Consider the following 57,671-nt stretch of genomic DNA (forward strand, 5'->3'; position numbering starts at 1 on the left):
AGGGCAAGCTCGCGATCGACATCGACGGCTCGTGGATGCCGAACAACTGGGGGACGACGAGCCCGACGCCGTGGAAGGAGTGGAACTCGGTGATGGGGACGGCCGCGATGCCGACCCAGAACGGCCAGGCGCCCGGCGCGACCAGCATGTCCGGCGGCTGGGCCTGGTCGATCCCGGCGAAGGCCAAGAACGCCGACCTGGCCTGGAAGTTCCTCTCCGGGACGCTCCAGACGAAGGCCAACTCCACGAAGTGGAACGTCCTCAACGCGACCATCGCGGTCCGTAACGACGTCGCGGCCGACCCCGAGTACCTGAAGGCCGTCCCGACCAACAAGTTCTTCACCGGACTGGTCGCCGACACCCACTACCGCCCCGGTCTGCCCGAGTACAACCAGGTCTCGACGGCGATCCAGAAGGCGATGGAGTCGGTGACGACGGGACAGGCGTCCGCCGACAAGGCCGCAGCCACGTACGACAACGATGTCAAATCGGCGGTCGGCGGTGACCACACGGTCGAGGGCACCAAGTGACCGCCGTCTCCCCCCTGGCGCCCCGCGAGAAGCGCTCTCGCGGGGCCGCCCCCTCGCCCGTCGTCCGCTCGCTGCTGCGCGGGCTGCCGACCGTCCCGGCGGTCATCCTGCTCGCCGTGTTCCTCGCCGGTCCGATCGCGTACTGCGTCTACTACGCGTTCACCGACATGCAGTTGACCGGCACGTCCGGCACGGACTTCGTCGGCTTCGACAACTTCACCCGCGCGTTCAAGGACGACGACTTCCTGAACGCCGTGAAGCTGACGCTCGTGTTCGTCGTCGGCTCGGCCGTGGTCGGGCAGAACACGCTGGGCCTCGCGCTCGCGCTGATGATGCAGAAGGCCAGCAAGCCGGTCCGCTCCCTGATCAGCGGCGTCGTGATCGCGGCCTGGGTGCTGCCCGAGGTCGTCGCCGGGTACCTGATGTACGCCTTCTTCTTCGACCAGGGCTCGCTGAACTCGCTGCTCGACGCGATCGGCCTGCCCACGCAGAACTGGCTGTACACGATGCCGATCCTGGCGGTGTGCCTGGCCAACGTGTGGCGCGGTACGGCCTTCTCGCTGATGGTGTTCACCGCCGCCATCAACGACGTACCGGCCGAACTCACCGAGGCCGCCGAGATGGACGGCGCGAACGCCTGGCAGCGGCTGTGGCGGGTGACGCTCCCGGTGATCAGGCCGACGATCCTGACGAACCTGATGCTGATCACCCTCCAGACCCTGTCGGTCTTCGGGCTCATCTACACGATGACGCGCGGCGGCCCCGGCAACAAGAGCGAGACGCTGCCGATCTTCATGTACCAACAGGCGTTCCAGAACAGCCTGATCGGCTACGGCACGGCCATCGCGCTGGTGCTGCTCGTGGTCGGCGCACTGTTCTCCGTCGTGTACATCCGCCTGCTCAAGATGGAGGACGACTGATGGCCGCCGCCCTCGCCACCCCGCCCGTCGCCAAGACCACGGCCACGCCCGCCGCCCCGCGCAAACGCCGGCTGAAGCCCGGCAAGCTGACGGTGAACCTCGTCCTCGTCGCGGTGTCGGTCCTGTACGTCCTGCCGCTGCTGTGGATGCTCCTCGCCTCCGTCAGCGACCTCAACACCTTCCAGCTGAAGCTCCCCGGCTCCCTCACGCTGGACAACTTCGACGCGGTCCTCAACGTCGACACGACCTTCCGCCCGATGCTCAACAGCCTTCTGCTGTGCGGTTTCGGTACGGCGATCACGGTCGCGGCGTCGATCCTGTGCGCGTACCCGCTCTCGCGGTACCGGTCGCGGGTGCGGCGGCCGTTCCTGTACACGATCCTGTTCTCGACGGGGCTGCCCATCACCGCCGTGATGATCCCCGTCTACAGCATGTTCGTGCAGGTCAACCTGATCGACTCGATGCCGGGGACGACGCTGTTCCTGGCCGCGTCCTCGCTGCCGTTCGGGATCTGGCTGATGAAGAACTTCATGGACGGCGTGCCGATCGTCCTGGAGGAGGCGGCCAGGATCGACGGCGCGAACACGATGCAGGTGCTGTGGCGGGTGGTGCTGCCGCTGATGCGGCCCGGGGTCGTCGTGGTCACCATCTTCACGTTCATCGGCATGTGGGGGAACTTCTTCGTCCCCTTCATCCTGCTGCTGTCGCCGGAGAAACTCCCCGCGTCCGTCAGCGTGTTCACGTTCCTCAGTGCTCATGACCAGACGCAGTACGGGCAGTTGTCGGCGTTCTCGATCATCTACTCGCTGCCGGTCGTGATGTTGTACCTGCTGCTGGCCCGCAAGCTGGGCGGCGGGTTCGCGCTCGGCGGCGCGCTCAAGGGCTGAACTCCCCGCTTGAACTCCCCCATTTTCAACGGAGATCCACATGCACAACGACCGTGACGTCACCGAACAGCGGCTGCGCCGGGTGCTGGAGGAGCGCATCCGGCCCGCCGTCCACGCCAGAGCGGTACCCCTCTCGGTCGAGGCGTGGGACGTGCCCGGTGAACCGGTGCCGGTCGGCGAGGGGTTGACCGCGCCCTTCCGTCCGGTGAAGGTCGGGGACCCGTGGGGGCCCGCCTGGACGACGAGCTGGTTCAAGGTGACCGGGACCGTACCGGCCGAGTGGGCGGGCCTGCCCGTGGAGGCGGTACTCGACCTCGGGTTCGGCACGCACTCGGCCGGCTTCTCCGCCGAGGGCCTCGTCTACCGCGCCGACGGCACCGCCGTGAAGGCCCTCAACCCGCGCAACACCTGGCTCCCGGTCACCGAACAGGCGGAAGGCGGCGAGGAGTTCACGGTCTTCATCGAGGCCGCCGCCAACCCGGTCGTCATGCACACCGGCCAGGACCAGGTGACGTTCACCCCGGTCACGGTCGGCGGCCCGGCCCCCTGGCTCGGTGACCCGGCGGCCGACCCGGGCGCCCCGGTCTACCGGCTGCGCCGGATGGACCTGGCCGTCGTCGACCGCGAAGTCCACGAACTCACCCAGGACCTGGACGTCCTCGGCCAGCTCATGCACGAGCTCTCCCCGGCCGACCCGCGCCGCTGGCAGATCCTGCGCGCGGTCGAACTCGCCCTGGACGCCATCGACCTGCGGGACATCAGCGGTACGGCTCCGAAGGCCCGGGAAGCCCTCCGGCCGGCCCTGGACTCCCCCGCGCACGCGGGCGCCCACCGCGTCACCGCCGTCGGCCACGCGCACATCGACACGGCGTGGCTGTGGCCGCTGCGCGAGACGGTCCGCAAGGTGGCCCGCACGGTCTCCAACGTCACCCATCTCATGGACGACCACCCCGGGTTCAAGTTCGTCATGTCCCAGGCGCAGCAGCTCGCCTGGCTCAAGGAGCACCGGCCCGAGGTGTACGCGCGCGCCCAGGAGAAGGCGAAGACCGGGCAGTTCCTGCCGACCGGCAGCCTCTGGGTGGAGCCGGACACCAACATCAGCGGCGGTGAGGCGCTGGTGCGGCAGTTCGTGCACGGAAAGCGGTTCTACCTCGACGAGTTCGGCGTCGAGACCGAGGACATGTGGCTGCCGGACACCTTCGGTTACAACGCGGCCCTCCCCCAGATCATGAAGCTGGCCGGGGTGAAGTGGTTCCTCACGCAGAAGATCTCGTGGAACACGACGAACAAGTTCCCGCACCACACGTTCTGGTGGGAGGGCATCGACGGCACCCGCATCTTCAGCCACTTCCCGCCGGTCGACTCCTACAACGGCGACCTCTCCGGCGCACAGGTCGCCCACAGCGTACGGAACTTCCAGGACAAGGCGCGTGCCAACCACTCCCTGATCCCCTTCGGCTACGGCGACGGCGGCGGCGGTCCCACCCGGGAGATGCTGTCCCGCGCCGAGCGCATGAAGGACCTGGAGGGCGCGCCGCGCGTCGAGATGGACGGCCCGCTGGAGTTCTTCCGCAAGGCGCACGCCGAGTACGAGGCGAACGGCGGCGCCCCCGTCTGGTCCGGCGAGCTGTACCTGGAGTTCCACCGGGGCACGCTCACCAGCCAGCTGGCCACGAAGCAGGGCAACCGGCGCAGCGAACACCTGTTGCGCGAGGCCGAGTTGTGGGCGGCGACGGCGGCGGTGCGGGAGGGGACGCCGTATCCGTACGAGGAGCTGGACCGGCTGTGGAAGACGGTGCTGCTGCATCAGTTCCACGACATCCTGCCGGGGACGTCGATCGCGTGGGTGCACCGGGAGGCGGAGGAGACGTACGCGCGGGTCGCGGGGGAGCTGAACGGGTTGATCGGGGTGGCGCAGGGGGCGCTGGCCGGGGAGGGTGAGGGGACGGTCGTCTTCAACGCGGCTCCGCATGCGCGGGGTGGGGTGGCGGCATTCGGGGCGGCGCTTCGGGAGGGGCGGCCGGAGGCGCCGGTGGCGCCGCAGCCGGGGTCCGGGTCCGGTGAAGCGCAGTCCGGTGATCCGACCTTCGTCCTCGACAACGGCATCGTCCGCGTCACCATCGACTCCCGCGGCCTCGTCACCTCCGCCTACGACCTCGAAGCCGACCGCGAGGCCCTCGCCCCCGGCACCGTCGGCAACCTCCTCCAGCTCCACCAGGACTTCCCGAACCAGTGGGACGCCTGGGACCTGGACGTCTTCTACCGCAACACCGTCCGCGACCTCACCGAGGCCGAGTCGGTCACGGCGACCGGGGACGGCGTCCACGTGGTCCGCGTGTTCGGCGACTCGCGGATCGAGCAGACGCTGACCCTGCCCGCCGGTTCACGCCGCCTGTCGGTCGACACGGTCGTCGACTGGCACGAACGGGAGAAGGTCCTGAAGGCCGCGTTCCCGCTGGACGTCCGCGCCGCGCACTCGACCGCCGAGATCCCCTTCGGCCACGTCGAGCGCCCCACGCACACCAACACCACCTGGGACGCCGCCAAGTTCGAGATCTGCGCGCACCGCTACCTGCACGTCGGCGAGCGCGACTGGGGCGCGGCCCTGGTCAACGACTCCTCGTACGGCCACGACGTCACCCGCGACGTACGCGCCGACGGCGGCACGACGACCACGGTCCGCCTCACCCTGCTGCGCGCGGCCCTCTTCCCGGACCCCGACCAGGACCAGGGCACGCACCGCCTGTCCTACGGCCTGCTGATCGGCGCCCAGGTCTCGGACGCGGTGCGCGAGGGGTACCGGTTCAACCTGCACGAGCGGGTCGTCGCTGGTTCCGCGACGGTCGCCCCGCTGGTCGCCGTCGATGACGACGGTGTCGTGATCGAGGCCGTCAAGCTCGCCGACGACCGCAGCGGCGACGTCATCGTCCGCCTCTTCGAGTCCCGGGGAACCCGCGCCCGCGCCACCCTCACGGCCGGTTTCCCGCTCGCCTCCGCCACCGTGACCGACCTGCTGGAACGCCCGCTGGAGGGCGAGTCGGTGGAGCGCGGCGGCAATGAAGTGCGGTTCTCCCTGCGGCCGTTCCAGATCCTCACGCTACGGCTGGGCCGCTAGAGGTATCCGCTCCAGGACCCCTCCCGCGAACACGTCGTACAGCGGGAGGGTCTCCAGGTGCACGTACCCGATGTGGCAGTCGCACACGGCGAGCGGGCACGCGCGCGGCTGCAACGCGGCCCGATAGGAGCCGTCGTAGAGGTTGCCGAGTTCGGCGCGGACGAAGTGGCAGCGCCGTACGGTCCCCTCGCCGTCCACCGAGATCACCGACTCGCCGGTGCGGCACGGGAGTCCGGCGCTGGGGTGCGGGTGGCGGCTGTACGGGAACAGCGGGTCGAGGCCGGTCCAGTCGGCGGCGGAGGCGTCGTCGTAGGTGTGGCCCTCGGCGGCGTTCACCCACAGGTAGACGTGGCGGGGGAGGTCGGCGCGCAACTGCCGTGCCGCGTCGAGGTGTTCGGGCAGGCCGACGATGCCGACGCTGTACCGGATCCCCTTCGCCGCGAGGTCGTGGCACTTCGCGAGGAAGCGGTCGTACGGGGTCTGGCCGGGGTGGTAGGTGCACCACAGGGCAAGGGTGTCGGGGTCGGCCTCGGTCAGCCAGTCGGTGCGGCAGCTGAGGTTGGTCTGGATGGCGACGCGGCGGACGTGCGGGAGGTGGGACAGGCCGATCAGCGCGCGGCGGTACCAGGAGCGGGTCAGGCCCTCGCCCCAGGGGGTGAAGAGGATCGACAGGCGGTCGTCGGTCTGGGCGTGCGCCCAGTTTGTGAAGCGGTCCAACGCGGCGCGGTCCGCCCGGAGTTGGGCCTTACTGTCGCGGCGCTTCGCGAACGGGCAGTAGGGGCAGTCGTAGTCGCAGGAGGCGAGCGGGCCCCGGTAGAGCAGGGTGAGATCCATCGCGGCGGCTACTTCCTCTCGTACGCGGCCATGCGGCGGCGTACCACCGGGGAGAAGAGTTCGGGCCCGATCGCGTCGGAGTGCGCGAGGCCCTCCGGGGTGAGCCTGAGCCGGCCGTCCGTCTCCTCCAGCCAGCCGCGCTCGGCCAGGCGCGCCAACTCCGGCCCGAAGTACTCCCGTTGACCTTCTGCGGGCAACCCCTCTGCCTGGAGCAGGGACTGGAGGAGATACCGGCGCCGCCGCTCGTCGTCACCCATCTCGAAGCCGATCTCCGCGTGCGCGAAGTCCTCGGTGGCCACGTAGTCGTCGATGATCCCGCGTATCTCGCTCATCCCCACCGCGTAGTCGAAGGAGTAGTGCACCTCCCTCGTGTACGACCGCGCCCCGCACCCCAGTCCGACCATCCCGTCCGTCTGGCACGCGTAGTCGTCCGCGCCCTGGTCCGGGGCGTCCGCGCGGCGGAACATCCGCATCGAGTGCTGGACGTACCCCCGCGCGAGGAGATGGTCGCGGCCCGACCGGTAGAGCCGCAGCCGCTGTTGGTCCCAGGCCGGGTCGGGGGCGTCGGACGCGCGCCGGCCCAGTCCCGTGCCGGGACGGACGTACAGGGGGTAGAGGTACAACTCCTCGGGGTCCCAGGCGAGCGCCGCGTCAAGGGAGCCGAGCCAGCTCGCGTCCGTCTGGCCGTCGATGCCGTAGATGAGGTCGATGTTGAGGACCGGGATGCGTACGTCCCTGATCCTGCCGAGCGCCGCCTCGACGTCCGCGCGTCTCTGCGGGCGTACGGCGGCTCGCGCCTCGGTGTCGTCGAAGCTCTGGACGCCGAGGCTGAGGCGGGTGGTGCCCCGGTCGGCGAGGACCTGGAGCCGGTCGGCGGTGGCGGTCGCGGGGGACGCCTCGACGGAGAGGGGGATCGCCTTCAGGTCGGCGCCCATGCGGAGTTCGGCGAGGTCGCAGAGGCGGTCGAGTTCGGCGGCGGTGAGGAAGGTGGGGGTGCCGCCGCCGAACGCCGCTGTGGCGAAGCGGGGTTCGGTGAGGGCTTCGCGGGCCGCTGTCGCCTGGCGTTCGAGGGCGTCCAGGTAGGCGGTGGTGAGGCCGTCGGGGGCGCCGATGCGGGTGAAGAGGTTGCAGAAGCCGCAGCGGACTTCGCAGAAGGGGATGTGGAAGTAGAGGGAGAGGGCGTTCGTCGGTTCGTCCGCCCAGAGCTTGGTGAGGGGCGGGCGGTCGTCGAGTTTCCGGTACGCCGTCTTGTGGGGGTAGGCGTACACGTACGACTGGTAGGGGCTCGTGGTCACGCTGTCTCCCCCTGGTCCAGGACGAATTGGGCGTACGGCACCGTCCATACCGAGGGGTGGCCCAGGCGGTGGCCGGTGTAGCCGTCGTCGCCGTAGGCCGTGCCGTGGTCGGAGCAGACGATCGTGAAGCAGGGGCGGCGGCTGCTCGCGGCGGCGAAGAGGCGGCCGATGTGGTGGTCGACGTACTCCAGGGCGGCGGCGTGGGTGGCGCGGGTGTCTCCGGCCTCGCGGGTGGCGCCGGGGAGGTGGAACCAGTTGGGCTGGTGCAGGGCCGAGACGTTCACGAAGAGGAACAGGCGCTGGTCCTGCGGGAGTCCGGCGACGACCTGTTCGGCGCGGGTGACCTGGTTCTCGAAGGAGTGGGGGGAGGTGACGCCGAACTCCGGTTCCCAGTGGGCCTCTTGGAAGAGGCCGGGGAGGACCGTGCCGAGCGGGCCCTGGAGGTTGAAGAAGCCGACGCCGCCGACGCAGACCGTGCGGTAGCCCTCCTTCGCCAGGCCGGAGACCAGGTCGGGGGTGTCGTACACGAACGTGCCGTCGGCCGTCGTCTCGCTGCCCGCGAAGCGTGCGGCGAAGAGGCGCGGGTGGGGTCCCGGGGCGGCCGGGGTGGGCAGGAATCCCGCGAAGACGGCCTGGTGGGAGGCGTAGGTGAAGCTGCCGGGGGCGTGCCGTTCCTCCCAGCGGCCGTCGGGGAGGTGGCGGGCGAGGTTCGGGATGCGGCCCTCGGCGGCGAGTTCGACGGCGACGTCGTACCTCAGGGTGTCGAGGGTGACGAGGAGGAGGTCGTGGCTGCCGACGATCCTCGCCATGTCAGGCGTGTGCATGGGTGGTTCTTCCGTGGTTCGGGGCGGAGGTCGCGGGGTGGTGCGGGGCGGGGCTCGCGGCGGCGTCCGGGCCGGAGGTCGCGGCGTGGCGCCGGGCGTGTTCCGGTGCGGCGCGTACCTGGGCCGCGTACGTGTCGAGTCCCTCCGCGCCGCTGCCGGGCAGGCCCGTGAGGCCGGGGAGGAGGTCGCCGAAGGCGTTGACCTCGCCGACGACGGCCGTGCGCCAGCCGACCGCCGGGAGCAGGTCGACGCCGACGCACAGCGTGCGCGGGAAGCAGGCGGCGGCCCGCTCGGCCACCCCGAGGACGTCGGACCAGCGCGCCCCCGCCTCCTCGACCGCCGCGCGCGCCTCGTCGAGGTCGCCTCTACGGCCGCCGAGGTGCAGGTTGGTGAGCGGGGAGCCGCTGGTGCGGACCACCGCGTGGGTGGCGCGGCCGGCGACGACCACGACCCGCAGGTCCGCCGCGCGGGCCCGCTGGGACGCCTTCGGGAACCAGCGCTCCAGGTGGAGGTGGTCCGGGGCGAGCCTGTCGACGATCGCGGCGATCTCGCGTTCGCTGTCGTAGCGGCGGACCTTGAGGGAGTTGAACAGCCGTCCGTCCGGGGCGCGTTCGACGGACGTCGTGGCGCGGATACGCCCGCCGCCCGCCGTCTCGATCGCGAGTACGCCCGACGCGGAGGAGCCGTGCGCGGGCTTCACGAAGAGCCTCGGCATGCGGTGCTCGCGCATCAGGGCGCGGACGTCGTCCCAGCCGGTGACCTCGGCGGCGGGCGAGTACGGGACGGGGACGCCCGCCGCCGTCAGGCGTGCGTGGCAGCGGCGCTTGTCGAACAGGGTCGCCAGGTCGTCCGGGTCGTCGAGGCGGGTGCCGCCGCGCAGGGTGGCCAGGGTGGTGAGGAACGCGTCGTACCAGCGGGCGGAGCCTTCGACCCGGGTGGGGTCGTCGGTGCCGCGCAGGGCGCGGTCGACGCCGGGGTGCTCGCCGGGTGAGTCGAGGCGGACGATCTCGTCGGGGGTGAAGTCGGCGCCGCCCGCCGCGAGGACGTCCGCCCAGGCCAGGACGCGCGGGGCCGGGAGGCCGGCCGCGCGGGCGGCGTCGGTGAAGAGGGTGACGCGGCGGTTCTCGGGGTTGCCGACGACCGTGAACGCGGGCGTACGGCACGCCTCTTCGGGGCCGGGCGGCGTCCTCTCGGGAGCGGGCGGCATCGGCGTCACTCCCCCACGGCCACGTAGCGCCACACCGTGCCGTCGTCCTCCTCGTCGTCCTCCGCGTCGTCGCGGTCGAGGAAGAGGTCGACGCCCGCCGGGGCCAGGGTGTCGGTGAGGCGCTCGCGCACGGGGTCGGTCAGGTAGTTGTAGTGCAGGTCGAGCGTCTTGAGGTGGGTGAGGGGCTGGCCGGTGAGGAGGGCGGCGGCGCCGTCGTCGGTGAGGATGCCCATCGACAGGTCGAGGGTCTCCAGGCGGGCGACGACCGGTGCGGCGGCGACGGCCGCGGCAACCTGGTCCTGCATCTCGCTGTTGCGCAGCGCGAGGTGACGCAGGCTCGGCAGGCGGGCACCGGACAGGATCGGCTCCAGGTCGCCGATCTCGGCGTCGCCGCCGTAGTCGGGCGTGCCGAGCCACAGGTCGAGGTGTTCCAGGGCCGGGAGGTCGCACGCGGCGACCCCGCGCACCGCGCTCGCGGGCAGGCCGCCGGACTCCATGGTCAGGCGGCGCAGCGCGGTGTGCGTGACGCCGTCGATCGCCAGGTCCTGGCCGCCGCGCGTGCCCAGTTCCACCAGCTCCGGGAAGGCGGTCAGCAGCGGGGTGACGTCCGTCTGGTGGATCCAGGAGATCTCGCACTCCTCCGACGTCATGTCCCCGAGGAACAGCGCGCGCAGCGCGGGGAGCCGGTCCTTGGCGGCGACGATCGCCTCGATCACGGCCGCCGGGTCCGTCTCGTACGCCTCCTCCCAGGCGCCGACCACGATCGCCTTCACCCGCGCGCTGTCGACGGTGTCGAGGAAGCGGGCGAAGACGGCCGTCCACTCCTCGCCGGAGTCGTACACGTCGCTCGCGATGCGCCAGGCGCAGGCGTCCGCGTCGGGGTGCGGCCTGTTGTCCTTCGGGTGCGGGATCGCGCGGACCGGCAGCCGGTGGAAGGTCTTCAGGTGCTCGTGGACGGTCATGCGACGGCTCCATGCTCGCGGCGGTTGTGGCCTGTTGCCGCAAGTTGTACCAACCGCCACTGACAACGCGGTGCCGGGGGCGGGGTTCGGGGGCGTTGTCAGTGGCGGGTCGTACGGTCGTGGTCATGAGGGCGGCGCGAGGTGCGCCGCGGTCGAGTTGGAGGGGGTGTGTCCATGTACCGGCAGGGAGACGTACTGATCGTGCCTGTCGCCGAGGAGGCTGTTCCGGCACATGTGGAGCGAGCGCCGAGGCAGGCACGGGACGGGCGGGGGCGGCTGGTGCTGGCGCTGGGCGAGGTGACCGGGCACGCGCATGCGGTGGTGGGTCCGGGTGACCTCGTGCGGGAGCCGGGGCCGTTCGGGCCGATGCTGCTGCATGTGCCCAAGGGCGGGCGGGTGGTTCACGAGGAGCACGCGACGATCGTGCTCCCGGCGGGGTGGTACCGGGTGATCCGGCAGCGGGAGTACGTGCCCGGGTCGGTGCGGATCGTGGCGGACTGAGGGGCCTTGACGATGAACGTGAACGAGTGGCGTGCCTGTGCGGCGTCGGCGGTTCCGGCGGACCGGGAGCGGGCCGAGGCGGGCGTCCGGCTCGCGTACCGGCGGGCGGGGCTGGCCGAGCCGGAGCGGATCCTGTGGGCGGACTCGCCCCTGGAGGGCGTGGCCGTGGTCAGAGGGCTGGCCGCTCCCGGGGCGAGTGTCCGCGAGGCCGTGCGCAGTGAGCCGTGGGCGGTCGAACGGCGGCGGCTGCACGGCGAGTTGGGGCCGGAGGGATGGTCCGCGCACTGGTCCGCGACCGGCGGCCGGCTGTGGGAGCTGACCCAGTCGCTGGTCGAGCGGATCCGGGAGGGTGTGCTGGCGGAGGTCGGCAGGCAGCGGGCGGGACAGGCTCGGCTGATCCTGCTGGACGCGATGCTGGGGCAGCATGACGCGCCGTGGCTGGCGGCGTTCGCGGGTGACGCGGTGTCCGGCGGCTCGGCGTCCGGTGACTCGGCGTCCGGTGACTCGGCGTCCGGTGACTCGGCGTCCGGCGCCGAAGGTCTGCCGGACGACGGCACGACGCCGCTTCCGACGCGCGGGAGCCTGGCCGAACGTCCTGGCGCCGAGGGGCCGTTGGACGGGCTCGCCGAGGTCTGCCGCAGCGCCGGGTGGTGGTGGGCCTTCGAGAAGGTCGCCGTCGTCTGCGAGCGGCCCACCGAACTGCACCGTGACGAGGCGGGGCGGCTCGACCGGGGGGACGGTCCGGCGCTGGCGTTCCCCGACGGGTTCGCGCTGTGCGCGTGGCGCGGGATGCCGGTGCCGCCGGACTTCCTCGACGAGCTGCGCACGCTGGTGCCGCAGCGCATCCAGGCCGAGGAGAACGCCGAACTGCGGCGCGTGATGCTGGAGTTCTACGGGTACGAGCGATATCTCACCGACTCGGGCGCGCAGCCGGTCCACCGGGACGGGACCGGCGTGCTGTGGCGGATCGAGATGGGGATCGACGAGCCCGTGGTGATGGTCGAGGTCGTCAACTCCACGCCGGAGCCGGACGGTTCGCGGAACGTGTACTGGCTGCGGGTGCCGCCGCGTACGCGTACCGCGCGAGAGGGGGTGGCCTGGACGTTCGGCCTGAGCGCCGACGCGTACGCGCCGCTCCAGGAGACCTGACCACCCCCTGCGCCGGGTCAGCTCAGACCGAGGTCCGACAGCGCTGTCGTCCAGTCCGAGGCGATCGCGTTCTGCGCGTCGGTCAGGTTGACCTGGCCCGCGCAGACGGCCTTCTTGAGCTTGTTCTCGACGGTGTCCTTGTTACCGGCGGTCTTGTCGCCGTACTCGGGCTCCGGCCACAGGTTCTCGGGGTCCTTGGGGGCGCCGCCGAGTTCGAGGGGGATGAAGTGGTCCTCCTCGTAGTCGGAGGTGCTGGTGTCGCTGTAGCCGTACTCGACTATCTGCTGCTTCTTCAGGGCGGTCGTGTACGAGCTGGAGGGACGGACGGTCGCGGTCCACCCGGAGACGCAGATGGTGGAGCCGATGGTGTCCTGCGTGACGTCGGGGTTGAGGGCGCCGGGCTGGCAGGAGGGGTCGGGGAGGGGAAGATACGACTGGCTGCACGACTGCGCGTGAGCCGTGCCCGCCGTGAACGTGAGTCCGGCGGCGGCGAGGGCGAAGGCGGAGAGGGCGGTCACCACGGGACGGGTGGTACGGGACATGTGGGGGTCTCCCGACGAAGGCCCGGCAACGGTCCGGGCGGTCGCGCACATGACAGCATCCGGGGCGTCTACGCGGATAGATGTCTTTGCCGAACCCGGTACGCCTTGCCCGACGGCTTGCCCGCACCGGGCCGGGCACTGGCAACTCCATTGCCACCGCTTGGAGTTCGGGACGCCGGAAGTTCACCTGCGGCTCCGCCGGGCCTCGGGCACGCCCGGCGTTCGGCGCTGCCCGAAATTCGTTTGCGGCCCCCGCTCCGCCCCCCGACCCTGGCACCATGCCGTACCTCATACGCCCGGCCGCCCTCGAAGACGCTCCCGCGATCACCGCCCTCCTCAACGCGATCGACGTGATCGAGGTCGGCCGCCCCGAGACGGACCAGCACACCGTCGAGGCCGACCTCAAGCACCCCGACACCGACCTGGCCCGCGACTCGTGGCTCGCCTTCGACGGTGAACGCCTCGTCGTCTACGGCCTGTTGTGGGACGAGTCGCAGGGCGAGCGGATCGACATCGACCATTACGTCCTCCCCGAGCACCAGGAGGCCGGCCGGAGTGTCCTGGCCGCGATGGAGACGAGGGCCCTGGAGAAGGCCCGGACGAACGGGGCCGGGCGAGCCGTCGTCCACCTCTGTCTCAACGTCCGCGCGACGCTCGACCAGGAAGTGCTGACGGCTCGCGGCTGGGATGTCGTACGCCGGTATCACGTCCTGCACAGGCCGATCGGTCCCGGGCAGGACCACCCCGTCCAACTCCCCGACGGCGTACGGCTGCGAGCCTGCCGCACCGAGGCGGACCGCCGCCTGGTCCACGCCCTCTACCAGGCCACGTTCGCCGAGCACTTCGACTTCCAGCCGCGTACGTACGAGCAGTGGTTCCACGACATCGACGGCGACCGGGTCGACTGGTCGCTGGTGTGGATCGCCGGCACGGAGCAGGACGACGCCGGTTTTCTGCTGGCCCGCAACGACCGTACGGCGATGGGCTGGATCCGCAGTATCGGCGTCCTGCGCGAAGCGCGCGGCCAGGGGCTCGCGGGTCTGCTGCTGCGGCACGCGTTCGCGACGTTCGCCGAGCTGGGCCGCGACACGGTGGGCCTGGGCGTGGACACCGACAACACGACGGGCGCACCGGCGCTGTACGCGCGCCACGGAATGACGGTGCACTTCGCGGTGGACACGTGGGAGGTCACCCTGGCATGACAGCGCCCGGCCCCTCCGAAAAGGGACCGGGCGCGGTCACTTCAGGAGCGTCACGGCGTGATCTGCCACCGCTGGATGTACCCGACGTCGATCGAAGCCTGGTCCTGGACCCGCAGCTTCCAGGTCCCGTTGACCGCTTCGGACGACGCGTTCACGGTGAACGTCTGGTCGACGTTGTCCGCGGAGCCGCCGGAGCGGTTCAGCAGCGAGTAGACCGTCCCGTCGGGCGCTACCAGGTCGACCTTCAGGTCACCCCGGTAGGTGTGGACGATGTTGACGTACACCTCGGTGGTCGCGGAGGCGTTGCCCGCGCGGCCGGTGATGGTGATGGGCGACTCGACGGCGGCCCCGTTGTCGGGGATGTCGACGCGGGTGGAGCTGGCGTAGATGTTGGCGACCCGCCAGTTGAAGGTCAGCGAGACGGACGCGCCGGTGCTGTCGGTGACCTTGACGGTGACGTCGCCGGCCCCGAGGGTCGTCGGAACGCCGGAGATGAGGCCGGTGGGGCTGATGGAGAGCCCGGCGGGCAGCCCGGTGGCCTCGTAGGTCAGACCGGCACCGGTGTTGGTCGTGTACGCGTCGACCTGGAGGGAGACGCTCTGCCCGACGCCGGAGACCTGCGCGGGGATCGGCGCGACGTTGACGCCGAGGGCGATGCGGTTGCCGACGTTGATGCCGGCCCACGCGTCGGCGACGGCGAGGTAGGTCGGGCTGTAGGCGCCGAAGAGGTCGGTGGCGGCCGACAGCGTGGCGACGCGCGCGCCCGCGTAGTCGGTGGAGGACGTCATGTACGTCGTCAGCGCGCGGTACCAGATCTTCGCGGCGTTCTCGATGCCGATGCCGGTGACCGGCTTGCCGTCGGACGTCGGGCTGTCGTAGGCGACGCCGTTGACGGTCTTGGCGCCGCTGCCCTCGCTCAGCAGGTAGAAGAAGTGGTTGGCGGGACCGGAGGAGTAGTGGACGTCGACGCCGCCGAGGGAGGGGCTCCAGTTGTCGTACGAGGAGCCGTCCTTGGAGGGCTTGTCCATGTACCGCAGCGGCGTGCCGTCGCCGTTGATGTTGATCTTCTCGCCGACGAAGTAGTCACCGGGGTCGGCGGGGGTGTTCTCGTAGAACTCGACGGCGGCGGCGAAGATGTCGGACGTCGCCTCGTTGAGGCCGCCGGACTCGCCGGAGTAGTCGAGGTTCGCGGTCGCGGCGGTGACGCCGTGCGTCATCTCGTGCGCGGCGACGTCGAGGGAGGTGAGCGGGTTGTTGTTGCCGGAGCCGTCGCCGTACGTCATGCAGAAGCAGGAGTCCTGCCAGAACGCGTTGACGTAGGAGCTGCCGTAGTGGGCGCGGCTGTAGGCGGCGACGCCGTCGTTGCGGATGCCGTTGCGGCCGAAGACCTCTTTGTAGTAGTCCCAGGTGGCCGCCGCGCCGAACGCGACGTCGACCCCGGCGGTCTGCCGGTTGCTCGGCAGGCCGTTGCCCCAGACGTCGTCGGCGTCGGTGAAGAGGGTGCCGGTGCCGGAGGTGCCCTGGTTGAGGTCGTAGGTGCGGTGGCCCGCGCGGGCGCCGTCGACGAGCTGGTACGTCGATCCCGACAGCGTCGAGCCGACCGGGACCGCGCCGTTGTACTGGCCGGTGCCGGTGCCGGTGTGGACGCCCTCCTCGGCGAGGAGCTGCTTGCCGGAGGCCGCGTCGCTGACGACGCGCAGCTCGCTCGGGGTGCCGTCGGCCTGCGTGCCGTGGACGGTGGTCTCCCAGGCGAGGACCGGCTTGCCCTCCCCGGCCCACACGACGAGGCGGGGCGCCTTCTCGGCCTCGCCCTTGGCGACGTCGGCGTGCTTCGCGGCGCCGAGCGCCTTGCCGGACGCGGTGGCGGCGGAGATCTTCGGGGTGAGCGAGGGTACGGCGAGCTTCGCGTCGTACGCCTTGGACGTCGTCGTACGGCCGCTGGTCGCGGTGTGCACGACGAGGTCGCCGCCGAGGACGGGCAGGCCGGCGTAGGTGCGCTCGTAGCGGGTGTGGACGGTGCCGTCGGCGTCCTTGATGACGTCGCGGGCGACGAGTTTCTCCTGGGCGCCGAGGGCGAGGCTGCGGGCGGTGGTCGCGGCCGAGGCGGTGGCGCTCTTGAGGAGGCTCGTGCGCTGAGCGGGCGTCAGGGCGAGCTGGGCGGCGCCTGCGCGGGGTATCGCGCTGATCTTCTTACCGGTGCCGGCACCGGCGTCGGGCGCGGCCGTGGCGCCGGTCTGGGTGCCGACGGCCAGCAGGGCGCCGGCCGCGGTGAGGGCGAGGAGAGTAGCGCGTCTGCGCCGGGGGAGGAGGCGGGGTCGCCGGGGCAAGGGGTCTCCTTCTGCGGACGGCCCCTGATCAAGGGGCCGTGGCGGACGGAACGCAGGTGGGGGGTGTCGCCTGATACGTACGTGAAGAAAAGGTGAACGCGAGACAGAAGAGTGACACCGAGTGCCGCCTATTGTCATGAGTGCATCAAGTCAACGGCTTGAACTAGCCCTTGCTTACTGGGAGTTCGGACTTTCAAGAGCGAGTTTTCGGACTCACCGAACTCTCACCGCACTCTCACCACAGCCCCCACCGCACCCTCATCGAACCCCGGGAAGATCCTCCCGCCACTCCAGCCGCCGCCCCTCCCCCGCATACACCGACCGCCCTCCCGCCCCGTACCGCCCTATCTCCGTGGCCAGCACCACTTCCCCGGCCCCGGCCGCCCGCCGCGTCACGTCCAGCAGCAGGCCGTCCAGCGGGCCGCCCACCAGTTCGGCGTAACGCCTGCCCTGCCGGGGCCCCGCGTCCTCGTGGTCCGCGCCGTACACCCTGCCGCGCATGAACTCCGTCTCGTCCATGGTCAACAGCCTGCCACCCGGCACTGACAACGCCCCTGCGGCGACCTTCCGGTGACGGCCACTCCGATGCCCGAACCCTCCTGTCCGAATTGATCATATTTGCCCTTTATGTGCCTATATAGGGTGAGTGGTTCTCCATGAGACGAGGAGCAGCATGCGCAAGGAAACTCTGCGGAGACGGGTACGACGGCGGATCGCCGTCGGCCTCGTGCTGGCCGTGTGCGCGGCCGGCGCGCCCGTCGCCCAGGCAGCCTCGGCCCCCGGGCCGGCGAGGGGCAAGGGCTCCGGCGACGGCACGGTGACCGTACGGGTCGTCACCGAGGTGAACGCCGACGGCGCGTACGACAGCGCCCTGGAGCCCGGGATGGCGGGCGTGACCGTCACCCTGACGGACGACGCGGGCCAGAAGCTGACCGCGACGACCGACGCGGACGGGCTCGCGACCTTCACCCCGGCGTCCTCGGCGCTGACCGGCGGCAAGTACCGGATCGAGGTGAAGAACCCCGACGCGGCCACCTATCAGCCGGCGATCGCGGGCCTCGGCACGGGCGCCGACGTGATCCGCTCGAACACCGGCTTCGTGGACGTCTCGGGCGGTACGGCCGCCACGTACACCACCGGCTTCTGGGAGCCGGACGTGTACTACCCGGAGAACCCGACGCTGGTCACGGCGGGCCTCGCCAAGGGTGACGCGACCGGCATGCAGGGCCTGCTCCAGTTCGGCGGGAACCTGACGACCACCCCGCCCGGCGACCCGGTCACCCAGCTCACCGAGAACACCGCCCAGCAGGCCGTCTTCGGCATCGGCACCGACCGCACCGGCAACGTCTTCATGGGCACGTCGGTCAAGCGGCACACCGAGTACGGCCCGGCCGGTCCGGTCAACGCGATCTACCGCTACAACAGCACCAGCACGGCGGTGACGACGTTCACCACCCTGCCCGGCGCCCTCACCCCGCACGACGCGACCGGCAACTACCTCCACGACGACGTCATCTACAGCAAGGTCGGCCGCGAGGGCCTCGGTGACGTCGACGTCTCCGGGGACGGCAAGACGCTGTACGCGGTCAACCTGAACGACTCCAAGCTGTACAGCGTGCCGATCAACGGCACCGGCGACGGCGTCACGGCGGGCACGCAGGCGTCGTACGCCATCCCGAAGCCGGCGACCTGCGAGGGCGACTGGCACCCGTACGGCATCGGCGTGCGCGGCAAGCGCGTGCTGGTCGGCGGGGTCTGTGGCGCCGAGTCGACCGTCACCTCGTCGCTGGCGTGGGGCGACCCCTCCAAGCTGAGCGCGCACGTCTTCGAGTTCAAGGGCGGGTCGTTCAGCGAACTGACCTCGTACGCGCTGGACTTCGGGCGCGGCTGCGCGTACCGGTTCCTCGGCGCGTCGGGTTACCGCTGCGACGACACGACGACGGTCGGCCAGCAGATGAGCGCGGACTGGGAGGCGTGGAACGAGCGGGTGCCGGTGCGCGAGGAGCACTCGTTCGTCTCCGCGCCGCAGCCGATGCTGTCCAACATCGAGATCGCCGACAACGGCGACCTGATCATGGGCTTCCGCGACCGCTTCGGGGACATGCAGGGCAGCCAGACCTACTCCTTCGGCTCGACGACGGCCCAGGTCTCCGCGGTGGCCGCCGGTGACGTGCTGCGGACGTGCGTGTCGGGAACGACGTACACGCTGGAGAGCAACGGCTCCTGCGGTTCGTTCACGGGCGCGAATCCGGGCAACAAGCAGGGGCCGGGCGGCGGTGAGTTCTACGACGACACGACCGTCCTGTCCGACGCCCACCACGACCAGATCACCGAGGGCGGGACCGCGCTCCAGCCGTACCGCAAGAAGCTGTGGACGACCGCCTTCGACCCGTGGACGAACCAGGCGTACGAGCAGGGTGCGCGTGAGTGGGTCGCCGACGGTTCGGTGCCCACCACCAGGAAGCGGGCGGACAACAGCGGCTCGATCATCGGCAACCTGCGGATCAAGTCGACCTGGTCCGACGGCGCGAACCTGTTCGGCAAGGGCAACGGCCTCGCCGACCTGGAGCTGATCTCCACCCCGCCGCCGGTCCAGGTCGGCAACCGGGTCTGGTACGACACGAACGGCGACGGCATCCAGGACCCGTCCGAGCCGCCGATCCCGGGCGTCGTCGTCACCCTGACGGCCCCCGACGGCACGAAGCTCACCGCGACGACCGACGCGAACGGCGAGTACTACATCGGCACCCCGCAAGGACTGGAGCCGAACACGGCGTACGACGTCGTCTTCGACCCCGCCGGGGCCGACACCTCGGGCCTGCCCGGCACCCCCGCCCCCAAGGACCTCCAGTTCACCAAGGCGAACGCGGGCGGCGACACCCACCTCAACTCCAAGCCCGACAGCACGGGCAAGACGACGGTGGCCGTCGGTGACCCCGGCTACACCAACCACGACGTCGACGCGGGTCTGACGCCGCTCAACAAACTGGGCGACTACGTCTGGTACGACGAGAACGGCGACGGCATCCAGGACCCGACGGAGAAACCGGCTCCCGGGATCACCGTCAAGTTGATCGACCCGACGACCGGCAACACCATCAAGACCACGACAACCGGCACCGACGGCAAGTACCTCTTCGACGACCTGCCCGACGGCAAGTACAAGGTCTGCTTCGACAAGCCGGCCGGCTACCAGTGGACCAAGCAGAACGCCGGAGCCAGCGGAAACGACTCCGTCGTCGACCCGTCCACCGGCTGCTCCGCCGAAGTCACCCTCGGCCCGACCAACCGCACCGACCTCACCCAGGACGCCGGACTCACACCGCTCAACAAGGTCGGCGACTACGTCTGGTACGACGACAACGGCAACGGCATCCAAGACCCGGACGAGAAGCCCGCATCCGGAATCACCGTCAAACTGATCGACCCGACGACCGGCAACACCGTCAACACAACGACGACCGGCACCGACGGCAAATACCTCTTCGACAACCTGCCCGACGGCTCGTACAAGGTCTGCTTCACGGCTCCGGCCGGTTACCAGTTCACGAAGCAGAACGCGGGCGCCTCCGGCAACGACTCGGTCGTGGACCCGAAGACGGGGTGCTCGGCGCCGGTCACGCTGGGCCCGTCGAACCGTACGGACCTCACGCTCGACGCGGGGCTCACGCCGCTCAACAAGCTGGGCGACTACGTCTGGTACGACGACAACGCGAACGGCATCCAGGACAAGGGCGAGAAGCCCACCCCCGGGGTCACCGTGAAGCTGATCGACCCGGCGACCGGCAAGACGCTGAAGACGACCAAGACGGACGCGCAGGGGAAGTACCTCTTCGACAACCTCCCCGACGGCAAGTACAAGGTCTGCTTCGTCAAGCCGAACGGCTACCAGTGGACCAAGCCGAACGCGGGCGGGGTCGGCAACGACTCAGTCGTCAACCAGCGGAACGGCTGCTCGAACCCGGTCACGCTGGGCCCCGGTCACCGTTCGGACCTCACCCTGGACGCCGGTCTGGTCAAGGAGTTGGGGGTGACGGTCCTGACGACCGACGCCAAGACCGGTACGCCGCTGGGCAGTACGGTCGTCCAGCTGTGGCGCAGCGTCAACGGCAAGAAGACGCTCGTCGGTGAGTGCTCGACGCCGGTCAACGGCAAGTGCGCCTTCGGGAAGCTGCCGCCCGGCACGTACTACGCGGTCGTCAAGGACGTCCCCGAGGGCTACGACCTGCCGAAGAACCCGACGACCAAGATGTACCAACTCACCGTGAAGAACGACGGGTTGGTCATCAAGATCCCGATCCCGCGCGGGGAGCCGTGCAAGGGGAAGAAGTGCTGATCGGCTGACCGTGCCGGTCCGCCGGACGTGAAAGGGCCGCGTACCCCACCGGGTGCGCGGCCCTTTCCGATGCGTCGACTATCCGCTGTAGACGCCGACTTCACGCAGCGAGTAGCCCCACTCAGTCCCCCGCTGCACACCCTGTACGCGGATGTACCGCGCCGGGGTCGCCGTGAAGCGGGCCGTGTCGAGGCCACCGTCACCGGCCGTCGTCGACCAGGCGGTACGCCAGTTGGCGCCGTCCGAGGAGACCTCGATCCGGTACGACTTGCCGTACGCCCGCTCCCAGTCCAGCGTCACCCGGCCCACCAGCTGCGTGGCGCCGAGGTCGACCTGCCAGGACTGCGCGTCGTTCCAGTCGCTGGCCCAGCGCGTGGAGTTGTCGCCGTCGATCGCCCGGCCCGGCTGGTAGCTGGTGAACGGGTTGGACTCCGAGGAACTGGCGCTCGCGGTGCCGGTGCGGGCGAGGTCGACGCCCGCCCGGTGGTCCTCGGTGGCGCCCCAGGTGCCGAGGTAGGACTCGGCGCCCCGGAAGAGGTCGCTCACCGCGTCCTGGCCGCCGACCTTGCGGATGTCCTCGATCCAGTCGGGGATGAGGCCCGCGTGCGCGGCGCCGTCGGTGTTGATGTCGAACGTGCGCTGCCCGCTGGTCTGCCGGTCGATGACCGAGCCGCCGTCGACGCTGGTGAAGGGGTACGTCACCTTCGTCGCCGTCTCGCCGCGCGGGCCGGGGTGGTCCCCGACGCCGTTGAAGTCGGTGCCGAAGCCGTAGCCGACCCCGTACTTCTCACGCAGCGCGTCCGTGCGGGCCGCCTCCTTCACGAACGCCTCGGAGCCGTGCATGTACTGCGCGACGAAACCGCCCACCGAGTAGACCCGCTCGGTCCAGTTGAGGTCCATCCAGCTGTGCGAGGAGAGCACGCCCGGGTAGGACGCGGCCTCGAACATGTCGAGCACCCGGCCGGTGGCCTTGACGCTCATGTGGTCGATCTCCAGCATCATCTTGCGCTGCATCATGCCGCGCACGGCGTACTCGCCGAGTTCGGTCAACCCCCGTTTGTTGCACTGGGCGTTGTCCTCGTAGTCGGGCACCTCGACGCCGTCCGGCAGCTCCTTCTCGGCCGTGGAGACGGCGCCGCCGATGGGGTTGTCGTGCATCGCGGTCGCGCACTTCTCGGTCTGCCAGAACGTGCCGGTCGACAGGAACTGGCCGACGTTGATGGCGGTACCGAGGCCGCCCTCGTCGAAGCGGACGCCGCACAGCGCGTTGTCGAACTTGTGGCACAGGAACATGGAGCGCACGCCGAGCCCGTACAGCTCGTCGAGGCCCTTGTCGATGTCGGCCTTGGAGCACTGCGCGATGTCCAGGACCTGCTTGCAGCCGAACGGCTCGGACGTCTCGACGCCCAGGATCACCGCCAGCTTGCCCTGTTCGATGACCTTCCGCGCCTGCTCGCTGTCGGTGACGATACGGAACCAGCCCTTGCCGGTGCCGCCGTACTGCCGGTCGATGTACGCCTGGAGGTCGTACGTCAGCTTCGCCTGGAGGCGGATCGACGTCATCTCGTCGCAGGAGCGGTCCTTGAAGAAGTAGACCGAGCAGATCACGCCGTTGGTGACGAGGTCGTTGACCAGGACGCGCTGGCCGCCGCGCCAGGCGCGCTCGATCCAGGCGTAGTAGTTGGCCTGGTGCGTCATCGAGTCGTACGCGGGCCAGTCCTTGAAGGTGGGCCAGCCGGTCGGGTCGTGCTTGCCGTCGCCGCCGTGGGTGATGTAGTCGAAGATCGCGAGGGTGCCGTCGGGGTAGTGCTCCGGGCAGTCCTTCAGCGCGTCGGCGACGCCGGCCTCCGAGAAGACCTTGCCGCAGATCAGCCGGCCACCGAACGCCTCGTTGGAGAAGAGGTGGTTGTGGGCGTCGACGAAACCGCGCACCTCTCCGGCCGCGTTCGTACCGGTGAAGGGTGCGCCGGTGACGTTGATCTGGGAGTCGGGGGTGGCGCGCGCGGTGGGGTTCCACCAGTCCGTGGCGGCCGAACTGGGGGTCGGAACCAGGGCAGTTGTGAGGAGGAGCAGGAGGAGGGCGAGCAGGGTGACGCGTCTGCGTCTGGCCGTGGTCATGGGGCGGTCCCTCGGGTCGGCGGGGGGCGCGGTCGATGAGCCGGGGGTGCGGCGTTCCCCTCACCGTTCCACGGGAGTTCCATGGGATTGTCATGACCGTCGCAAGATCTTCATGGATGAGGATCGGGGTGGAGTCGGCGCGCAGTCAAGACTTGGGAAAGACCGACTGGTCGGAATCGGCCTCGGCTTGCGGGAGTTGAGGGGTGCCGGAGTGATGGGCGCCGGGTCCGATCGCGCTACCCTCGGTAACTACGCAGCTTTCTGTACAGAGTTGCTCGTCCGATGCCCAGCGCCGAGGCCGCTCGCGCCTTGTTGCCGCCGTGCCGTTTCAACGCCTGGAGGATCGCCGTGCGTTCCGCGTCCTCCATCGGGCTGAGGGGGCGGTGGGCGGGGCCTTCCCTTACCGCGTCGGGGAGTTCGGCCTTGCGGACCGGGCCCGTGAGGCGGCGGCCCTGCGCCAACGCGTGGACGACGTGAGCGAGTTCGGTGAGGTTGCCCGGCCAGGGGTGGCGTTCCAGCGCCCGCAGGGCGTCCAGGGACCAGCTGAGCGGGGGGTGTCCCGCGGGGGGCTTCGGGGCGAGCGTCTTCAGCAACTCCGCCATGTCCTCCGGGCGTTCACGGAGGGCGGGGAGGGTGATCGTGCGGGCCGCCAGGACGTCCAGGAGGCGCTGGAGGCAGGGGCCCGGGGGCGTGCCGGGGGTGTACGTGACGTACAGCGGGGCCGTGGGGTGGGTGTCCAGGAGGGAGTTGAGGGTGGCGGTGTCGGGTGGGGTGAGGCGTTCGGCGTGGCGGAGGATCAGGGGGTGACCCGTCGTCAGGTGGCCGACCGCGTCGCCGAGTTCGGCCTCTGCCGCGTCCACCGTCCTTGCGTGCGGGGTGAGTTCGCGGGCGAGGGTGGTCTTGCCGGTGCCTCGTTCGCCGGTGATGAGCAGCGGGGGCCGGGTACGGCAGGGTTCGGCGCCGCCCCGGACGGGGGCCGGGTTCAGGACGGCGACCACTCCGACGGTCGCCTCGCCCTGCCGTACGGGGGTGAGGTCGACGCTCCGGCCGGCCACGGTGAGCCGCCGGGCCTCGGGGTCCTTGAGCGCGGCCCGTTCGAGGCGGTGGAGGTCCTCGGGGGTGAGGGCGCGGGCCGCCAGGTCGTCGACCAGCCTGCTGTGCCCGCCGAACGCCGCGACCGGGCGGTCGCCGGTGCGGGCGGAGAGGTAGGCGTCGAGGAGGAGGCGTTCGGGGGCGGTGGAGCGGGCGAGGAGTTCGGTTTCGACGGCTGCGGCGGTGGCTTCGGCGAGGGCGGCGGAGGGGTGGGGGGTGGCTAGGTGGGGCGGGGCGGGGTGGGCGGCGGAGGGGTGGAGGTTGGGGAGGTCGGTGTCCGAGAGGTGGGCCGCAGGGTGGCGAGCGGGGGCAGGGGCGGCATCGGCGGGGTGAGCCGGGGCGAAGTCGATCCCGGCGCGGTGAGCCGGGGCGGAGTCGCCGCCGGGACGGCGGACCGACCGGGCGTGGCCGTCAGGCAGGTGTGCCGTCGAGGTGGCGACGCCGGGAAGCTGGGCCGTGCAGCCCTCGCACAGCCGGGTCACGACGGTGACCGTACCGATCGGGCGCGTGGTACCCGGCGCGCGGACGGGGGCGCTGACGGCGGACGTGTCCTGCCAGTCGTCCAGGAAGTGCTCGGGCCCATGCACCTCCGCGCGGCGCCCGGTCCGCAGCGCGATGGCGGCACTGTTGGGGCCCACGCGCTCCTCGGAAAGGTCCACGCACGGATGGTCGTGCGGATGGACACCCCCGCTCCACAGCACCCGCAGCCGCGCGTCGGTGAACACCAGCGCCGACCGCCCGTCCAGCGCGGAAGCGAGCCGCTCCAGCACCGGCCGGGCCGCCTCCAGCACCGGCGCCGCCCCCACGACCGGCGGCACGTCCCCACCCGCGTCGCGCCGCACCCCGTGGAACCGGGCCCGCCGCCAGGCCGACACGACCTCCTCCGGCACCCCCTCGGGCACCGGCCCACCCGCCAGGAACCGCTCCCGGGCATGGCGGAGTCGGGTAAGGGCCGGAAGCTGCTCTGCGGTCGTCATGGCACCCCTCACCGTACTGGAACGGTTGAAGGGGCAACGAACGGGACTGTCACGGAGTGCCACCGCCCCGGGCGGTGCGGGCTTCCCGCGCCCGCCAGCCGGGCTCCCCCGGCGCCGGAGGAGCCCATGTCACTCGGTCGTCACTCCGGAGGCGTCGGCATGTCCGGGGACCGGTACATCGCCTGGACGTCCAGTTCCAGCTGGACCGTCGGGCCGACCACCGCGATGCCCCGGGCCAGCATCGAGCGCCAGTTGAGGGTGTAGTCCTCACGGTGGAGCTCGGCTGTCGCGAGGGCGGCGCAGCGGAGTTCCTCGCCGTAGCCGCCGTTCACCGTGCCCAGGTACGTCGTGTCGAGGGACACCGAGCGGCTCACGCCGTGCATCGTGAGGGTGCCCTGGAGGGTCCACTTGCTGCCGCCCCGGTAGGCGAACCGGGTGCTCTGGAAGTCGACGTACGGGAACCGCTCGACGTCGAGGAAGTCCGCCGAACGCAGGTGGTTGTCACGGGTGTTGTTGCCCGTGTTGATGCTGGCGGCGTGGATGCGGACGTGGACGCTGGAGTCGCTCATGTCCGGCGTGACGCGTATCGCGCCGTCGAACCGTTCGAACCGGCCGTGCACGTGCGCCATGCCGACGTGCTTGGCGATGAAGCGGATCGCCGTGTGCGGCGGGTCGAACGACCAGCCGCCGGGCGGCGGGAGCGGGAGCTGGCGGGCCGGCTGGAGCCGGACCAGACCGGGCGCCGGGCTGTGGCCGCCGAGCACGTCGACGGTCTCCCGGTGCGGGGTCAGCCCCTCCGCGATCGCGAGCATGCTGTACCGGCCGGGCGGCAGGACGGCGACGAAGAACCCGTACGGGTCCGTGATGCCGCGCGCGGCCACCTGGTGCGTGTCGAGGGCGGTGATCGTCACCTCGACCGCGCCCATCGGCTGGTCCACGGGGTCGACGATCGTCCACCCGGCCGAGCCCGCGCCCGCGGGCAGCGCCAGCCGCAGCCCGGTATCGGCCGCCGCGCCCTTGTCCCGTCGGCGCCGGAGCAGTCCGAGGGCCATGTTGTGTCACCTTCCTGAATTCCTGAATAGAGTCCGTGAGGCCGGTACGGCACTCACGGTCGGGGGAGCGAGGCTCCTGACCGGACAACTCCGTTTCCCTGTACGGCTGTTGAGGCATTCCCCGATGCCCGCGCCGCAAGCCTCCTCACCGCCCCCGGGGTTCCCGCCCCTCGAACGCGTCGCGCAGCACCCCCAGCACGCCGTCCGCCGTGACCTCGCGCGGATTCGGGTAGGCCGTCCCCACGGCCAGCTCCACCGCACGCCCCAAGTCCCCCTCGGTCAGCCCGAGTTCACCCAGCGATCGGGGTGCCCCGAGCCGCCCGCACAGCTCCCGCAGCGCCCCCGCCGGATCATCCGAGCCCACCGCCCGCCCGAGCCGCGCCAACGCGTCCGGCGCGGCGGGGGAGTTGAAGGCGAGGACGTACGGCAGCAGCACCGTGTGCGTCTCGGCGTGCGGCAGCCCGAAGCTGCCGCCCAGCACATGCGCCAGCTGGTGATGCAGGCCCATGACGGTCGACCCCAGCACCGCCCCGCACAGCCAGGCCCCGTACAGGGCCCGGCCGCGAGCCGCCGAGTCCCCCGGCGCCGAGGCCAGTTCGGGCAGCGCGCCGGCCATCGCCCGCGCCCCCTCCGCCGCCATCAGCTGGAGCAGCGGCGACACCCCCGGCGAGTACAGCCCCTCGGCGGCATGCGCGATCGCGTTGACGCCGCTCGTCACCGACAGGTCCACCGGCATGCCGACGGTCAGGTCGGGGTCGTACACGACACTGCGCGGCAGCACCGCCGGATCACGGCCCGTGCGCTTCACCCCGTTCTCGGTGAGCCCCCACACGGGCGTCATCTCCGAGCCGGAGTACGTCGTCGGTACGGCGATCAGCGGCAGCCCGGCGCGCAGGGCGAGCGCCTTGCCGAGCCCGATCGCGGAACCGCCGCCCACGGCCACGCAGCCGTCGGCCTTCAGCGAGGAAGCCACCTCCACGGCCCGCTCGGCGACTTCGACCGGAACATGCATCCGGGCCTCCGCGTGCACCCCCACGCACACCGCCCCGAGCGCGTGGGCGACCCGCTCCGCGACCTCCGCCCCACGCGCGCCGCTCACCACCAACACCCGCTCCAGGCCCAGCCGTTCGGCCTCCCCCGGCACAGCGCTCGTCGACGCGCCGGACCGCAGCACCACCCGCGACCCCGGCACGTCGTGCACGAACTCCACGCCGGTCACCGCGCGTTGAGGACGAGGTCGAAGCGGGCGTGCCGGAAGGGGTTCGCGACGCCGAACTCCCGTGCCAGGGCGGGGTCGTCGGTCGTGGCGAAGTCCTGCACCAGGCTCTCCTTCACTGCGAACACCGCGTCGGAGTCGAGGTACCGGCCGCCCGCGACGAAGATGTGCGTGGTGACCGGCGTGTGCTCCGGCGCGGACGCGATGAAGTGGATGTGCGCGGGCCGGTACGGGTGGCGTCCGGTCGCCCGCAGCAGGTCGCCGACCGGGCCGTCCGTGGGGATCGGGTACGCGTCCGGCACGCACGTCCGGAACCAGAACCGTCCCTCGCCGTCGGCGGTGAACAACCCGCGCCCGTTGCCCGGGGGCTGGACGTCGGGCTGCTGGACGTCGTAGAAGCCCTCGGCGTCGGCCTGCCACACGTCGAGGACCGCGCCCGGCAGGGGAGTTCCGTCGCCGGACAGCACCCGCCCGCTCACCACGCACGGTTCGCCGGTGCCCAACAGGTCGATGTCCGCGCCGAGTTCACGCACCGGCGACTCGGTCATGTGGAACGGCCCGAGGACCGTCGACTCGGTGCCGGGCCCGGTGTCGCCGTTCACCGTCTCGACCAGCATCGACACGCCGAGCACGTCGGACAGGAGGATGAACTCCTGCCGGGTGTCGGTGCACGTCTGCCCGGTCGCGGTGAGGAAGCCGATCGCCCGCTCCCACTCCTCGCCGGTCAGCCGGGTCTCGCGGACGAAGTCGTGCAGATGCCGGGTGAGGGAGCCGAGCAGCTCGCGCAGCCGGGGATCGGCCGTACCGGCGAAGCTCTCGACGACCGCACCGGTCAGCTCGTCGGAGGAACCGCCCGGCTCCCCCGCCGGCCTCGCGTTCGTCCCGGCCCCGGCCGCTTCGGCAGACCCCGCGCTCATGGATTCCGTACTCATACGACTCCCTCAGCCCCGCCCGAGCACCCGCCCGAGCGCCTCCGACAACCGCCGTCCAGCATCCTCCGGCGCCCCCGCGTACCGGAACGCGACATACCCGTCCGGCCGGACGAGGAGCACGCCCGTGTCCGGCACCTCCCGCAGCCGGGCCCAGTCGCCGTACGGGTCGTCGTACTCCTGACCAGGGCCGATGACCACGGACTCCAGGCCGAGCGCGTCCGCCGCGCGGACCCAGTCCTCGCCGCCGATGCCGGTCAGGACCGTGAAGCGGCCCTTGCCGACCGTGTCCAGCGTGGACAGGGTGCGCGCCCCGGAGGTGATCCAGGCGTGCGGGAGCTTCGCGCCGGGGCGGGACGACGGCTGGTGGTACAGCTCCGGGTCACGGTCGAAGCCGGGGTCGGGCGTGCCGTCCGGGACGACCGCGTCGGACGCGTACCGCTGGTTCAGGTCGACGCCGTGCGCGTTGAACTCGTACGCCTTGAACGCGATCGCCTCCCGCAGCCGCTCCCGGCGCTTCTCCGCCGCCGCGCCGGCGTCCTTGCGGCCCTCGATGTTGGCGCGCAGTTGCGCGGGGGTCTGCGGGGCGAGCAGGTCGAGGGCCTCGAAGACGGGAGCCGTCTCGCCGATCGACTGGTTGGCGCGGGTGACGATCTGCCGCCCGACCGGCGCGCGTTCGGCGCTGTACGTGTCGAGCAGCTTCGGGCTCGCCGTCCCTTCCAGGACCAGCTTCAGCTTCCACGCCAGGTTGTACGCGTCCTGGATCGACGTGTTGGAGCCGAGGCCGTTGGACGGCGGGTGGCGGTGCACGGCGTCCCCGGCGCAGAGGACACGGCCGTTGGAGTAGGTCTCGGCGTACAGGTCGTTGACGGTCCACGCGGACGACGACTTGATGGTGACGGGTATCTCGTCGTCGCCGATCAGCTTCCGTACGACCGACTCCGCGTACTGCGTGGTCAGATCGGGGGCGCCCGCGTCCACGTCGTACCCCCACACGATCATCCACTCGTGCCAGGGCCGTACGCACCGCACCAGCCCCGCCCCGATGCCGCCGACGGTCGCGCCCGGCGTGAGGACCCAGTACAGGGTGGACGGGCGGTGCGCGGTGTACTTGGTCAGGTCCGCGTCGAAGACGATGTTGATGCTGCCGGCCACGCCCATGCGGCCGACCGTCGGCAGCCCGGCGTCCTGCGCGACCTGCGAACGGCCGCCGTCCGCGCCGATCAGGTACTTCGCGCGGATCGTGTACTCGTCGCCGCGCACCCGGTCCTCGACGGTCACGGTCACGCCGAACTCGTCCTGCACGAACGACTTGTAGACCGTGCTGTACCGGAACACCGTGCCGCGCGCGATCGCCGCGTCCACCAGGACCGGTTCCATCAGGTGCTGCGGCATGTCGCACATCCGCGTGGGGCTCGCGAGGTCGTGCTCGGCCTGGACGAGGGGGTCGTTGCCCCACGACCGCAGCCGGCCCAGCTCTTCACCGGCGAGGCTGGTGCAGAACGTCGTGTTCCCCATGAGGTGTTGGGGCGTCGCCTGCGCGACGACCTCGTCCTCGACGCCGAGGTCCCGCAGCACCTCCATCGTCCGCTGGTTCGTGATGTGCGCACGCGGCGTGTCCGCGAGGCTCCCGTACCGGGTGACGACCATGTTCGCCACCCCGTACGTACTCAACGCCAACGCCGCCGAGGCACCTGCGGGGCCACTGCCAACAATAAGGACGTCGGTCACGACATCGGGCTCGACGGTGTGCACGGGAACGCTCCGGGGAAGTGAGGGGGATCTTCCAAGATCATGAACCGGAGGGGGCGGGGGTGGGTGTCTCAGTTCGAGACAGTGGGGCGGGTTTGGGACTCACTGAGGGACGTCGCTGTCCGGCGTTCACGAACCCTGGATCTCCGTCTCCGCGTGCGCCAAGAAGTCGCCCACCATCCGCCCGAACAGTGCTGCGAGCCGCTCCCTGTCCTCCGGGGACCACTCCGCGAGGGCCTGGGCGATGCTGCGGCGGCTCACCTCGCGGACGCGCTGCGCCGCGGCGAGGCCCGCCTCCGTGAGGTGGATGCGCTGGGCGCGGCGGTCGTCGGGGTCGGGGGTGCGGATGAGGTAGCCGGCTTTTTCGAGCTGGCCGAGCTGGCGGGTCACGTGCGACGCCTCCACCGAGAGGCGCGCGGCGAGGACGCCGGGGCGTTGGGGGGACGGGTCGCTGGAGAGGTGGCGGAGGATGCTGACGGCGGCCCGGTCCAGGGTGACACCGCTCGCGGCCATGAGCTGTTCGTGCCGACGCATCCGCCCCGAGTGCAGCGTGAGGCGGTTGAAGTGGCGCTCGATCTCCGTGACCTCTCCGGAGGCCGGTGACAGGGGGGTGGGCGGCGTTGGGGTCATGATCCCAGCCTACCCGTTAGTTGCGTAACTTAAGTAACCGGAATCCGGCCGCCACGGGTCGCGCCGCACGCTTCGGCCCCCGAAAGCCCCCGACAAGGGCCGGTTCACCCCCTTGCTCTGCGCGCCCCCATTGAATGATCCATTCAACCTCACTACCATACGCCGATGGATTCATTCACCCATGCGCTACGCAGGCGACTCCCCCTCGCCCTGCTGCTGGCCCTCGGGCTGACTCTTCCCACCTCTCCCCCCACCTCCGCCGCCCCGGCGGCCCCAGCGGCTCCACTCCCCCAGGTCTGGCCCACCCCGCAGCACATGACGGCGGGACGGGGCTCGGTCGCCGTGCCGAGCCGGGTCGTGGAGGTGGTCGGCGAGAAGACCGACCCCGCCGCCCGCAAGGCCGTCGAGACGGCGCTGCGCGACGCCGGCGCCGACCACATCGTCACCGTCACGGCAGGACATCGCCCCCCACCGGCGGCCCTCACCGTCTACGTGGGCGGCCCCACGGAGAACCCCGACACGGCCCGAGCCCTGCGCACACTGCGCGCCCCGGCCCCCACCGGCCTCCCGGCGGAGGGCTACGTCCTCGCCTCGGGCAAGCGCACCCTCGCCCTCGCGGGCGTCGACGCCACCGGCACCTTCTACGCCGCCCAGACCCTCCGCCAGCTCCTGACGGGACGTCAACTCCCGGACGTCACAGTCAAGGACTGGCCCACGGCCGGACTCAGGGGCGTGATCGAGGGCTTCTACGGCACCCCCTGGTCGCACGCGGCACGCCTGGCCCAACTCGACTTCTACGGCCGCACGAAGCAGAACGTGTACGTCTACTCCCCCAAGAACGACGCCTACTTGAGGGCACGCTGGCGGGACGAGTACCCGCCGGCGGCGCTCGCGACCATCAAGGAACTGGTCGACAGGGCGACGGAGAACCACGTCCGCTTCACCTACGCCCTCTCCCCCGGCCTGTCGGTCTGCTACTCCTCGCAGGACGACATCGCGGCGCTGGTACGGAAGTTCGCCTCGCTGTACGACATCGGCGTGCGCTCGTTCGCGATCCCGCTGGACGACATCAGCTACACGAAGTGGAACTGCGCGGCGGACGGGACGAAGTTCGGCACGGGCGGCGCGGCGGCCGGTGAAGCCCAGTCGTACCTGCTGAACGAGGCGTGGAAGGCGTTCTCCCAAGGCCGGTCAGGGCTGAGCCCGCTGGAGATGGTCCCCACGGAGTACTCCGACCTCGCCGACAGCCCGTACAAGACGGCACTGCGTGAGCGGCTCGGCAAGGACGTCGTCGTGGAGTGGACCGGAACCGCCACGATTCCCCCGGTGATCACCACCGCCCAGACCGAGCGAGCCCGCGAGGTGTACGGGCACCCCATCCTGATCTGGGACAACTACCCGGTGAACGACTACGTCACGAGCCGCCTCCTCCTCGGCCCGTACACGGGCCGCGAGCCCGGCGTGGCCACCGAGGTCACCGGCATCACGGCGAACCCGATGATCCAGCCGGAGGCCAGCAAGCTGGCGCTGTTCACCTCGGCGGCCTACCTCTGGAACCCCCACGCGTACGACCCCCGCAAGGCGTTCCTCGCCTCGGTCCGCGACCTCGCGGGCCCGGCGGCGGAGAGCTGGCTGCGGATCTTCGCGGAGAACCAGTACTCCTCGGCGCTGAACACCACCGAGTCCCCCACCCTGACGAAGCTGATCGCGGACTTCCGCGACGGGTACGGCGAGCGGGCCACGGCGGCCCTGCGCGCCTACTTCACCGACATGGCGGCAACGCCCGCCCAGTTGCGCGCCCGCCTCGCCAACCCCGGTTTCCTCAAGGAGAGTTCGGCCTGGCTGGACAAGCTGGGCGCGTACGGCAGTGCCGGACTCACCGCTGTGGACCTGCTGCTGGCGCACCGGCAGGGCGACACGGAGGCCGTGTCCCGCCTCTGGAACCGCCTCCAGTCCGAGCGCAAGGCCCTCGACGCGGTCCCCCAGCAGATCTCCCCCGGCGTCATGGACCAGTTCCTGTTCCGCACGTCCCTGGAGAACGCCCCCGCCCCCGGCCCCGACGCCACCTTCACCCCGACGTCCCTCTCCCTGAAACCCGGCGAGAAGGCGACGGTCAAGCTCAGCTTCTCCCAACCAGGCTCGGCGCAATGGCAGTTGACCGTCCCCGAGGGCCTCACGGCGACCCCGTCCACCGGCACCGCCACCACGGCGACGATCACCCTGACAGCCGCCGCGAACGCCGAACCCGGCGTCCGGTCCCTGAACGTCACCGGCGCCCTCCCCCGCACCCTCCCCGTCCAGATCACCACCGGCGACGGCACCTTGCGCGCCCTCACCGCCAACTTCAGCGGCGCCTCGGTCAGTTCGATCGACCTCGCGTCCGGCACCAGCACCGAGATCAAGACCGGCGCCAACCCCGGTGACGTGACGGTGAGTTCGGACGGCCGTACGGCGTACGCGGCGAACCAGGGCGCCAACACGGTCAGCGTCATCGACGTGTCCACGGGCACGGTCACGGCGACGGTCCCCGTCGGCAGGGTCCCGGCGGGCCTCGCGCTGACGCCCGACGGGAAGACCCTCTGGGTCGCGAACTACACGGACGGCACGGTCCAGCCGATCGACACGGCGACGCTCAAGCCGGGTACGCCGGTCAAGGCCGGCAAGGGCCCCGAGAACCTGACGATCACGCCGGACGGCAAGACCCTGTACGTCCCGAACATCAGCGGCAACACGGTCACCCCGGTGGACCTGGCAACGAACAAGGCGGGCAAGGCGATCCCGGTCGGCCCGCGTCCCTTCAACGTGGTCGCCGCTCCCGACAGCAGGACGGTGTACGTCTCCAACTCGGGCGGCTCGACGATCACCCCGATCGACACGGCGACGAACGACACGAAGCCGACGTACCTGGTCACGGGCCAGGCGTACGGCCTGACGATCACCCCGGACGGCCGCACGCTCTGGGTCACCGCCAGCACGGGCAGCACGGCCACGCCGATCGACACGGTGACGGGCGCCCCGGGAACCCCGGTGACGGTGGGCAGGTCGGCGTTCGACGCGGCTCCGAACTGGAACGGCGACACGGTCTACGTGACGACGGCCGACGAGAACCAACTCGTGCCGCTGAACACGGCGACCGGCAAGCCCGGAACGCCGCTGCCGACGGGCGCGTACCCGTTGGCGGCGACGGTGACGGGGGTGCCGGTGAGGTAGACGCAAGAAGCGGTGGCCGCCAAACCAACGGCGACCACCGCTTCCTTTAGGGGCGCGGGGCTGTATCAATTTGCGGCTCCGCCGCGCGGGCGCGACCAGCCACATCGGACCCGCAGCCGACGAACTACCTAGCTCGCGGTCCGCCGGATCCGGCCCTCGTACCGCTTCTCCAGCTCCAGGTTCCCCTCGAAGCCCCCCGGTACGTTCGCCGACACGTACACCGGCGGCCGGTCCCCCGACTCGATCAGCTGGCCCGCCGCCTCGGCCACAGCCATCTGCACCAGCATCACCCCGGTCAGCGTGGACAGCGCGCACACCGCCCCACCGTCCGGCAGCGGCAGCAGCGCGTCCCCGCGCGGCGCCGCGTTGTCCAGCACCACGTCCGCCAGATCCGCCAGCTTCTTCCCGCTCGGGTGCTTGGCCGGAACGGCACGCGTGTGGGCGAGGGACGTGATCGCGAGGAGCTTGTGCCCGTGTTCCTTCGCCTGGATCGCCATCTCGACGATCACGTTGTTGACGCCGGAGTTGGAGACGACGACGAAGAGGTCCTGCGGCCGGGGCGCGGCGAGGTCGTACAGCCGGGCGGCGACGCCGGGCTCGCGTTCGAGGAGCGGGTCGTCGAGAGCGCTGGGCGCGTCGCCGCCGAAGAGGACGAGGTCGGGGACCTGGAGCCGGTTGGTGGGCACGAACCCGCCCGCGCGGCCCGCGAGTTCGAGGACGAGGGCCTGCGAGTGGCCGGTGCCGAACGCCTGGATGACCCCGTCGTCGCGGACGCACTGCGCGATGAGGGCGGCGGCCCGGGACACGTCGTCCCGGCATGTCTCGACGAGGCGGGAGAGGACGTCGAGTCCCTCCTTGGCGAAGCGTTCCGCGCTCACTGACTCGTTGGCGGACTCGTTGGCGGACTCGACGGTCACCTGGGCACTCCCCACTGATTGATGGCTCAAACCACCCTGATATAGCAAACAGGTGAATCAATAAATCACAGAGACCGGCCCACCGGCAATGAGGCACGTATCCGGTCCTGGTATTCATCCGACCAGTCAGTCGGTGGCTGGTACCTTCTCCTCATGCCCACGACCGACGTCACCACACTGATCCGCACCGAGTTGCCGAGGCTGGCCGGCTCCCTGAGGAAGGTCGGTGAGCTGATCCTGGAGGACCCGGCCGCCGTCACCCACTGTTCGGCGGCGGAGCTGGGCCGGCGCACCGGCACCTCACAGGCGACGGTGACCCGTTTCTGCCGGGCGATCGGCCTGGACTCCTACCAGCACCTGCTGATCGAGCTGGCGCAGGAGCGCGGCCGGGGCGAGGCGTCGGACTGGGGGACGGCGGAGATCGGCCCGGACATCTCGCCGGACGACAGCCTGGAACGGGTCGTTCAGGTGGTCGGCAGCGCGGACCTGCGGGCGATCCAGCAGACGGTGGACCGGATCGACCTGGACGCCCTGGAGCGCGGCGCGCAGGCGCTGGCCAGGGCCCGCAGGATCGACGTGTACGGCGTCGGCGGCAGCGGCGCGGTCGCGCAGGAGACGGAGACGCGGCTGTTCCGGATCGGCTGCGCGGTGCGCGGCTGGACGGAGGTGCACGGCGCGGCGACCTCGGCGGCGCTGCTGACCCCGGCGGACGTGGCGATCGGCATCTCGCACTCGGGGTCGACGCGGGAGACGCTGGAGCCGTTCGAGATGGCGAAGGAGCGGGGCGCGACGACGATCGCGCTGACCACGGACCCGCGCTCCCCACTGGCCCGCGCGGCCGACGTACGGCTGATCTCGGCCACCTCGGAGACCAGCTTCCGCACCGGCTCGATCGGCGGCCGGCACTCGGTCCTGATGATCGTGGACTGCCTGTACGTACGGGTCGCGCAGCTCTCCTACCAGCGGGCCAGCGCCTCCCTCGCGCTGACCGACCACATCACCCCGCAGCACGCGGTGAAGGCACGCCGCGCACGCTGATCATGCATGGCTCAACCAACCTCGATACCCAGAAGTGGTTGATTGAACCACCGCTCGATGCCACTATGAGGCTCCCTCGACATCCCGTAGGAGCCCCATGCGTGTCATCTCCGTCGAGTCGACCGAGCTGTTCACCGGCGCCGCCGAGCATCCGCACCAGGTGGTGGCCGTCGAGATCGGGCACGACCCCGGCCGCCAGGTCCGGCTGACGCTCACGGGCGACGGCGTCCACGGCGTCGACGAGCCGCTCGTCACGATCGGCGAGGACGGCACCGTACGCGCCGAGATATCCGTGACGTCCGAGGGGATCGAGCCCGGCGACAAGCGCGAGATCACGGTCACCGCCGAGGACGCCTCCCAGAACGAGACCGTCCGCCACACCGCCGAATTCACCGCCGCCGAGCCCGGCTGGACGATGTTCATGGTGAGCCACTTCCACTACGACCCCGTCTGGTGGAACACGCAGGCCGCCTACACGGAGACCTGGGACGTCGCCGACGACGCGTCCAGCGGCCTCCCCGCCCGCACCTTCGACTCGCGCGGCCAGTCCGGCATGAGCCTGGTCCGCGCGCACTGCGACCTCGCGCGGCGCGATCCGGCGTACACGTTCGTCCTCGCGGAGGTCGACTACCTCAAGCCGTACTGGGACTCCTTCCCCGAAGAGCGGGCGTTCCTGCGGGAGTTGATCCGCACCGGGCGCATCGAGATCATGGGCGGCACCTACAACGAGCCCAACACGAACCTCACCGGCGCCGAGGCGACCGTCCGCAACGCGCTGTACGGCGACGGGTTCCAGCGCGGCATCATGGGCGCGGAGCCGGACACCGCCTGGCAGTTGGACGCGTTCGGCCACGACCCGCAGTTCCCGGGCCTGATGGCGGACGCGGACATCTCCACCAGCTCCTGGGCGCGCGGCCCCTTCCACCAGTGGGGCCCGACGCTGTCGGTGTTCGGCGAGGAGCCCCGCGACCCCCAACGCATGCAGTTCCAGGCGGAGTTCAACTGGATCGCCCCCTCCGGGCGGGGCCTGCTGACGGCGTACATGGTCAACCACTACGGCGCCGGGTGGGCCATCGACAACGCGCCCACCCTCCCCGAGGCCGAACAGGCCGCGCTGAAGCTCTTCAAGGGGCTGAAGAAGGTCGCGCTCACGAAGAACGTGATGCTGCCGGTCGGCGGTGACTACGCGCCGCCGTGCCGCTGGGTGATGGGCATCCACCGGGACTGGAACACGCGGTACGTCTGGCCGAGGTTCGTCAGCGCGATCCCCCGCGACTTCTTCGCCGCCGTACGCGCCGAGCTGGAGACCGAGGGCCGGGTCGCCTCGCCGCAGACGCGGGACATGAACCCGATCTACACCGGCAAGGACGTGTCGTACATCGACACCAAACAGGCCCAGCGGTACGGCGAGTCGCTGCTGTCCGACGCCGAGTCCTGGGCGACGCTCGCCTCCCTCGTGACCGGGCACCCGTACCCGGACGCGGCGCTCGACAAGGCGTGGCGCCAGCTCATCTACGGCGCCCACCACGACGCGATCACCGGCTCCGAGTCGGACCAGGTGTACGTCGATCTCCTCACCGGCTGGCGGGAGTTGTACGACCTGGCGCGCGACGTCCACGCGGACGCGACCGACGCGCTGGCCTCCCGCGTCGTCCCGCTCCCCGGCGGCACCCCGGACCTGGTCGTGTTCAACTCGGCGACCTGGCAACGGCGTGACACCCTCACGGTCGACGACCCGGGCCTGGTCCCGCTGGACGTCACCGGCCTGCCGCTGCCCGCCGTACGCGAGGACGGCCGACTGACCGTCGTCGTGCCGGAGGTGCCCGGCATGGGCCTCAAGGCCCTTTCCCTCGCGGAGGGTTCGGTGCCGGGGTGGACGCGCGGCGACGGGGCGACGATCCGCAACGCGTACTACGAGGTCACCGTCGATCCCGCGCGCGGCGGCGGGGTCAGCAGTCTGCGCGCGCTCGACGAGGACGCGCACGGCCGGGAGCTGCTGCGGGACGGCGACATCGGCAACGAGCTCGTCGTGCAGGAGGAGTTCGCCCGTCACCCCCGCTTCGGCGAGGGCCCCTGGCACCTCACGCCGACCGGAACCACCGCCGCACGCAGCGGACTTGTCGCAGCTGACATCGATGTCGAGCACTCCCCCGCCGGGTCCCGCATCACCGTGCGCGGCGACCTCGGGCTCTTCCGGTACACGCAGCGCATCACGCTGTGGGCGGGTGTCGACCGGCTCGACGTGTCGACGACCCTCGACGGCTACGACGGCACCGACCGGCTGATCCGGGTGCGGTGGCCGTCGGACGTGCGGGGCGGGCTGCCGGTGCACGAGGTCGCGGACGCGGTGATCGGGCGCGGGTTCGGGTTCGTGGAGGTGGACAGCGAGCGGTTCCCGTGGACGCTGGACAACCCGGCCAACACGTGGTTCGGGCTCGGCTCGACGGCACGGGTCGCCGTGCACGGCACGGACGGGCCGCTGCTGGGCGAACGGGCCATCGGCGTCGCCGAGTTGATCTACCCGGACTGGGGCAGCGCCGGTGAGCTGGGGACTTCGCTCGCCGCGGCCCTCGTACGCGTCGGGGTCACGGCGACCTCGACGATCGCGGGCGGGCAGCGGTACGGCGATCTGGAGGTCGACTCCAACCTGCCGGACATCCGGATCGCCGTCGGCGGGCCCGAGCGCAACGCGCTGGTCGCCGAGGCGCTCGGCTGGGACCCGGCCGCCGCGCGTGAACTGCGCAGGCAGCTCACCGAGTCGGGCCTCGCGGCCGTGTGGGTCGCGCCGCGTGCCTCGCTGCGCGAGGAGTGGGTGCCCGGCGCGGACCTGCGGGACCTGGAGCGGCTGCCGCTGCTCGTGGTCGCGGGCGTCGACGCCGAGCAGGACGCGAAGGCCGTCGACGCGCTGATCACGGACCTGGAGGACGCCGTCGTCCACGCCACCGCCGCAGGGGGCGGGGAGGCGCTGCCGCCCGGGGACGCGTGGGACGGGCGGAGCTTCGCCGTCCTGAACCGGGGGACGCCGGGGTGTGTCGTCACCGCCTCGGGCGACCTCTACATGTCGCTGATGCGGTCCTGCACGGGCTGGCCGTCCGGGATCTGGGTCGACCCGCCGCGCCGGACCGCGCCCGACGGGTCCGGGTTCCAGCTCCAGCACTGGTCGCACACGTTCGAGTACGCGGTCCTCGCGGGCGCCGGGGACTGGCGCGAGCAGCGGCTCCCGCAGGCCGGGCACGCGTTCAACCGGCCGCTGACCGGGCGTATCCGTACGGGAGCCAAGGTCGTCACCGGGTTGCCCCGGGCGGCGACGCTGTTCGCCGTCGAGCCGGAGGGGCGGGTGGTGGTGGACGCTCTGAAGGCCGCCGGTTCGCCGCTGGCCCGGGGTGGGTCGGAGGTCGTCGATCCGGGCCGGGGTGTGGTCGTGCGGGTGCACGAGGTGGAGGGGCGTTCCGTGCGGGCCCGGGTGACGGGGCCCGTCGCGTGGGAGTCCGCCGTCCGGTCCGATGTGCTGGAGCGGGCCGGGGAGGAGCTTGAGGCCGACCGGGGTGTGGGGTTCGGGCTGGGCGGGTTCGAGGTGGGGACGGTGATGGCGGTTCCGGGCGCGACCGCCCTGCCGTGCACGGGTGCTGAGCCTGTCGCCGGGCACGAGCCCGCGCAGCCCGTCTACACGCGGTACTGGCTCCACAACTCCGGTCCCGCGCCGCGCGGCAACTTCCCCGTCGCCCTCTACCTCTCCCCCACCGCCCTCACCGTCTCCGGCCCGGTCACGACGACGGTCCGCGTCTCCTCGGAACTGACCGACGCGCCGGCCTCCGGCTCCGTAAGGCTGCTGCTGCCGGACGGCTGGACCGCGTCGCCGCCCGTCGTCCCGTACGACCTGGCGCCGGGCGGCTTCAGCCTCGCCGAGGTCACCGTCGTACCGCCACCGGACGCGGCTCCCGGCCGGCACTGGCTCGCCGGGCGGCTGTCGTACGGCGGTCAGGTGTACGAGGACGTCGTCGCCCTCGATGTGCCCGGCGAGGTGCCTTCCGGTGAGCCCGACGGGCGGACCGGGCCGACGCTGGTCACGTCCCTCGGCGTGGACCGGGTTCGGGTGCGGCGGGGTGAGCGGGTGACCGTGCCGGTGCGGCTGCGCAATACGACGCGGGGCACCGTGAACGGGCAGTTGTGGGCGGTGTCCGCGTGGGGGACCTGGGCGGGGGTGTCACCGGGGTTGCAGGGGTTCGCGGTGCCCGCCGGGGAGAGCGTCGAGGCGGGGATCGAGGTGGACGCGTCCGTGGTCGCGCCGGGGGCGTACTGGCTGATGGCCAAGGTGGGCTGGCACGGGTGCGTGGCGTACACCGAGGCGGTCGTGGTGGAGGTGACGGAGTGAGCGGGGAGGTGGTGGGAGCTATGGGCTCGCGGGCCGGGTCGGGGGGACCGAACGGGCCGGCGGGCAGCGCCTGGGCACACGTGTCGGCCGGGCCGGAGAGCGACGTCGGCGCGATCACCCCGGCGGGGCCAGGCAGCGAGGCCGGGCCGGAGAGCGGCTTCGGCGCACACGCCTCGGCCGGGCGCGACTCGGACACCCTCGCGGCGCCACACATCCCGGCGAGGCAGAAAGGCGACTCCAGCGCACCCACCTCAACCGAGCCCGGCCCGGACACCCCCGCAGCACCACACATCCCGGCACGGCCGAAAGGCGACTCCAGCGCACCCACCTCGGCCGGGCCCGGCTCGGATGCCTCGGCGGAGCCACGAGGCCCGGCATGGCCGGAAGACGGTACGCGGCTTGTCGTGCCGTCCCCGGACGCCCCAGCCGTCGCACCAACCCCGGCCCACGCCTCGCACCCGCACCCGCACCCGCACCCGCACCCGCACCCGCACCCGCACAACCATCACCACCCACCCCTCGCCGCCACCATCGCCGGAAGCGCCGTTCCGGCCTCCCGGGTGGACGCCGTTCTCGACGCCGTTCCCGCCCGTGACCGGGCCACCCGGCCCGAGGGGCTGGCCCGGGACGAGCGGCAGCGCAGGCGGTGGGCGACTCAGGTGGTCGTCGTCGACGAGCTGGCCCGGCGGGCCTGTGTCGCGCGGGGGCTGGCGCCGCCGCCCGAGCTGGTGCCGGGGCGGGTGCTCGGGGTGTCCGGGACGGATGTCGCGGATCTGGGGAGCATCGTCGCCGTGGCGCTCGCGCACTCCGCCGCCGCTCGGGCGCTGCTGGCGGCGCTGGAGGGGGAGCAGCGGGTCGGGGAGGCGGACGTGCGGGAGTACTACGAGCGCAATCCCGACCGTTTCCTGACGCCGGAGGCGCTGCGGCGGGGTGTCGACCCGTTCCGGGGTGCGAAGGCGCGGGATCTCGTGCCGTACGCGCGCGTGCGGGACGGCGTCGAGGGCGAGTTGCGGCGTGCGCGGGGGCGGCAGGCGTTCTTCGACTGGCTGGACCGGGAGCGGGCCGGTGTGCAGTACACGCACGGTCACGAGCACCCCGGCGATCCGGCGCACCCGGACCATGAACACCGGCATTAGCAGGGGTGTGTCCACCTATGGGGCCACCTCACAGTGACCGCCCCGGCAACGCACGGAACCGAAACGCAACACGCAAACCATTGACCTCCGATGAATTCTGGTCCACCTTTTCATCATTCGGAGTCCAACTTGGTGATTTGAACCAGCGGGAAGGCCCAGGTATGCGCGCGAGAACACTGACTGGAACCATGGCGGGCGTCGTCGTCCTGGCCCTGACGGCGGCGGGCTGCGGCCTCTCCGGCGGCGGCTCGGACGACGGTGGCGCCAAGGCGGGCGGCTGTAGCGTCGACAAGGCGAACGTCGGTTCCGGGAAGCTCACCGGTGACGCGAAGGGCGAGATCACCTTCCAGACGACGAACCTGAAGAAGGACTTCTCGAAGTACTTCGACGGCGTGATCGCGGCCTTCGAGAAGGCCAACCCCGGCGCGAAGGTCAAGTGGATCGACGACCCGGGCGACTCGACGTTCACCCAGCGGCTCGTGTCGGACGCGCAGGCGTGCACGCTCCCGGACGTCGTCAACATCAACGTCAACACGGCCGAGGCGCTCACCAAGACGGGTTACCTGCTGAACCTGGACCAGAAGGCCCCGGACGCCGGCAAGCCCTTCGTCCCCGGCCTGTGGGACTCCAGCACGTACGCCGACGCGGCCGGCCAGAAGGTGCACAGCGTCCTGCCCTGGTACTCGGGCGGCATCGTGCAGACCTTCAACACCGAGCTGATGAAGAAGGCCGGCCTCGACCCGGCGAAACCTCCGACCACCGTCCTCGGCATGTTCGCCGACGCGGAGAAGATCGCGAAGGCGTCGGACGGCGACTACTACGCCTTCCTCGCCAACCCGCAGCTCCGCATCCCCGCCGACTGGCAGCAGATGGGGATCAAGATCTTCGCCGCCGACGGCAAGAAGTTCACGTTCGCCGACGACCCGAAGACCGTCCAGTGGGTCGAGGGGATGACGAAGCTCTACAAGGACGGCGCGATGCCGCGCGACTCGATCTCCTCGAACCAGGACCCGTCCACGGTCTACGGCCAGGGCAAGCTGGTGTACGGCGCGTCGAACCCGAACTACCTGCGGTTCATCGAGCAGAACAACCCGACCGTCTACAAGAAGACCGGCGTGGCCCGCTACATGCTGGACAGCCTCGGCCACACGGTCGGCGCCCCGCAGTACATCGGCGTCGCCTCCACCAGCAAGCACGCGGCGACCGCGCTGGCCTTCGCGCAGTTCCTGACGAACGCGCAGAACCAGCTCACCTGGGCGAAGGACCCGAACGTCGTCATCTTCCCCTCGACGACCGCCTCCCTGGACGACCCGTTCTTCCAGTCGGTCAAGGGTGACGACCCCTTCGCGGACGCCCGCAAGATCGTCGCCAGCGACCGCAAGACCGCCACGGCCGACGAAGTCGCCCTCACCCCGGGCGAGTTGAACGCGGCGACCGCTCAGGTGCAGCTCGCGATGCAGGGCAAGAAGAGCGCCCAGGACGCCCTGAACGACGCACAGAAGAAGATGAACGAGCTGATCGCGCAGGGCAGTTGAGCATGGCGTCCAAGACCCTGACCCCGGTGCCCGTCGCGGCACCGGGCCGTCCGGCCCCCGAACAGCCCTCCGGCGTACGGCGGTTGCTGCGCCGGATCAAGCCCGGCCCCACCGCCGAGGCGGGCGGCGCCGCACTGTACCGCCGCTGGTGGCTGCCGTGGCTGTGGATGTCCCCGGCGATCGTCGGCGTCACCGTGTTCGGCGTGTACCCGTTCCTGAACACGCTGCTGCTGTCCTTCACGGACGCCAAGCCCCTCGGCGGCGCGGCGAACTTCGTGGGCCTGGACAACTACACGCGGATGCTGGACGACCCGGACTTCTGGCTCGCCACCCGCAACAGCCTGCTGTACGCGGTCGTCGTCGTGCCGCTGATGGTGCTGCTGCCGCTGATGCTGGCCGTCCTGGTGGAGAAGAACCTCCCCGGCATCGGCTTCTTCCGGTCCGCGTTCTACACCCCGGTCCTCGCCTCCAGCGTGGTCGTCGGCCTGAGCTGGCAGTGGCTGCTGTCCGATCAGGGCCTGGTGAACACGTGGCTGGAGAAGGGCCACCTCATCAAGTCGGCGATCCCGTTCCTGTCCGACTCGTGGCTGATCCTGTTCTCCGCGATGGGCCTGACGATCTGGAAGGGCCTCGGCTGGTACATGATCTTCTACCTGGCCGCGCTCGGGAACGTGCCGAAGGAGCTCCACGAAGCGGCCTCCGTGGACGGCGCGGGCGCGATCCGCCGGTTCTGGAACGTCACCGTGCCGGGCGTACGCACCTCGATGATGCTCGTCGGCACGCTCACCGGCATCGGCTCGCTGCGGGTGTTCACCGAGATCTACATGCTCGGCGGCTCGACCGGCGGTCCCGGCGGCGCCGACCGCACGCTCCCCTTCTACATCCGGGACGTCGCCCTCGACCCGCTCACCGGCAACGCCGGGTACGGGTCGGCCGTCAGCGTCGCCCTGTTCGTACTGACCCTGGGCCTCACGCTGCTGTCGCAGCGCCTGACGAAGGAGGACGAGTCATGACGACGGCCGTCGAGAAGCGCAGGCGCTTCATGCCGCGCTGGCGCGACTACGGCCGCCCGCGCGAACTCATCGTCCGCTACCTGCTGTTGCTGTTCGTCCTCGGCATCACCATCGGCCCCCTCGTGTGGCAGTTGCTGTCGTCCCTGAAGGGCGCGGGCGAGGACGTCTTCGGCGCGGGCGCCTCCCTCATCCCCCGGCATCCGACGCTCAACGCCTACAAGGAGGTCTTCGACCAGGTCCCCGTGTGGACGTACATCCGCAACAGCCTGATCATCGTGGTCCTGTCGGTCGGCAGCCAGCTCCTGTTCTCCACCCTCGCCGGCTACATGCTCTCCAAGCCGGGCTGGAAGGGCAGCAAGCTGGTGTGGATCCTGCTGATGGCGTCCATGATGTTCCCGTTCGAGTCCATCATGGTGTCGCTGTTCCTCAGCATCCGCGACCTCGGGCTCATCGACAACCTCGTCGGCGTCTGGCTGCCCGGGTTCGTCGGCGCGATCAACGTCCTCATCATGCGCGCCGCGTTCCTCGCGGTGCCGCGCGAGATCGAGGACGCGGCGATGCTGGACGGCGCGGGCGAGTGGAAGCGGTTCCGGCACCTGTACCTGCCGTCCGCGTACGGCGCGATCCTCGTCGTCACCATCAACACGTTCATCAGCGCCTGGGACGACTTCCTGTGGCCGTTGATCGTGCTGCGCACCGAGGACCACTTCACGCTGACGCTCGGTCTGTCCCGGCTCCAGTCCTCGTCGTTCGGGTACGACCAGCGGCTGGTGATGGCGGGGTCCGTGATCTCCGTGGTCCCGGTGCTGGTGCTGTTCGTCATCACCCAGCGCTGGTTCTACAAGGGGGTCTCGTCGGGGGCGGTCAAGCTCTGACCCTCAGGGTCAGGGGCACGGCCGCCAGCGCGTGCCGGGCCGACTCCCCGACCCTCACCTCGATCTCGTCCGGTACGAACGCCTCCAGGTCGGCGCCGATCAGCTTCAGCTGGTCGGCGCCGAGGTGCATCGAGACGGTGCGGGTCTCGCCGGGGGCCAGGTCCACGCCCTGGAACGCACGGAGTTCGAGGGTGCGCGGCCAGACGGGGGTGCGTACGGGGCGGATGTAGAGCTGGGCCACCGAACGGCCCTGCCTGGCACCGGTGTTGGTGACGTCCACGTCGATGGTGTCGGCGGTGTCGCCGTTGCGCCTCGGGGGGCCGTACGCGAACGTCGTGTACGCCAGTCCGTGGCCGAAGGCGTACAGCGGGTCCGCCTCCTCGTCGACGTATCTGCCGTACTCCGTCTCCTTGTGGTTGTAGTAGACCGGGAGTTGGGCCGCCGAGCGGGGGACCGAGACCGGGAGGCGGCCTCGGGGTCCGGTGTGGCCCAGGAGGACTTCGGCGATGGCGTCGCCTCCCCAGGGGCCGGGGTACCAGGCGGTGAGGACGGCGCCGGCTCTGTCCGCTTCCGGTACCGCGTGGGGGCGGCCCTGGATCAGGACCACTGCCGTGGGGGTGCCGGTGGCGATCACCGCGTCCAGCAGGGCGTGTTGGGCCGGGCCGAGGCGGAGCGTCGCGAGGTCGGCTCCCTCTCCGCACGTCATGTCGTCCCTCGTGGACAGGGCCGCGCCGTTCGCGTCGAACTCCGTGTCCTGGGTACGGGCGCTACTGCCGCCCAGGACGAGGACGGCGAGGTCGGCGGCGGCTGCCGTGGCCACCGCCTCGGGGATGTGCTGTCTGTCGTCGCCGGTCAGGGCGCAGCCCCGTGCGTGGCGGATGTCCGTGGTGGGCGGGGTCAGTCTGCGGAGGGCGTCCAGGACTGTGGCGCCCTCGCGTTGGGGGGCCGTGTAATCGCCGAGTTGGTGGGTCGTGGTCGCCGCGTGGGGGCCGATGACCGCGATCCTGCGGGTGGCCGGCGGTACCGGGAGGACGTCGTCGTTGCACAGGAGGGTGATCGAGGCCCGGGCCAACTCCGTGCTGAGGTCCCGGCCTTCGGGGAGGGGGTTCCTCCTCGTGTACGGGTTCTCGAAGAGGCCCAGGCGGAACTTCAGGGTCAACACCCTTGCCACGGCGCGGTCCAGGGTGGCCTCGGTGACCAGTCCCCGTTCCACCGCCTCCTCCAGGTGCGTGAAGCCCTCGTCCCAAAGGCTCATGTCCACACCGGCGTTGAGGGCGAGGGCCCCTGCGGTGAGTTTGTCGCCGGTGATGCGGGCGAGGCGGTCCACGGCCAGGCCGTCCGCCATGACGAGGCCGTCGAATCCCCACGCCTCCCGCAACAGGCCGGTGAGCAGAGGTCTGTTGCCGGTGCAGGGGAGGCCGTTCACCTCGTTGTACGCGGACATCACCGCCGCCGCGCCCGCGTCGACGCCCGCTCGTGCCGCCGGCAGGTGGATCTCGTGGAGTTCCCTCGGGCCCAGCTCTGTCTCGGCGGAGTTCCTGCCGCCCGTCGTGGCGCCCTGGCCTGCGAAGTGCTTGAGGACTACGGGGGCTCGGTCCGCCGCGAAGTGTTCTGCCGGGGTGCCCTGCATTCCGTGGACCAGCGCTTCGGTGAGGCGGGCCGCCAGGTGGGGGTCCTCGCCGAAGCACTCCTCCGTGCGGCCCCATCTCGGGTCCCTGGCGATGTCCAGCGCCGACACCAAGGCCACGTGGCCGCCCCTCGCCCGGAGTTCGGCCGCCGCGTGCGCCGCGGCTCGCTCGTACAACTCCGGGTCCCAGGTGGCTCCTACGCCCAGGTTCACCGGGAAGACCGTACCGTCCAGGGCCATATGGCCGTGGGGGACCTCCTCGACGAACAGCGCGGGGATACCCAGCCGGCTCTTCGCGAGGACATGCCGCTGCACCCGGTCCGCCAAGTCCGCGCTGGTCCTCGCGTCCGGGCCGTTGCCGTGGGTCACGCCCGACCAGGGGTCCGCCCGCATCAGCCCGTACAGCGCGCCCAGCCCTTGCCAGCGGGTGGTCTCTTCGTCCAGTGCCTCCGTGAGGGCGAACTCCCCGGCGGGGGTCCGGGTGTAGGCGTGCCAGCCGTACATCCGCTGGTTGAGCTGCCCGACTTTCTCTCTCAGGGTCATACGGGAGAGAAGGTCGGCCACTCGGGAGGGGGTGGGGGCGGTGGGGTCCTGGTAGAGGGGGGTGGGCATGGGGGTCCTTCGGATGGGTGAGGGTTTGGGGGGCGGTGCGGGGCGGATGGGGTGGCGGGCGTGCGTGGTTCGGTCGGTGGGGTGGGTTCGGCTGTTCTCGTGCGTCGTCCGGCGGCCCCCTGTTCTTCGTGGCTGGGCCGCCGGGTTCGTACGCCGGTCAGCGAGCCGCCGCGATCCGCGCCAGCGCCACCGCACCGGCCGAGCCGTCCACCACCGGGGAGATCGTGAGGCCGAGGGGGGTGAGGTGTTCGGTGAGTGGTGCGAGGAGGGGACCGTCGGGGGCGAGCAGGCCGCCGGTCACGACCAGGGGTTCACCGGGTCGGGGAGAGAGCGCGGCGACCGTCTCGACCAGCGCGGCAGCAGCTTCCTGAAGGATCTGCCGGGCTACCTCGTCCCCTTCGTCGGCGGCCCGGGTGACCAAGGGCGCGTGCGCGGCCAGGTCCGTGGGTCGGCGTTCCATGGCTGCGGGGAGGAGATGAGCACGGTACGCGGCTCGCTGAGCCAGGCCCCAGCGGTACGGGTCCGGCGCGGGCGTTCCTGCCGGGTGCTCGGCGGCGTCGTCCACACCGCCGCGGCTGCGGGACGGCGACTGCGCACCGGCGATCCGCTCCTCCGACGCGGGAACATCGCGCCGCGCGCCCACTGCCTCGCGGCTCGCCCCCTGCCCATGCCGCTCACCCGCAGCTCCCACCGGTCCCGGCGGGAGAGTGCTCTCTTCTTGAACGCCAGGCAGCGACAGACTCCGCGCAGCACCCGGCCCCTGCCCACTCGCCTCCTCCGAGCCTGCCTCTCCGACTCGCCGCCCCGGCTCAGCCCCCTCCGACGCCGAACCGGCGTCCCCCGCCCCCGACACCTGCACACCGGGCCCGGGCGGCACGCCCGTCTCACCCGCTGACGGCAGCACCACACCCACTCCCGCGTCCGCCGACGGCACCTGCCCCCATTCCCTCGGCGGCAACACTCCCTCCGGAACACCGAGTGCCCGGCCGACCGCCGCCACCAGCGACGTCGGGCGGCCCCGGCCGTCCGCTGCTCTCAGCGCCGCGCGTACCGCCCTCCGGCCGATCCAGAAGCCGCTGCCGTCGTCGCCGAGGAGCCAGCCGTCTCCGCCGGAGGTCGCCACGAGGACGCGGTCCTGGACACGGGCCGCGACCGAGCCGGTACCCGCGATCAGGGCGAGACCGGCGGCAGGGTGGCCTGGTGCCCCGGCGAACGCTGCCTCGATGTCGCTGTGGATGGTGATCGTGGGGAGGGGGACGCCAAGGCGTTCGAGCGCGGCGGTGAGGGCGGCGCGAGCACGGAGCCGACCGGGTTCCTCGTCCGCACCGCTCCCGTCTACCGCCGTCCCGTCGGACTTCCCCAGCGCACCGCTCCCACCCGCCGACGTCCCGCCGGACTCCCCCACCACGTCGTTCCCACCCGCCGACGTCCCGCCGGACTCCCCTCCTGTGCCCTTCCCGCACCCCGACGCCCCGCCGAGTTCCCCCTCCACGCCACTCTCACTCACCGGCCCCCGGCCCTCACCCCCCGCCCGCACACTCGCCGCCCCCGCGAACCCACCCGCCACCGCGACCAACCTCCCCGGCGCAACCCCCCGCACCGCCTCCCCGATCGCCTCCACCAGATGCTCGGTGACCACCGAGACCGGCACGGTCAGCGCGTTGCCGGGGCCGGAGACGCCTTCCCCGAGGACACGCCCGTCCGACGCGTCCGCCAGGACCGCGCGCGTACGCGTACCCCCCGCGTCGACGCCAAGGACGTACGCAGGGCCGTCACAGACCAAGGTTTGGTTCAAATCACTATTCATCGGTACCCATGGTGGTTGATACATTCGCCGCAGACAAGGTCCGAAGTGGATCCGCGACCCGAGGAGAACGCCATCAGCACGCCCCCGCCCGCTCCGGAACTCCGCTTCGGCGTCAACTACACCCCACGCCGGGGCTGGTTCCACGCCTGGCACGACTTCGACGCGCAGAACACCCGCGAGGACCTCGCCCAGATCGCCGCGCTGGGCCTGGACCACGTCCGCGTCTTCCACCTGTGGCCCCTCCTCCAGCCGAACCGCACGTACATCCGCCCGGCGGCAGTGGACCAGCTGGTCCGCCTGGTGGACCTCGCGGCGGAAGTGGACCTCGACGTCATGGTGGACGGCGTACAGGGCCACCTGTCGAGCTTCGACTTCTACCCGGAGTGGACCCGCAGCTGGCACCACCGCAACGTCTTCACCGACCCGGAGGCGATCGAGGCCCAGGCGAACCTCCTGCGCACCCTCGGCAAGGCCCTGGCCGACCGCCCCAACCTCATCGGCCTCCAGCTCGGCAACGAACTGAACAACCTGGTCGAGCACAACCCGGTCACGGCGACCGAGGTCGACCACTACCTCGACACCCTCCTCACGGCATCCCGCGAGGGCCTGGGCCCGGCCGGCCTGGTCACGCACTCCGCGTACGACGCGGCCTGGTACGGCGACGACCACCCGTTCACCCCGGAGGCGTCCGCCCGCAAGGGCGACCTGACGACGGTCCACCCCTGGGTCTTCTCCGGCGACTGCGCCCGCCGCTACGGCCCGCGCTCCCCCCAGGTCCACCACTTGGCGGAGTACGGCACAGAACTGGCCAAGGCGTACGCGACGGACCCCGCCCGCAAGGTCTGGGTCCAGGAGACCGGCGCCCCCGAACCCCACATCCCCGCCCCGGACGCCCCCCTCTTCGCCCGCGAAACCCTCCTCAACGCGGCAAGCTGCGCGAACCTCTGGGGAGTGACGTGGTGGTGCTCCCACGACGTGGACCGCAGCCTGGCGGACTACCCCGAACTGGAATACACCCTGGGCCTGTTCGACTCGAAGGGCACCCCGAAACCGATCGCGGAGGCGATCGAGGAAACCATCACAGAACTCCGCACGCTCCCCCTGGCACCTTCGCCGCGCACCACGGCCCTGGTCCTGGACTGCACCCCGTCCACCCGCTCGACATCGGGTCCGGGAGGCGCGTTCTTCGAGACGTGGATGAACATGCGCGCAGAAGGCGCCCGCCCGGCGGTGGTCCTGGCCGAACGCGCCGGTGACCTCACTTACTTGGCGGCGCGAGGCATCACGGAACTGATCAGTCCCGAGTAAGCGGCTGCCGCCCAGGGGCGCGGGGCTGTGTCATTGCGCGGCTACCGCGCCCCCACCACAACCTCCGCCACAGCCCGAAGATTCACCCTCCCCCGCCCGTAGGACAGCACAGCCCCCTCATCCCCCACCCCGGGCAACCCGGTAGCGACAGAAACCGCGTCCGGTCGAGCAGCCAGCAGAGCCCCCCGCACCCACTCCTGCCAGGGATGCAGCTCCGCATCACAAGCGGCGACCACCAAGGCCCTGCCCTCAGCCGCCTTCAACGCTTCCGCCACCACCGCTTCCCCGTCCTCAGGTTCCCCAGCGACCACCACCCCATCGGCAGAAGGATCGACCTCCCGCACCGCACTCACCAGACTCTCCCCACCCCAGTTCAACGCGGGATGAGGCCGAGGAAACAGATCCACGACATACGCCCCCAGCACCGAAGAGACCAACTCCCCCTTCCGCACGGCCCGTCGAGCAGCCGCCATCCCCGCATCCCATGTGGCAATCTCCCCCGGCACAACAGGCACCCCGTACCGCGAAACAAGCCTCTGCACCCGCGACGACGCCTCGAAGACCCGCTCTTCACTGAGCGACCCGTCGACAAGCGCCCCCAGAACGGCATCTCGGCAAGCAAGGGTCGTCGCCAACTCCGGCACGGCAACGATGACTTGGTCAGCACCGGCAGCAAGCGCGAGCCGGGCCCCCGCAGCCTCCCCGTACTGGTCGGCGATGGCCTTCATCTCCAGCGCGTCACTGACCAGCACCCCCTCGAACCCGAGCTCCCCCCGCAGCAACTCCCCGAGCACATAAGGACTCAGCGTCGCAGGCAGCGCGGCGTCCAGCGCGGGGAACACGACATGCGCACTCATCAGCATCGGCACCCCCGCCTCGATGGCGGCCCGGAACGGCGCGAGGTCCAACTCTTCGTAGGCCCGAGGATCGACGGCAAGTTCATAGTGGCTGTCGGTGACGGTCCCTCCGTGCCCAGGAAAGTGCTTCGCACAGGAAGCCACCCCCCGAGCCTCGGTCGCCGAGATCCAGGCCCGCAGATGCCGGGAGACCAGCTCGGGATCGCCCCCGAAGGCCCGCGTACGGACGATGGGGTTCTCCCCGCGATGCTGGAGGTCGGCGACGGGCGCGTACGACGCGCTGATCCCGAGACTCGCGAGGTGCGCGGCGAGCGCGTCCGCGCAGTCGGCGGTGAGCGAGGGATCGTCGACGACGCCGAGGGCGTAGTTCCCGGGCACCTCGGGCGCCCCGGCGGTGACGAGGTGCCCGATCCCCCCGCCTTCATTGTCGATGCCGATCAGCAGATCGCCCCGCAGCGCGCGCAGCGCGGACGTCAGCGCCCGCACCTGATCGGCGTCCCGGATGTTGCGGGTGAACAGGATGACCCCGCCGAGCCCGCGCTCGATCAGCTTCTTGAGGTCGTCGGGCACGGTGGCCGTACCGGCGAATCCGGCGACGAGGCAGCGATGGGCGGCCTCGTCGAGGGCGGCGGGGAGAGCGGGGCTCGCAAGAGAGTTCACCCCCGGAATCCTCTGGCTCACAGAACCGAAAGTCAACAGAGGACCGGATTTACTCATTCATACGGCGGCTCTCCCCCGCACAGACTCTCCCGCGCACAGAAAGGGGGCCTCCCCGCAGACCGGCCGGAGAGGCCCCCTCACTTCACCTCACGCGCCTACTGAGCCGCGCCCTTCTTCTTCGACCGGTTCGCGAAGAACACCGCGCCCGCCCCGATCACGACGACGGCGGCAGCGCCGCCCGCGATCGGCCCGACCGGCGTGCTCGCCCCGGTCTCGGCCAGCGGCGGCGTCGACTCGCTCGGCGACGGCGTCGGGGTCGGCGTGGTCGGCGGCGGCGTGGTCATCGGCGGCACGTCCGGCGTGGTCGGCGGCGTCTCCGAGACCGGCGTGGTCGGCGGCGCGGCCGGCGGAGTCGTCTCCGTGGCGGGCGGCGGCGTGGTCTCGCCGGCCGGCGGCGTGGCGGGAGGCGTACTCGGCGGCGTGCTCGGCTCCGACGGCGGCGTCGACGGCGTGCACTCCTTGTCGCCGCCGTTCCACGCGGCTATCAGGTGGTTCGGCGTGACGACGTTCCCGGGCTGGTAGGGCGCGGGGCCGTGGCCCTCGCCGGTGCCGCCGTCGTACGTGACGTCGTCGCCGTAGAGGTCGATCTGGCCGTAGCAGTCCGGCGTCTCGACGTTCAGCTTCTGCCAGGTGCGGCCGGAGTCGTCCTTGCCGGCGACGTCGTCCTTGCCGAGGTAGACGGTGGCCTTCTGGACGAGGGTCTGCTTGCCGGACGTCGGCCAGCTCGGGCCTTCCGTCGTGTACTTGGCGAGCGAGACGGGGTACTTGCAGTCCGCGCCGACCTGCTGGTCGGGCGCGAGCCGGACCTCGACCTTGTCGAGACCGGAGTTCCAGGTGCGGAAACCGCCGGTGGAGGTCCAGTCGCCGCCTTCGAGGCGGTACTGGATGGTGGCGGAGGAGCAGCCGGCGCCGGTCGTGGCGGCTGCCGGAGTGGCCGCGAGGAGGAGGGGCGCGGCGGAGGCTGCGAAGGCGGTCGCTGCGAGCAGCGCCAGGCTTCTGGAGTACTGCGTACGGGACAAGTTGAGCCTCTGTGCAGTCGTCGTGTGGGAGGTGACTCTCGATGCGAGTGCTCGACGCAGGCGGTGACGTCCGCGGACATGCGGGGAGGGGGTACTCGCAAGGCCCCACCCGCTGCTACGAGCGCGGTGAGGTTGGTTGAATAATGATTCACCTGAACAACTTCAGTCAATTCAGCACCGGTTTCCCCCACGTAAAATGGGTGCCAACCCTCAGCCGCCAACTCCCCCGGCCGCACGGGGGATTTGACGTGCCTCGTCAGCTCACGGCGGGCAACCCCGGCCCGGCGCACCGGACATCGGCCGGGGGCACGTCCCCGTCGAGGAGGTACGCGGCCACGGTCCCGTCGACGCACGCGTTGCCCCGGCTCGCGAACACGCCGTGCGAGTAGTCGTCGTCGAGGGTGACGATACGCGAGCCCGGCAGGAGGCGGCGCAGCGCATGGGCGCCCTCGGCGGGGGTGACCGGGTCGTGCGCGGAGGCGACGAGGAGCAGCGGCGGTGCATCGGGGCTGCCGAGCGGTGTGCGGTGTGCGGGGCGGTGGTGCCAGTACGCGCAGGCCGCCGCTTCCATGCCGGTGAGGACGGGGGCGGGGGCGAGGCGGTGCAGGTGGTGCCGGTCGGCGAGGATTCGTGCGGGGGTGGGGGCGGGTCCGTCGGCGCACTTCACGATGCGGTTGGCGGCTTCGTAGGTGCGTGACGCGGGGCTGTCGAAGGGGGCGGGGAGGCGGAGGCCGTCGGTGGAGCCGTCGCGGAGGTAGGCGCGGAGGCCGTCGGCGAGGGGGGTCCAGCGTTCGGTGCGGCCGAGGGCGCGGTAGACGACGCGGTCGAAGTCGGCGGGACCGAGGGCGAGCCGGGCGGAACCCTCAGCACCGCCGGCACCCCCGGCACCCCCGGCACCCCCGGCACCCCCGGCACCCCCGGCACCCCCGGCATCAGCGTCGGTCCGCCCTTCGGAGTCAGCGCGCCCGCCCGAGCCGGAGGCCCCGGCGCCGTTCGCCCCGCCAGGCCCGTACCCCTCGAACCCTTCCCGCACCCGCAGATACGCCCGCCGGACCTCCTCCGCCGTATCCCCCAGCCCGAACCGTTCGTCATGCGTCGCGGCCCACCCGAAGAACGTCTCCCGCTGCCGCAGCAGCGCCCGTGCCTGGAGGACGTCGAAGTCGTACCAGTCCCCCGGCCCGACCACGCTGTCCAGCACCATCCGCCCGGTCCGCGCGGGGAACAGCGCGGTGTACGCGGCGCCCAGGTAACTCCCGTACGACACCCCGAGGAAGTTCGTCACCGGCTCGCCCAGCGCGGAGCGGATCGCGTCCATGTCGTACGCGGTCTCCTCGGTGGAGAGGTACGGCAGGGCGTTGCCGGCGCAGTCGTCGGCGAGGGCCTTCAAGGACGCCAGGTACGCGCGGCCTTCGAGGTCGGGGGCCGGGGTCTCGAACAGGCCGCCCATCTCGCCGCAGTCGGCGGGCGAGCTGTCGCCCACCCCGCGCGGGTCGAAGCCGATGACGTCGTACGCGCGGCGGACGCTCTCGGGGAGCTTGGCCCGCTTGGTGACGGCGTACGGCAGCCCGGAGCCGCCGGGGCCGCCGGGGTTGACGAGCAGGATTCCCCGGCGCTTTCCCGAGGCGGGGACGCGGGAAACGGCTATGTCGATACGGGGACCGTCGGGGCGGTGGTGGTCGAGGGGCACGCTCAGGTGTCCGCACTCGACGCGGTCGGGCGCGGGCGGCGCGGGGACGGAGTCGGGGCAGGGACCGAAGCGCGGCGGCTCGGCGGCGGACGCGGACGGGAGCGGCAGGTGCAGGAGCGCGGTGGCGGCGAGGAGCGCCACGCAGCGCGGCAGGAAGGTCAAGGGATTCCCTTCGGTTGACCATGGACAGCCAGATGACAATGAAAATGATTATCGATAACGTGTCCACATCACAACCGGGGCCGCCTTCCGCGAAGGCGCGCTCCGGCCTGCGCCGAGAACTCAACTCCTGTCCCTGAAAGGGGAGTCGTGGCTCATCTGTTGGTGGTCGAGAGCTGGGTCGGTTCGATGAGCAGACTGCTGCCGAGGGCGATCCGCGAGAGCGGGCACACGTTCACGTTCCTCACCCGTGATCTGCACCACTACCTGCGCTCGGCGCCCGAGGGCACGGCACACCCGCTGCTCGGAGCGAGCAATGTCGTCACCGCCGACACGAACGACACGGACACCCTGCTGCCCCGAGTGGCCGAGCTGCACGGCGTGTTCGGCTTCGACGGCGTCATCACGTCCTGCGACTACTACCTCCCGACGGTCGCCCGCATCGCCGCCCGTCTGGACCTCCCGGGCCCGGGCGCGGAGGCCGTGGAGAACGCGTGCCGCAAGGACGCCACCCGCCGCGTCCTCACCGAGGCGGGAGTCCCCGGCCCGCGTTTCGCCGTCCGCACCGAGTGGTCCGAACTCGCCGACGCGGCACGGGAGATCGGCTACCCGCTGGTCGTGAAGCCGGTCGACCTGTGCGCCGGGATGTTCGTACGACGTGTCGACGACGAGGCCCAACTCGCGGACGCCTTCCGCGCGTTGACGGCGTTCCCGGTCAACGCCCGTGGCCAGCGGCGCGATCCGGCCGTCCTTCTCGAAGAGCTGCTGGACGGCCCCGAGGTGAGCGTGGAGACGGTGTCGCACGCGGGCGCGGTCCACGTGATCGGCGTGACGGACAAGAGCATCGGCGGGGAACCGGCGTTCATCGAGACGGGCCACATGTTCCCGGCCGCCCTCTCCCCGGCGGACACCGAGGCCGCCGAGCACACCGCGCTGGCCGCCCTGAAGGCGCTGGGCCTGGTGGCCGGCGTCGTCGCGCACACCGAGGTCAAGCTCACCTCGTCCGGCCCCCGCATCGTCGAGGTGAACCCGCGTCCGGCGGGCAACCGCATCACCGAACTGGTCCGCCACGTCACCGGAATCGACCTCGCCGCAGCCTTCGTGGACGTCGCCCTCGGCCTCGCCCCCGACCTGGCCCGCAAGGACACCGGCCTGGCCAGCGCGGCGATCGGCTTCGTCGTCCCCGACGCCTCGGGCACTCTCGAAGCCCTGGACGGCACCGGCCTCCCCGCCGACCTCCTGGAACTCCAACTCGCCGAGCCGGGACGGCAGGTGAAGGCGGCCGGCAGCAACAACGAGTACCTCGGCCACGTCATGGCGGGCGACCCGGACGGCCTCGGCGCCCGCGACCGCGTCGAGTCGGCGCTGTCGACGCTGCGCGCCGGGCTGGTGATCCGGTGACCGCCCTGACGGAGACCTCCTTCGACGCGCTCCTGCACCAGGCCCTCGACGGCACCCTCGGCCCCGACCCGGCGGCCGTACGCGTCGCCGTCGCCTTCCGCACCCAGCAGGCCGTACGGCACGACGGGCGCGGCACCGGCTACCGCAACGAGGTGCTGAGCCTGCGCATCGGCGAGGCGGTCGGGTCCTGCGCGGTCGAACCCGGCGCGCTCCCCGAGGAGGCGCTGGACGACTGTGTCGGCGCCGACGTCGCCCAGCTGCTCCAACACCCCTTGCTCCCGGTGCGCGTCGCCGCGCTCGACGCCTACCTCATGCACGCCGTCCCGCACGGCGGCGAGCCGGTCGCGCTGCCCGCCGGGACGTCCCTGGAGAAGTCGCGGGTGCGCGCACGAGCCGTCGTCGAGCTGCTCGATGTGCCCGAGGGGTCGACGGTCCTGGTCGTCGGGGTCGTCAACTCCCTGCTGGAGGCGCTGCGTTCGCGCGGGCTGCGGTACGTGGCGTGCGATCTGAAGGGAGGTACGACGGAGTGGGGCGAGCCGGTCGCGGTCGACGCGCTCGCGGCCGTGGACGGGTGTGACGCGCTGCTGGTGTCCGGGATGACGCTGGGCAACGGCACGTTCGACGCGCTGCGGGAGCGGGCCGGCGGGCGTCCGCTCGTGATGTTCGCCCAGACCGGCAGCGCGGTCCTGCCGCACTTCCTCGGGTACGGGGTGAGCGCGGTGTGCGCGGAGCCGTACCCGTTCTTCTGGCTGGACGGCGGTCCCGGGACCGTCCACCGCTACCGTGCCGGAGGCGTGCGATGACCACGACCGCCGAACGCGCCGTCGCCCGGCCGGAGTTGCTCGAACTCCTCGGCCGGACGCCCGTCGTGCGGATCACCGCCGGACTGCCCGGACCGCAGCCGGGTTTCTGGGCGAAGCTGGAGGGTCTCGCGGCCGGTGGGATGAAGGCGCGGGCGGCCGTGTCGATGCTGCTCGGGGCCCGGGAGCGGGGTGAACTCCGTCCGGGCGCACCGGTGGTCGAGTCCACCTCGGGCACGCTCGGCATCGGGCTCGCGTTCGCCGGGCAGGCGCTCGGGCATCCGGTGGTCCTCGTCGGGGACAGCGAACTGGAGCCGTCCATGCGGCAGTTGCTGCGCGCACACGGCGTCCGGCTCGACCTCGTCGACCGTCCGGCGCCGGTCGGCGGCTGGCAGGCGGCCCGACTGGCCCGGCTGCGCGAGCTGGTGACCGTCCTGCCGGACGCGTACTGGCCCGACCAGTACAACAACCCCGACAACACGGCCGGTTACGCCTCCCTGGCCGCCGAACTCGCCGCCCAGCTCGACCACTTGGACATCCTGGTGTGCAGCGTCGGCACGGGCGGGCACAGCGCCGGTGTGATCGGGCCGCTGCGCCGTCACTGGCCGGAGCTGCGCCTGATCGGCGTGGACTCGACGGGTTCCACGATCTTCGGCCAGCCCGCCCGGCCCCGCCTGATGCGCGGCCTCGGCAGCAGCATCCACCCGCGCAACGTCGCCTACGACGCCTTCGACGAGGTCCACTGGATCGGCCCCGCCGAGGCCGTGGACGCCTGCCGCAGGCTGGCCCGGGAGAGCTTCGTCAGCGGCGGCTGGAGCACGGGCGCGGTCGCGCGCGTCGCCGCCTGGGCGGCCCGCGTCCACCCGGGCGCGGTCGTCGCGACCGTCTTCCCCGACGGCCCGCACCGCTACCTGAACTCCGTCTTCGACGACGACTTCACCGCCGCGCACGGCCTCTCCCCCGCAACGGCGGCCACCCGCCCGGTCGAGATCCCGCACCCCAGCGCCGCCGAGGCCACCGGCTGGGCCCGCTGCACCCGCGTCACCGACCCCCTCCCGGAAAGGACCCCGTGAAGGCCACCCTGCGCACCGTCCGCCTCGACCTCACCGAGCCGCTGCGCATCTCCCGCTCCACCATGTCCGCCCGCGACGCCGTCTGGCTCACGATCGAGGACCCCGACG

41 protein-coding genes (2 of these 41 running past the window's edge) are annotated in these 57,671 nt (G+C 71.3%); 20 read left to right on the forward strand and 21 right to left on the reverse strand.

Annotation, left to right across the window (positions count from 1 at the left end):
- The 4 genes in view from ACQCO7_RS02880 to ACQCO7_RS02895 are tightly spaced (at most 40 nt apart) and all read left to right on the forward strand, a layout consistent with a single transcriptional unit that may run on beyond the window.
- Positions 1-530: the 3' portion of an extracellular solute-binding protein gene (locus ACQCO7_RS02880; RefSeq protein WP_464070286.1), read on the forward strand. It extends 850 nt beyond the left edge of the window; 530 of the gene's 1,380 nt are visible here — the last part of the coding sequence; the start codon falls outside the window, past its left edge; it ends in the stop codon at positions 528-530.
- Entirely contained in the window at positions 527-1,450 is a 924-nt protein-coding gene (locus ACQCO7_RS02885) for a carbohydrate ABC transporter permease (RefSeq protein WP_464070287.1), read from the forward strand. The genes ACQCO7_RS02880 and ACQCO7_RS02885 overlap by 4 nt, the downstream gene beginning before the upstream one ends.
- The gene (locus ACQCO7_RS02890; protein ID WP_464070288.1) at positions 1,450-2,337 is read left to right on the forward strand and encodes a carbohydrate ABC transporter permease; all 888 of its coding nucleotides are present in this window, start codon (positions 1,450-1,452) and stop codon (positions 2,335-2,337) included. The genes ACQCO7_RS02885 and ACQCO7_RS02890 overlap by 1 nt, the downstream gene beginning before the upstream one ends.
- Before the next feature lie 40 nt (positions 2,338-2,377).
- Positions 2,378-5,452, forward strand: a complete 3,075-nt coding sequence (locus ACQCO7_RS02895) for an alpha-mannosidase (RefSeq protein ID WP_464070289.1) — start codon at positions 2,378-2,380, stop codon at positions 5,450-5,452.
- On the opposite strand, the gene ACQCO7_RS02900 is transcribed toward ACQCO7_RS02895, so the two are convergent.
- From ACQCO7_RS02900 to ACQCO7_RS02920, 5 genes are read right to left on the reverse strand one after another with little or no spacing between them, the layout of a single operon-like run.
- Positions 5,435-6,286, reverse strand: coding sequence for an STM4011 family radical SAM protein (locus ACQCO7_RS02900; RefSeq protein ID WP_464070290.1), 852 nt, complete (start codon positions 6,284-6,286; stop codon positions 5,435-5,437). The genes ACQCO7_RS02895 and ACQCO7_RS02900 overlap by 18 nt on opposite strands.
- Positions 6,287-6,294: 8 nt before the next feature.
- The gene (locus ACQCO7_RS02905; protein ID WP_464070291.1) at positions 6,295-7,629 is read right to left on the reverse strand and encodes an STM4012 family radical SAM protein; all 1,335 of its coding nucleotides are present in this window, start codon (positions 7,627-7,629) and stop codon (positions 6,295-6,297) included.
- Positions 7,578-8,390, reverse strand: coding sequence for an STM4013/SEN3800 family hydrolase (locus tag ACQCO7_RS02910; RefSeq protein ID WP_464077129.1), 813 nt, complete (start codon positions 8,388-8,390; stop codon positions 7,578-7,580). The genes ACQCO7_RS02905 and ACQCO7_RS02910 overlap by 52 nt, the downstream gene beginning before the upstream one ends.
- Position 8,391: 1 nt before the next feature.
- Positions 8,392-9,612: an STM4014 family protein gene (locus tag ACQCO7_RS02915; protein ID WP_464070292.1), complete on the reverse strand. Its 1,221-nt coding sequence runs from the start codon at positions 9,610-9,612 to the stop codon at positions 8,392-8,394.
- A 5-nt stretch (positions 9,613-9,617) separates the two neighbouring features.
- Positions 9,618-10,574, reverse strand: a complete 957-nt coding sequence (locus ACQCO7_RS02920; protein ID WP_464070293.1) for an STM4015 family protein — start codon at positions 10,572-10,574, stop codon at positions 9,618-9,620.
- Between the two features lie 174 nt (positions 10,575-10,748).
- On the opposite strand from ACQCO7_RS02920, the gene ACQCO7_RS02925 reads away from it, so the two are divergent.
- Positions 10,749-11,075: a hypothetical protein gene (locus ACQCO7_RS02925; RefSeq protein ID WP_464070294.1), complete on the forward strand. Its 327-nt coding sequence runs from the start codon at positions 10,749-10,751 to the stop codon at positions 11,073-11,075.
- A gap of 12 nt (positions 11,076-11,087) precedes the next feature.
- The gene (locus tag ACQCO7_RS02930) at positions 11,088-12,224 is read left to right on the forward strand and encodes a DUF6745 domain-containing protein (RefSeq protein WP_464070295.1); all 1,137 of its coding nucleotides are present in this window, start codon (positions 11,088-11,090) and stop codon (positions 12,222-12,224) included.
- Between the two features lie 17 nt (positions 12,225-12,241).
- On the opposite strand, the gene ACQCO7_RS02935 is transcribed toward ACQCO7_RS02930, so the two are convergent.
- A complete protein-coding gene (locus ACQCO7_RS02935; RefSeq protein ID WP_050371660.1) occupies positions 12,242-12,766 on the reverse strand; it encodes a hypothetical protein in 525 nt (174 codons plus the stop codon).
- A 278-nt stretch (positions 12,767-13,044) separates the two neighbouring features.
- Between ACQCO7_RS02935 and ACQCO7_RS02940 the strand changes: the two genes are divergently transcribed.
- Entirely contained in the window at positions 13,045-13,968 is a 924-nt protein-coding gene (locus tag ACQCO7_RS02940; protein WP_464070296.1) for a GNAT family N-acetyltransferase, read from the forward strand.
- 50 nt (positions 13,969-14,018) lie between these two features.
- On the opposite strand, the gene ACQCO7_RS02945 is transcribed toward ACQCO7_RS02940, so the two are convergent.
- Positions 14,019-16,295, reverse strand: a complete 2,277-nt coding sequence (locus tag ACQCO7_RS02945; protein WP_464070297.1) for a M4 family metallopeptidase — start codon at positions 16,293-16,295, stop codon at positions 14,019-14,021.
- A gap of 258 nt (positions 16,296-16,553) precedes the next feature.
- Positions 16,554-16,814, reverse strand: a complete 261-nt coding sequence (locus ACQCO7_RS02950; protein WP_464070298.1) for a hypothetical protein — start codon at positions 16,812-16,814, stop codon at positions 16,554-16,556.
- A 154-nt stretch (positions 16,815-16,968) separates the two neighbouring features.
- On the opposite strand from ACQCO7_RS02950, the gene ACQCO7_RS02955 reads away from it, so the two are divergent.
- Positions 16,969-20,631: an SdrD B-like domain-containing protein gene (locus tag ACQCO7_RS02955; protein ID WP_464070299.1), complete on the forward strand. Its 3,663-nt coding sequence runs from the start codon at positions 16,969-16,971 to the stop codon at positions 20,629-20,631.
- A 78-nt stretch (positions 20,632-20,709) separates the two neighbouring features.
- On the opposite strand, the gene ACQCO7_RS02960 is transcribed toward ACQCO7_RS02955, so the two are convergent.
- The 7 genes from ACQCO7_RS02960 to ACQCO7_RS02990 form a co-directional block, all read right to left on the reverse strand.
- Positions 20,710-22,749 carry a discoidin domain-containing protein gene (locus ACQCO7_RS02960; protein WP_464070300.1) on the reverse strand — a complete coding sequence of 680 codons (2,040 nt, stop codon included), beginning with the start codon at positions 22,747-22,749 and terminating at the stop codon, positions 20,710-20,712.
- 236 nt (positions 22,750-22,985) lie between these two features.
- Positions 22,986-24,818, reverse strand: a complete 1,833-nt coding sequence (locus ACQCO7_RS02965) for a helix-turn-helix domain-containing protein (RefSeq protein ID WP_464070301.1) — start codon at positions 24,816-24,818, stop codon at positions 22,986-22,988.
- A 140-nt stretch (positions 24,819-24,958) separates the two neighbouring features.
- Complete coding sequence (locus ACQCO7_RS02970; protein ID WP_464070302.1) at positions 24,959-25,870, reverse strand: YceI family protein; 912 nt, start codon at positions 25,868-25,870, stop codon at positions 24,959-24,961.
- A gap of 145 nt (positions 25,871-26,015) precedes the next feature.
- Positions 26,016-27,089, reverse strand: coding sequence for a maleylacetate reductase (locus ACQCO7_RS02975; protein WP_464070303.1), 1,074 nt, complete (start codon positions 27,087-27,089; stop codon positions 26,016-26,018).
- Positions 27,086-28,018: a dioxygenase family protein gene (locus ACQCO7_RS02980; RefSeq protein ID WP_464070304.1), complete on the reverse strand. Its 933-nt coding sequence runs from the start codon at positions 28,016-28,018 to the stop codon at positions 27,086-27,088. Before ACQCO7_RS02980 ends, ACQCO7_RS02975 begins: the two co-directional genes overlap by 4 nt.
- Positions 28,019-28,027: 9 nt before the next feature.
- Positions 28,028-29,770, reverse strand: coding sequence for an FAD-dependent oxidoreductase (locus ACQCO7_RS02985; RefSeq protein ID WP_464070305.1), 1,743 nt, complete (start codon positions 29,768-29,770; stop codon positions 28,028-28,030).
- A 126-nt stretch (positions 29,771-29,896) separates the two neighbouring features.
- Positions 29,897-30,397 (reverse strand): MarR family winged helix-turn-helix transcriptional regulator, encoded by a 501-nt coding sequence (locus ACQCO7_RS02990; protein ID WP_464070306.1) that lies wholly within the window; start codon positions 30,395-30,397, stop codon positions 29,897-29,899.
- 165 nt (positions 30,398-30,562) lie between these two features.
- Between ACQCO7_RS02990 and ACQCO7_RS02995 the strand changes: the two genes are divergently transcribed.
- Complete coding sequence (locus tag ACQCO7_RS02995; protein ID WP_464070307.1) at positions 30,563-33,607, forward strand: beta-N-acetylglucosaminidase domain-containing protein; 3,045 nt, start codon at positions 30,563-30,565, stop codon at positions 33,605-33,607.
- A 128-nt stretch (positions 33,608-33,735) separates the two neighbouring features.
- On the opposite strand, the gene ACQCO7_RS03000 is transcribed toward ACQCO7_RS02995, so the two are convergent.
- Entirely contained in the window at positions 33,736-34,524 is a 789-nt protein-coding gene (locus ACQCO7_RS03000) for a sugar isomerase domain-containing protein (protein ID WP_464070308.1), read from the reverse strand.
- Positions 34,525-34,677: 153 nt separating this feature from the next.
- Here ACQCO7_RS03000 and ACQCO7_RS03005 point away from each other — a divergent pair, with 153 nt between their 5' ends.
- The 6 genes from ACQCO7_RS03005 to ACQCO7_RS03030 all read left to right on the forward strand — a co-directional run bounded on the left by ACQCO7_RS03005 (position 34,678) and on the right by ACQCO7_RS03030 (position 44,493).
- Positions 34,678-35,562, forward strand: a complete 885-nt coding sequence (locus ACQCO7_RS03005) for a MurR/RpiR family transcriptional regulator (protein WP_010360196.1) — start codon at positions 34,678-34,680, stop codon at positions 35,560-35,562.
- Between the two features lie 97 nt (positions 35,563-35,659).
- The gene (locus ACQCO7_RS03010; RefSeq protein ID WP_464070309.1) at positions 35,660-39,934 is read left to right on the forward strand and encodes a glycoside hydrolase family 38 N-terminal domain-containing protein; all 4,275 of its coding nucleotides are present in this window, start codon (positions 35,660-35,662) and stop codon (positions 39,932-39,934) included.
- A gap of 530 nt (positions 39,935-40,464) precedes the next feature.
- A complete protein-coding gene (locus tag ACQCO7_RS03015) occupies positions 40,465-41,070 on the forward strand; it encodes a peptidylprolyl isomerase (RefSeq protein WP_464077130.1) in 606 nt (201 codons plus the stop codon).
- A 161-nt stretch (positions 41,071-41,231) separates the two neighbouring features.
- Positions 41,232-42,605, forward strand: a complete 1,374-nt coding sequence (locus tag ACQCO7_RS03020) for an extracellular solute-binding protein (RefSeq protein ID WP_464070310.1) — start codon at positions 41,232-41,234, stop codon at positions 42,603-42,605.
- Between the two features lie 2 nt (positions 42,606-42,607).
- The gene (locus ACQCO7_RS03025) at positions 42,608-43,618 is read left to right on the forward strand and encodes a carbohydrate ABC transporter permease (RefSeq protein ID WP_464070311.1); all 1,011 of its coding nucleotides are present in this window, start codon (positions 42,608-42,610) and stop codon (positions 43,616-43,618) included.
- Positions 43,615-44,493, forward strand: coding sequence for a carbohydrate ABC transporter permease (locus ACQCO7_RS03030; protein ID WP_464070312.1), 879 nt, complete (start codon positions 43,615-43,617; stop codon positions 44,491-44,493). Before ACQCO7_RS03025 ends, ACQCO7_RS03030 begins: the two co-directional genes overlap by 4 nt.
- Here the strand turns inward: ACQCO7_RS03030 and ACQCO7_RS03035 are convergent.
- Both ACQCO7_RS03035 and ACQCO7_RS03040 read right to left on the reverse strand, forming a co-directional pair.
- Complete coding sequence (locus tag ACQCO7_RS03035) at positions 44,483-46,732, reverse strand: glycoside hydrolase family 3 N-terminal domain-containing protein (protein WP_464070313.1); 2,250 nt, start codon at positions 46,730-46,732, stop codon at positions 44,483-44,485. The genes ACQCO7_RS03030 and ACQCO7_RS03035 overlap by 11 nt on opposite strands.
- Positions 46,733-46,889: 157 nt before the next feature.
- Positions 46,890-48,527, reverse strand: coding sequence for a BadF/BadG/BcrA/BcrD ATPase family protein (locus tag ACQCO7_RS03040; protein WP_464070314.1), 1,638 nt, complete (start codon positions 48,525-48,527; stop codon positions 46,890-46,892).
- A 57-nt stretch (positions 48,528-48,584) separates the two neighbouring features.
- Here ACQCO7_RS03040 and ACQCO7_RS03045 point away from each other — a divergent pair, with 57 nt between their 5' ends.
- Positions 48,585-49,847 (forward strand): glycoside hydrolase 5 family protein, encoded by a 1,263-nt coding sequence (locus tag ACQCO7_RS03045; RefSeq protein ID WP_464070315.1) that lies wholly within the window; start codon positions 48,585-48,587, stop codon positions 49,845-49,847.
- Between the two features lie 41 nt (positions 49,848-49,888).
- Here ACQCO7_RS03045 and ACQCO7_RS03050 read toward each other — a convergent pair whose 3' ends face one another.
- From ACQCO7_RS03050 to ACQCO7_RS03060, 3 genes are all read right to left on the reverse strand, one after another.
- Positions 49,889-51,364 (reverse strand): glycoside hydrolase family 3 protein, encoded by a 1,476-nt coding sequence (locus tag ACQCO7_RS03050; protein ID WP_464070316.1) that lies wholly within the window; start codon positions 51,362-51,364, stop codon positions 49,889-49,891.
- A gap of 155 nt (positions 51,365-51,519) precedes the next feature.
- Entirely contained in the window at positions 51,520-52,443 is a 924-nt protein-coding gene (locus ACQCO7_RS03055; protein ID WP_464070317.1) for an LAETG motif-containing sortase-dependent surface protein, read from the reverse strand.
- Positions 52,444-52,699: 256 nt separating this feature from the next.
- Positions 52,700-54,292 (reverse strand): alpha/beta hydrolase, encoded by a 1,593-nt coding sequence (locus tag ACQCO7_RS03060; RefSeq protein WP_464070318.1) that lies wholly within the window; start codon positions 54,290-54,292, stop codon positions 52,700-52,702.
- Between the two features lie 147 nt (positions 54,293-54,439).
- Here ACQCO7_RS03060 and ACQCO7_RS03065 point away from each other — a divergent pair, with 147 nt between their 5' ends.
- The 4 genes in view from ACQCO7_RS03065 to ACQCO7_RS03080 are tightly spaced (each overlapping or abutting the next) and all read left to right on the forward strand, a layout consistent with a single transcriptional unit that may run on beyond the window.
- Positions 54,440-55,690 carry an ATP-grasp domain-containing protein gene (locus tag ACQCO7_RS03065; protein ID WP_464070319.1) on the forward strand — a complete coding sequence of 417 codons (1,251 nt, stop codon included), beginning with the start codon at positions 54,440-54,442 and terminating at the stop codon, positions 55,688-55,690.
- Positions 55,687-56,493: a Rossmann-like domain-containing protein gene (locus ACQCO7_RS03070; RefSeq protein ID WP_464070320.1), complete on the forward strand. Its 807-nt coding sequence runs from the start codon at positions 55,687-55,689 to the stop codon at positions 56,491-56,493. Before ACQCO7_RS03065 ends, ACQCO7_RS03070 begins: the two co-directional genes overlap by 4 nt.
- Complete coding sequence (locus ACQCO7_RS03075) at positions 56,490-57,563, forward strand: PLP-dependent cysteine synthase family protein (protein ID WP_464070321.1); 1,074 nt, start codon at positions 56,490-56,492, stop codon at positions 57,561-57,563. Before ACQCO7_RS03070 ends, ACQCO7_RS03075 begins: the two co-directional genes overlap by 4 nt.
- A protein-coding gene (locus tag ACQCO7_RS03080) for a dipeptide epimerase (RefSeq protein ID WP_464070322.1) crosses the window boundary here: on the forward strand, positions 57,560-57,671 show its 5' portion. Its footprint extends 932 nt past the window's final position; only the first 112 of its 1,044 coding nucleotides appear in the window; the start codon lies at positions 57,560-57,562; its stop codon lies off the right edge, out of view. Before ACQCO7_RS03075 ends, ACQCO7_RS03080 begins: the two co-directional genes overlap by 4 nt.

It is taken from the genome of Streptomyces saintjeani, assembly GCF_055409605.1.

Coding starts and splice junctions, on each gene's coding strand:
- ACQCO7_RS02890 (WP_464070288.1), top strand. CDS start 1,450: ATGGCCGCCGCCCTCGCCACCCCGCCCGTCGCCAAGACCACGGCCACG.
- ACQCO7_RS02895 (WP_464070289.1), top strand. CDS start 2,378: ATGCACAACGACCGTGACGTCACCGAACAGCGGCTGCGCCGGGTGCTG.
- ACQCO7_RS02900 (WP_464070290.1), bottom strand. CDS start 6,286: ATGGATCTCACCCTGCTCTACCGGGGCCCGCTCGCCTCCTGCGACTAC.
- ACQCO7_RS02905 (WP_464070291.1), bottom strand. CDS start 7,629: ATGGACGGTGCCGTACGCCCAATTCGTCCTGGACCAGGGGGAGACAGC.
- ACQCO7_RS02910 (WP_464077129.1), bottom strand. CDS start 8,390: ATGGCGAGGATCGTCGGCAGCCACGACCTCCTCCTCGTCACCCTCGAC.
- ACQCO7_RS02915 (WP_464070292.1), bottom strand. CDS start 9,612: ATGCCGCCCGCTCCCGAGAGGACGCCGCCCGGCCCCGAAGAGGCGTGC.
- ACQCO7_RS02920 (WP_464070293.1), bottom strand. CDS start 10,574: ATGACCGTCCACGAGCACCTGAAGACCTTCCACCGGCTGCCGGTCCGC.
- ACQCO7_RS02925 (WP_464070294.1), top strand. CDS start 10,749: ATGTACCGGCAGGGAGACGTACTGATCGTGCCTGTCGCCGAGGAGGCT.
- ACQCO7_RS02930 (WP_464070295.1), top strand. CDS start 11,088: ATGAACGTGAACGAGTGGCGTGCCTGTGCGGCGTCGGCGGTTCCGGCG.
- ACQCO7_RS02935 (WP_050371660.1), bottom strand. CDS start 12,766: ATGTCCCGTACCACCCGTCCCGTGGTGACCGCCCTCTCCGCCTTCGCC.
- ACQCO7_RS02940 (WP_464070296.1), top strand. CDS start 13,045: ATGCCGTACCTCATACGCCCGGCCGCCCTCGAAGACGCTCCCGCGATC.
- ACQCO7_RS02950 (WP_464070298.1), bottom strand. CDS start 16,814: ATGGACGAGACGGAGTTCATGCGCGGCAGGGTGTACGGCGCGGACCAC.
- ACQCO7_RS02955 (WP_464070299.1), top strand. CDS start 16,969: ATGCGCAAGGAAACTCTGCGGAGACGGGTACGACGGCGGATCGCCGTC.
- ACQCO7_RS02960 (WP_464070300.1), bottom strand. CDS start 22,749: ATGACCACGGCCAGACGCAGACGCGTCACCCTGCTCGCCCTCCTCCTG.
- ACQCO7_RS02965 (WP_464070301.1), bottom strand. CDS start 24,818: ATGACGACCGCAGAGCAGCTTCCGGCCCTTACCCGACTCCGCCATGCC.
- ACQCO7_RS02970 (WP_464070302.1), bottom strand. CDS start 25,870: ATGGCCCTCGGACTGCTCCGGCGCCGACGGGACAAGGGCGCGGCGGCC.
- ACQCO7_RS02980 (WP_464070304.1), bottom strand. CDS start 28,018: ATGAGTACGGAATCCATGAGCGCGGGGTCTGCCGAAGCGGCCGGGGCC.
- ACQCO7_RS02990 (WP_464070306.1), bottom strand. CDS start 30,397: ATGACCCCAACGCCGCCCACCCCCCTGTCACCGGCCTCCGGAGAGGTC.
- ACQCO7_RS02995 (WP_464070307.1), top strand. CDS start 30,563: ATGGATTCATTCACCCATGCGCTACGCAGGCGACTCCCCCTCGCCCTG.
- ACQCO7_RS03005 (WP_010360196.1), top strand. CDS start 34,678: ATGCCCACGACCGACGTCACCACACTGATCCGCACCGAGTTGCCGAGG.
- ACQCO7_RS03010 (WP_464070309.1), top strand. CDS start 35,660: ATGCGTGTCATCTCCGTCGAGTCGACCGAGCTGTTCACCGGCGCCGCC.
- ACQCO7_RS03020 (WP_464070310.1), top strand. CDS start 41,232: ATGCGCGCGAGAACACTGACTGGAACCATGGCGGGCGTCGTCGTCCTG.
- ACQCO7_RS03025 (WP_464070311.1), top strand. CDS start 42,608: ATGGCGTCCAAGACCCTGACCCCGGTGCCCGTCGCGGCACCGGGCCGT.
- ACQCO7_RS03030 (WP_464070312.1), top strand. CDS start 43,615: ATGACGACGGCCGTCGAGAAGCGCAGGCGCTTCATGCCGCGCTGGCGC.
- ACQCO7_RS03035 (WP_464070313.1), bottom strand. CDS start 46,732: ATGCCCACCCCCCTCTACCAGGACCCCACCGCCCCCACCCCCTCCCGA.
- ACQCO7_RS03075 (WP_464070321.1), top strand. CDS start 56,490: ATGACCACGACCGCCGAACGCGCCGTCGCCCGGCCGGAGTTGCTCGAA.